56 protein-coding genes are annotated in these 50442 nt (G+C 64.7%); 26 read left to right on the plus strand and 30 right to left on the minus strand.

All coding sequences use genetic code 11. From position 1 onward, the window contains the following. On the minus strand, positions 1–2605 hold a 2605-nt coding region (locus P5705_RS18495; protein ID WP_277462366.1), incomplete at its 3' end, for a DUF6531 domain-containing protein. A gap of 236 nt (positions 2606–2841) precedes the next feature. Further along, positions 2842–3288: a type II secretion system protein N gene (locus P5705_RS18500; protein WP_277462369.1), complete on the minus strand. Its 447-nt coding sequence runs from the start codon at positions 3286–3288 to the stop codon at positions 2842–2844. A 116-nt stretch (positions 3289–3404) separates the two neighbouring features. Between P5705_RS18500 and P5705_RS18505 the strand changes: the two genes are divergently transcribed. Together P5705_RS18505 and P5705_RS18510 are read left to right on the plus strand one after the other, a co-directional pair. Then, positions 3405–3839: a GspH/FimT family pseudopilin gene (locus tag P5705_RS18505; RefSeq protein ID WP_277462371.1), complete on the plus strand. Its 435-nt coding sequence runs from the start codon at positions 3405–3407 to the stop codon at positions 3837–3839. Continuing rightward, entirely contained in the window at positions 3836–4432 is a 597-nt protein-coding gene (locus tag P5705_RS18510) for a type II secretion system protein GspJ (RefSeq protein WP_277462373.1), read from the plus strand. Before P5705_RS18505 ends, P5705_RS18510 begins: the two co-directional genes overlap by 4 nt. Here the strand turns inward: P5705_RS18510 and P5705_RS18515 are convergent. Genes P5705_RS18515 through P5705_RS18525 form a run of 3 tightly spaced genes read right to left on the minus strand, consistent with a single transcriptional unit; the run spans position 4425 to position 6549 of the window. Continuing rightward, on the minus strand, positions 4425–5327 hold the full coding sequence (locus P5705_RS18515) for a FecR family protein (RefSeq protein ID WP_277462374.1): 903 nt from the start codon (positions 5325–5327) through the stop codon (positions 4425–4427). The genes P5705_RS18510 and P5705_RS18515 overlap by 8 nt on opposite strands. A 29-nt stretch (positions 5328–5356) precedes the next feature. Further along, complete coding sequence (locus P5705_RS18520) at positions 5357–5899, minus strand: RNA polymerase sigma factor (RefSeq protein ID WP_277462376.1); 543 nt, start codon at positions 5897–5899, stop codon at positions 5357–5359. Further along, positions 5896–6549, minus strand: a complete 654-nt coding sequence (locus P5705_RS18525) for an STN domain-containing protein (protein ID WP_277462377.1) — start codon at positions 6547–6549, stop codon at positions 5896–5898. The genes P5705_RS18520 and P5705_RS18525 overlap by 4 nt, the downstream gene beginning before the upstream one ends. A gap of 159 nt (positions 6550–6708) precedes the next feature. On the opposite strand from P5705_RS18525, the gene P5705_RS18530 reads away from it, so the two are divergent. Together P5705_RS18530 and P5705_RS18535 are read left to right on the plus strand one after the other, a co-directional pair. Further along, complete coding sequence (locus P5705_RS18530) at positions 6709–7020, plus strand: hypothetical protein (RefSeq protein ID WP_277462379.1); 312 nt, start codon at positions 6709–6711, stop codon at positions 7018–7020. Between the two features lie 201 nt (positions 7021–7221). Then, positions 7222–7509, plus strand: a complete 288-nt coding sequence (locus P5705_RS18535; protein WP_213660575.1) for a hypothetical protein — start codon at positions 7222–7224, stop codon at positions 7507–7509. Positions 7510–7561: 52 nt separating this feature from the next. Here the strand turns inward: P5705_RS18535 and P5705_RS18540 are convergent, their stop codons facing one another. The 12 genes from P5705_RS18540 to P5705_RS18595 all read right to left on the minus strand — a co-directional run bounded on the left by P5705_RS18540 (position 7562) and on the right by P5705_RS18595 (position 15712). Then, a complete protein-coding gene (locus P5705_RS18540) occupies positions 7562–7822 on the minus strand; it encodes a DUF1652 domain-containing protein (RefSeq protein WP_277462381.1) in 261 nt (86 codons plus the stop codon). A 230-nt stretch (positions 7823–8052) separates the two neighbouring features. Beyond that, positions 8053–8958 (minus strand): LysR family transcriptional regulator, encoded by a 906-nt coding sequence (locus tag P5705_RS18545; protein ID WP_277462382.1) that lies wholly within the window; start codon positions 8956–8958, stop codon positions 8053–8055. A 199-nt stretch (positions 8959–9157) separates the two neighbouring features. Further along, positions 9158–9316: a hypothetical protein gene (locus P5705_RS18550; protein WP_277462384.1), complete on the minus strand. Its 159-nt coding sequence runs from the start codon at positions 9314–9316 to the stop codon at positions 9158–9160. A 400-nt stretch (positions 9317–9716) separates the two neighbouring features. Further along, a complete protein-coding gene (locus P5705_RS18555; protein WP_277462385.1) occupies positions 9717–9965 on the minus strand; it encodes a hypothetical protein in 249 nt (82 codons plus the stop codon). 163 nt (positions 9966–10128) lie between these two features. Next, positions 10129–10791, minus strand: coding sequence for an urease accessory protein UreG (gene ureG / locus P5705_RS18560; RefSeq protein ID WP_277462386.1), 663 nt, complete (start codon positions 10789–10791; stop codon positions 10129–10131). Between the two features lie 11 nt (positions 10792–10802). Beyond that, on the minus strand, positions 10803–11477 hold the full coding sequence (locus P5705_RS18565; RefSeq protein WP_277462388.1) for an urease accessory protein UreF: 675 nt from the start codon (positions 11475–11477) through the stop codon (positions 10803–10805). Beyond that, positions 11477–12022 carry a HupE/UreJ family protein gene (locus tag P5705_RS18570; RefSeq protein WP_277462389.1) on the minus strand — a complete coding sequence of 182 codons (546 nt, stop codon included), beginning with the start codon at positions 12020–12022 and terminating at the stop codon, positions 11477–11479. Before P5705_RS18570 ends, P5705_RS18565 begins: the two co-directional genes overlap by 1 nt. 19 nt (positions 12023–12041) lie before the next feature. Further along, positions 12042–12527 carry an urease accessory protein UreE gene (gene ureE / locus P5705_RS18575; protein ID WP_277462390.1) on the minus strand — a complete coding sequence of 162 codons (486 nt, stop codon included), beginning with the start codon at positions 12525–12527 and terminating at the stop codon, positions 12042–12044. Positions 12528–12537: 10 nt separating this feature from the next. Beyond that, a complete protein-coding gene (gene ureC, locus P5705_RS18580; RefSeq protein ID WP_277462391.1) occupies positions 12538–14241 on the minus strand; it encodes an urease subunit alpha in 1704 nt (567 codons plus the stop codon). Then, on the minus strand, positions 14238–14555 hold the full coding sequence (locus P5705_RS18585) for an urease subunit beta (protein WP_248919620.1): 318 nt from the start codon (positions 14553–14555) through the stop codon (positions 14238–14240). The genes ureC and P5705_RS18585 overlap by 4 nt, the downstream gene beginning before the upstream one ends. Before the next feature lie 10 nt (positions 14556–14565). After that, positions 14566–14868 (minus strand): urease subunit gamma, encoded by a 303-nt coding sequence (locus tag P5705_RS18590; RefSeq protein ID WP_248919619.1) that lies wholly within the window; start codon positions 14866–14868, stop codon positions 14566–14568. Between the two features lie 10 nt (positions 14869–14878). Next, positions 14879–15712: an urease accessory protein UreD gene (locus P5705_RS18595; RefSeq protein ID WP_277462393.1), complete on the minus strand. Its 834-nt coding sequence runs from the start codon at positions 15710–15712 to the stop codon at positions 14879–14881. Positions 15713–15996: 284 nt separating this feature from the next. Here P5705_RS18595 and P5705_RS18600 point away from each other — a divergent pair, with 284 nt between their 5' ends. The 5 genes from P5705_RS18600 to P5705_RS18620 all read left to right on the plus strand — a co-directional run bounded on the left by P5705_RS18600 (position 15997) and on the right by P5705_RS18620 (position 20233). After that, the gene (locus P5705_RS18600) at positions 15997–16368 is read left to right on the plus strand and encodes a glyoxalase superfamily protein (protein WP_277462394.1); all 372 of its coding nucleotides are present in this window, start codon (positions 15997–15999) and stop codon (positions 16366–16368) included. Further along, complete coding sequence (locus P5705_RS18605) at positions 16365–16718, plus strand: hypothetical protein (RefSeq protein WP_277462438.1); 354 nt, start codon at positions 16365–16367, stop codon at positions 16716–16718. Before P5705_RS18600 ends, P5705_RS18605 begins: the two co-directional genes overlap by 4 nt. 231 nt (positions 16719–16949) lie before the next feature. Beyond that, on the plus strand, positions 16950–17969 hold the full coding sequence (locus P5705_RS18610) for a branched-chain amino acid aminotransferase (RefSeq protein ID WP_277462395.1): 1020 nt from the start codon (positions 16950–16952) through the stop codon (positions 17967–17969). 214 nt (positions 17970–18183) lie between these two features. Beyond that, entirely contained in the window at positions 18184–18864 is a 681-nt protein-coding gene (locus P5705_RS18615) for a response regulator transcription factor (protein WP_011533321.1), read from the plus strand. Then, entirely contained in the window at positions 18842–20233 is a 1392-nt protein-coding gene (locus P5705_RS18620; protein ID WP_277462397.1) for a sensor histidine kinase, read from the plus strand. The genes P5705_RS18615 and P5705_RS18620 overlap by 23 nt, the downstream gene beginning before the upstream one ends. 111 nt (positions 20234–20344) lie before the next feature. On the opposite strand, the gene cysS is transcribed toward P5705_RS18620, so the two are convergent. Next, on the minus strand, positions 20345–21727 hold the full coding sequence (cysS, locus tag P5705_RS18625) for a cysteine--tRNA ligase (protein WP_277462398.1): 1383 nt from the start codon (positions 21725–21727) through the stop codon (positions 20345–20347). 9 nt (positions 21728–21736) lie between these two features. Beyond that, positions 21737–23440, minus strand: coding sequence for a glutamine--tRNA ligase/YqeY domain fusion protein (locus P5705_RS18630; RefSeq protein WP_277462399.1), 1704 nt, complete (start codon positions 23438–23440; stop codon positions 21737–21739). A 212-nt stretch (positions 23441–23652) separates the two neighbouring features. Here P5705_RS18630 and P5705_RS18635 point away from each other — a divergent pair, with 212 nt between their 5' ends. Next, a complete protein-coding gene (locus P5705_RS18635; RefSeq protein ID WP_277462400.1) occupies positions 23653–24153 on the plus strand; it encodes a peptidylprolyl isomerase in 501 nt (166 codons plus the stop codon). Further along, the gene (lpxH, locus tag P5705_RS18640; RefSeq protein ID WP_277462401.1) at positions 24150–24872 is read left to right on the plus strand and encodes a UDP-2,3-diacylglucosamine diphosphatase; all 723 of its coding nucleotides are present in this window, start codon (positions 24150–24152) and stop codon (positions 24870–24872) included. The genes P5705_RS18635 and lpxH overlap by 4 nt, the downstream gene beginning before the upstream one ends. 90 nt (positions 24873–24962) lie before the next feature. Here the strand turns inward: lpxH and P5705_RS18645 are convergent, their stop codons facing one another. Then, the gene (locus P5705_RS18645; RefSeq protein WP_277462404.1) at positions 24963–27278 is read right to left on the minus strand and encodes an acylase; all 2316 of its coding nucleotides are present in this window, start codon (positions 27276–27278) and stop codon (positions 24963–24965) included. A gap of 199 nt (positions 27279–27477) precedes the next feature. On the opposite strand from P5705_RS18645, the gene P5705_RS18650 reads away from it, so the two are divergent. Beyond that, positions 27478–27840, plus strand: coding sequence for a fe2+ zn2+ uptake regulation protein (locus tag P5705_RS18650; RefSeq protein WP_277462405.1), 363 nt, complete (start codon positions 27478–27480; stop codon positions 27838–27840). Between the two features lie 35 nt (positions 27841–27875). Here P5705_RS18650 and P5705_RS18655 read toward each other — a convergent pair whose 3' ends face one another. Then, a complete protein-coding gene (locus P5705_RS18655; RefSeq protein WP_011533313.1) occupies positions 27876–28064 on the minus strand; it encodes a hypothetical protein in 189 nt (62 codons plus the stop codon). Between the two features lie 440 nt (positions 28065–28504). Here P5705_RS18655 and P5705_RS18660 point away from each other — a divergent pair, with 440 nt between their 5' ends. After that, a complete protein-coding gene (locus tag P5705_RS18660) occupies positions 28505–28885 on the plus strand; it encodes a Mor transcription activator family protein (protein ID WP_277462410.1) in 381 nt (126 codons plus the stop codon). Between the two features lie 113 nt (positions 28886–28998). Here the strand turns inward: P5705_RS18660 and P5705_RS18665 are convergent, their stop codons facing one another. The 3 genes from P5705_RS18665 to P5705_RS18675 are packed head-to-tail and all read right to left on the minus strand — an operon-like array spanning position 28999 to position 35116. Then, complete coding sequence (locus P5705_RS18665) at positions 28999–32673, minus strand: translocation/assembly module TamB domain-containing protein (protein ID WP_277462412.1); 3675 nt, start codon at positions 32671–32673, stop codon at positions 28999–29001. Next, the gene (locus P5705_RS18670; RefSeq protein WP_277462413.1) at positions 32670–34412 is read right to left on the minus strand and encodes an autotransporter assembly complex protein TamA; all 1743 of its coding nucleotides are present in this window, start codon (positions 34410–34412) and stop codon (positions 32670–32672) included. Before P5705_RS18670 ends, P5705_RS18665 begins: the two co-directional genes overlap by 4 nt. Before the next feature lie 53 nt (positions 34413–34465). After that, on the minus strand, positions 34466–35116 hold the full coding sequence (locus P5705_RS18675) for a GNAT family N-acetyltransferase (protein ID WP_213660553.1): 651 nt from the start codon (positions 35114–35116) through the stop codon (positions 34466–34468). A gap of 164 nt (positions 35117–35280) precedes the next feature. Here P5705_RS18675 and xthA point away from each other — a divergent pair, with 164 nt between their 5' ends. From xthA to P5705_RS18690, 3 genes are all read left to right on the plus strand, one after another. Further along, positions 35281–36093 (plus strand): exodeoxyribonuclease III, encoded by an 813-nt coding sequence (gene xthA, locus P5705_RS18680; RefSeq protein WP_277462415.1) that lies wholly within the window; start codon positions 35281–35283, stop codon positions 36091–36093. Positions 36094–36201: 108 nt separating this feature from the next. Further along, entirely contained in the window at positions 36202–38652 is a 2451-nt protein-coding gene (locus P5705_RS18685; RefSeq protein ID WP_277462416.1) for a hypothetical protein, read from the plus strand. 24 nt (positions 38653–38676) lie between these two features. Further along, a complete protein-coding gene (locus P5705_RS18690; protein WP_277462417.1) occupies positions 38677–38910 on the plus strand; it encodes a LysR substrate-binding domain-containing protein in 234 nt (77 codons plus the stop codon). Here P5705_RS18690 and P5705_RS18695 read toward each other — a convergent pair. Together P5705_RS18695 and P5705_RS18700 are read right to left on the minus strand one after the other, a co-directional pair. After that, a complete protein-coding gene (locus P5705_RS18695) occupies positions 38900–39652 on the minus strand; it encodes an anti-sigma factor family protein (protein ID WP_277462418.1) in 753 nt (250 codons plus the stop codon). The two genes, P5705_RS18690 and P5705_RS18695, sit on opposite strands and share 11 nt — an antisense overlap. After that, a complete protein-coding gene (locus P5705_RS18700; RefSeq protein WP_277462419.1) occupies positions 39649–40167 on the minus strand; it encodes a sigma-70 family RNA polymerase sigma factor in 519 nt (172 codons plus the stop codon). The genes P5705_RS18695 and P5705_RS18700 overlap by 4 nt, the downstream gene beginning before the upstream one ends. 332 nt (positions 40168–40499) lie before the next feature. Here P5705_RS18700 and P5705_RS18705 point away from each other — a divergent pair, with 332 nt between their 5' ends. The 5 genes from P5705_RS18705 (at position 40500) to P5705_RS18725 (ending at position 44310) form a co-directional block, all read left to right on the plus strand. Further along, positions 40500–41546, plus strand: a complete 1047-nt coding sequence (locus P5705_RS18705) for a catalase family peroxidase (protein WP_277462420.1) — start codon at positions 40500–40502, stop codon at positions 41544–41546. Beyond that, complete coding sequence (locus P5705_RS18710) at positions 41543–42076, plus strand: cytochrome b (RefSeq protein WP_277462422.1); 534 nt, start codon at positions 41543–41545, stop codon at positions 42074–42076. The genes P5705_RS18705 and P5705_RS18710 overlap by 4 nt, the downstream gene beginning before the upstream one ends. Before the next feature lie 90 nt (positions 42077–42166). After that, entirely contained in the window at positions 42167–43372 is a 1206-nt protein-coding gene (locus tag P5705_RS18715) for an MFS transporter (protein ID WP_277462423.1), read from the plus strand. Between the two features lie 79 nt (positions 43373–43451). Then, on the plus strand, positions 43452–43997 hold the full coding sequence (locus P5705_RS18720) for a cupin domain-containing protein (protein ID WP_011533300.1): 546 nt from the start codon (positions 43452–43454) through the stop codon (positions 43995–43997). Between the two features lie 7 nt (positions 43998–44004). Further along, the gene (locus P5705_RS18725) at positions 44005–44310 is read left to right on the plus strand and encodes a DUF7693 family protein (RefSeq protein WP_277462424.1); all 306 of its coding nucleotides are present in this window, start codon (positions 44005–44007) and stop codon (positions 44308–44310) included. Positions 44311–44385: 75 nt separating this feature from the next. Here the strand turns inward: P5705_RS18725 and P5705_RS18730 are convergent, their stop codons facing one another. Further along, positions 44386–44979 (minus strand): 2-hydroxychromene-2-carboxylate isomerase, encoded by a 594-nt coding sequence (locus P5705_RS18730; protein ID WP_277462425.1) that lies wholly within the window; start codon positions 44977–44979, stop codon positions 44386–44388. 26 nt (positions 44980–45005) lie between these two features. Then, on the minus strand, positions 45006–45737 hold the full coding sequence (locus P5705_RS18735; RefSeq protein WP_213660543.1) for an SDR family oxidoreductase: 732 nt from the start codon (positions 45735–45737) through the stop codon (positions 45006–45008). Positions 45738–45825: 88 nt separating this feature from the next. Here P5705_RS18735 and P5705_RS18740 point away from each other — a divergent pair, with 88 nt between their 5' ends. Together P5705_RS18740 and P5705_RS18745 are read left to right on the plus strand one after the other, a co-directional pair. Then, the gene (locus tag P5705_RS18740; RefSeq protein ID WP_277462427.1) at positions 45826–46389 is read left to right on the plus strand and encodes a TetR/AcrR family transcriptional regulator; all 564 of its coding nucleotides are present in this window, start codon (positions 45826–45828) and stop codon (positions 46387–46389) included. Further along, positions 46376–46969, plus strand: coding sequence for a DUF4157 domain-containing protein (locus tag P5705_RS18745; RefSeq protein ID WP_277462428.1), 594 nt, complete (start codon positions 46376–46378; stop codon positions 46967–46969). Before P5705_RS18740 ends, P5705_RS18745 begins: the two co-directional genes overlap by 14 nt. Before the next feature lie 2 nt (positions 46970–46971). Here P5705_RS18745 and P5705_RS18750 read toward each other — a convergent pair whose 3' ends face one another. Continuing rightward, positions 46972–47673, minus strand: a complete 702-nt coding sequence (locus tag P5705_RS18750) for an NUDIX hydrolase (protein WP_277462431.1) — start codon at positions 47671–47673, stop codon at positions 46972–46974. A 142-nt stretch (positions 47674–47815) separates the two neighbouring features. Between P5705_RS18750 and P5705_RS18755 the strand changes: the two genes are divergently transcribed. Beyond that, positions 47816–48466, plus strand: coding sequence for a nicotinamidase (locus P5705_RS18755; RefSeq protein ID WP_277462433.1), 651 nt, complete (start codon positions 47816–47818; stop codon positions 48464–48466). Continuing rightward, positions 48463–49662 carry a nicotinate phosphoribosyltransferase gene (pncB, locus tag P5705_RS18760; RefSeq protein WP_277462435.1) on the plus strand — a complete coding sequence of 400 codons (1200 nt, stop codon included), beginning with the start codon at positions 48463–48465 and terminating at the stop codon, positions 49660–49662. Before P5705_RS18755 ends, pncB begins: the two co-directional genes overlap by 4 nt. 78 nt (positions 49663–49740) lie before the next feature. Here pncB and arfB read toward each other — a convergent pair whose 3' ends face one another. Beyond that, the gene (gene arfB, locus P5705_RS18765) at positions 49741–50154 is read right to left on the minus strand and encodes an alternative ribosome rescue aminoacyl-tRNA hydrolase ArfB (protein WP_277462436.1); all 414 of its coding nucleotides are present in this window, start codon (positions 50152–50154) and stop codon (positions 49741–49743) included. Between arfB and P5705_RS18770 the strand changes: the two genes are divergently transcribed. After that, the gene (locus P5705_RS18770; protein ID WP_431196962.1) at positions 50153–50404 is read left to right on the plus strand and encodes a hypothetical protein; all 252 of its coding nucleotides are present in this window, start codon (positions 50153–50155) and stop codon (positions 50402–50404) included. The genes arfB and P5705_RS18770 overlap by 2 nt on opposite strands. The last annotated feature ends 38 nt before the right edge of the window (positions 50405–50442 follow it).

Consider the following 50442-nt stretch of genomic DNA (forward strand, 5'->3'; position numbering starts at 1 on the left):
AGCGATAACGCAGGGTGTGCTCGTTGGCATCCACCCGCTCGGCGAGCAGGCCCACAGCGTTGTAGGTCCAGGTGGTGCAACGGTCCAGTGCATCAACGTGAGCCAGTAGCCGACCTTCGGCATCGCGCTCGAAACGCTCTTCGGTGGCGTCCGGGTGGATGACTTTTGCCAGTTGGCCGGCTTTGTATTCGTAAGCCGTCTTATTACCCGCCGCATCGGTGAACAGCACCAACTGACCGAAGGCGTCGTATGCCCATTGACTGGTCTTGCCCGAGCAGTCGGTGTACGCGACCAGTTGATCCGCCGCGTTGTACGCCAGTTTCTTCTCGTTGCCGTTGGCGTCCTTGATCGCCTTGACCAGACCGGAGGGCGTGTACGCGAACTCAGTCTTGTTGCCCAATGGGTCGGTGGTCTCGATCAGGTTGCCCTTCTGGTCATAGTCCCGCAGCCACAGGCCAGCTTCGGCATCGCGGATCTTGATCGGATGGCGACGGTCGTCATAGGCGATATGGACCTGGCTGTGATCGGCGCGGATATGGCGAATGACACTGCCTTGTTCGTCATAGTCGTAGCGGTCTTCAGTGCCATCGGTATGAACGTGGCGTACCACGTTCTTGCGCTCATCCCTGAAAATCCACTCCGAGCTTTCATCCGGATAACGCACGCGGTACAGGTGGCCAAGGATGTCGTAGTAGTACCAGGTTTCCTGGCCATGGGCGTCGGTGACGTAGGTCAGGCGAATGTTCTCGTCCCATTCCAGACGGGTGTCATAACTGCCGTCATCGGCCCATTCGCGAATGGCCTTGGCGTCGAAAGCGCTGCCGTCCCACTGCAGGTTCATGCCACGACCGGTGCGGTCGGTGTAACGGGTCACCAGGTGATTCTGGTACTGGTAGTGCCAGGCCGCGCCGTGTTCATCCTGGGCAGCGAGCAAGTCGCCCTGATCATCGTAGTGGTAGGCGCACAGCTGGCGCAGCGGCTGACCGTCCTGCATTTCCCACAGCCCGGTGATATGGCCGTGGTCATCAATCAAAGTGCCTAAGTGGCGGAGCACGTCTTTTACATCGCCCTGGAAGGTGATGATGTCCGACAGCACCGGACGCCCCTCGTGGCGATGTTCGTAGTGCAACATGCAGCCCGCGTCGTTCTGCAGCAGGATCTTGCGCAGGTAATAGCGATCACCCACGCGCAGGTAGTACTCCTTGCGCACGAAGCCTCGACAGATCACCAGCTCGTCGTCGCTGCTGCGCACCAGCAACAGGTCCTCGATGGCGTTGAACAACGAATGGCCCACCTTGGGCAGCTCGAAATCATGGCTACGGCCATCGTAGTCATGGAACAGCAAGCCTTTGCCAAGCAGATCGAAACGCGTGGTGAACTCGTTGACCCACCGGGCGCCAAGGCTGCCCAGGTCGTACTTCGCCTGCCGCGAGTGGTAGATCCGCTGCCACTCGATGGGGAATGCGCCGGACAGGCTGAAATCGGCGTGGATGATGAACTCCGACCCCAGGGCAAAGCTGATACTGCGCCCTGTAGTCGACTTGGGCGTCGAGGGTAGCGCCGGCCGCTTTCTTTTATCGCAGAGACAAGGCGTCTGGGTCGCCTTGGCCTGGGCACTGGTGGCAGCCAACTCACCCTTGCCCTTCTCCCGCGCCACCTGCGTCACGGCCCCCGGCTTGCTCACCCCCGGCTGCCCGTTCCTGTTGCGTTTGCGGAACCCCTTCACAGCCCCGCCAAGCACCGTCAGCATCCAGCCGATGCTCATTTGCGCTGCCGGGTCGGCCAGCTTGACGAACTGCCGGGCCATCTCCGGCCCCAGGGCGCGCAGCTGGCTGGTGTTGGCCAATACCTTGGCTTTGATCTGGTCCGGCAACAGCTTACTGGTGGCGCTGTTGGCCAACCCCTTGCCGGCAGCCTTGTAAGCGCTGTGCACGGCACCAAAAAAGTTACTGAACGCCGCCTTGGGGTCGTTGAGCAACTTGTCAGCGGCGGCCGACATCTGCTTGCCCGCCTTGGCGCGGTCGCCTTTGGCATCCAGCTGGCCCTTGACCACTTTTTCGAGGCCCGTGGCGATCTCGTTGGTCATCTTGGTGCCCAGCGCACCGGCATCGGCCAGAATTCCGGCGATCTTTGGCTGGGCCTTGGCCACGAAATCGTCGATGGTCCCGGCGATAGTGGCGTTGAGGTGGCCGATCAGCACCTGGATCAGCGAATCACCCAGCAGCATCTTGGCGCTGTTGCGCAGCTCCTGGCGTACCAGGGACAGGGTCGGGCGCAGGCTCATGCGCGCCGCGGCCATGGTCGGTGGCGCCGGCAGCACGCCGATCAGGTTGATGCCCAGGCTGACCCAGTCGAGCAGCTGGCGGTTCTTGCTCTTGACCAGGGTCACCACGTCGCCCAGGGCGTCGACCAAGGCCATGATGTTGCCCACCACCGGCAGCGCGCCGGCCACTGTCTTGACTCGTTCGAGGGTGACGTAGCCGCCGCTGACCGACTGCAGCCAGGCATCGAAGGCGGCGGCGCCACGGCCGACGTCCTTGAGATCAATGGTGTTGAGCGGGGCGACGGCGACCTGGGGCTCGCGCTTCCTGGCGGCTTCGGTCATGCCAGCACCTCATGGCCCAGCGGGCCGTCGAAGCGCAGGCTTGAGCGGGTACGAACGACTGAGGCGAACATCCTTATCCCTCTTGCTGTTCAATCCATGCCACTCCCAGTAAACGAGATGGCGCAAACATGCCCCGTGACTCACCGCGCGAACCTGGCAGGTCATGGTTCCATGCTTGGCCTGCGACAGGTGAGTGCCAATCGACAAAACAAGTGGGGTTACACAGGGCGTCACAACTATAGTTCGCTTTTCGCGTTCAGATTGTCATTGCTCCAGGACGATGTGCGTGCCAGGACGGGTACCTCGACGCGGCTGCGCTGCCCTGCGCGTTCGATCAACAGCCCGTCGGCTTCGATGGCGACCAGGCGCACGCCGCGGGCCAGCTCCTCGCCACTGCGCATTGCACGGGCCGGGCCGCCGTCCAGGCTGACGATGGCCACGGCCCCCCGGCTACCCGCCATCACCCCACTGACCTTGATGTCCACCTGAACGGGGATATCGGCGAACCAACGGGCAGCGGGCACCTCGCCCATGGCCTGCGCGGAAGCGGGTTCGGCCGGGCCGGCCGACGGAGCCGACGGCACCAATACCCAGGCCCAGGCGAGCACGCCGGCGACCGCGGCCAGTGCACCCAACCCTTGCAGCAGCAGGTTGGAGGAAACGGTGATACGGGGTATCTGCATGGTCACGGGCTCCTTGTGCACCTGCGCCCGAGCATAGCGGCCAATTCTCACGGTTTTGTTTCACATCGCGATCATCTTCGTCGGGCATGCTGCCTTGCAGGACAAGGAGCCACCCCGTGAATGGACAACGCGGTTTCACCCTGATCGAGCTGATGGTGGTGCTGGTGATCGTCGGGATCGCCAGCGCCGCCATCAGCCTGAACATCCGCCCTGACCCCGGCAAGCGCCTGCGCGCCGACGGCGAACGCCTGGCGCACCTGCTGGAACTGGCGCAAAGCGAGGCCCAGGCTGACGGCCAGCCCCTGCGCTGGCAACACGAGCCGGGTGGCTATCGCTTCGTCAGGCCCGACGGGCAGGTACTCGCAGAGGGCCCGTTGCAGCCTCGGCGCTGGCAGGCCGAGGCGGTCAAGGTACAGGTCGAACCGCGCGGCCCACTGTGGCTGGAGGGCGAATGGGTCACGGCACCCCTGAGCCTGCGGCTGCGCAGCGGCCAGGCCACGGTGCAGTTGACGCGAACGGGCGCCGGGCAGGTCCGGGTGAGCCAGCCATGAAGCGCCGCGCCCAAGGCTTCACCCTGATCGAAGTGATGATCGCCATCCTGCTGATGGCGGTGGTCAGCCTGATCGCCTGGCGCGGGCTGGACAGCGTCAGCCGCGCCGACCGCCATGTGCGCCAGGCCAGCGAGGACAGCCAGGCGGTGCTGCGGGTGTTCCAGCAACTGGAGCGCGACCTGGCGCTGCGCGCGACCCTGGAACTGGCCGAACCGCCCCTGCCGGGGCGCGAGCCGCCCGACAAACCGCTGCTGCCTGCCTTGCGCGCCCGCCCCGACCGCCTCGAGCTGATCCGCAACGGCGCCGTGCCGGGCAGCGGTCTGCAACGTGTGCGCTGGTATGTACGCGGCGGCACTCTGTATCGCGCCGCGGCGCCAGCCAGTGACCGTTACCCGCTGCCGGCGCCAAAGGCGGCGACGGCGGTACTGGCCAACGTGACGGTTTTCAGCCTGCGCGGCTGGCAGGCCAAGGGCGGTTGGCAGTCACCGGAAAACCAGCCCCAGGACAACCCTGCCGGCCTCGAAGTGCGCCTGGCCTGGCGCGGCCCCCAGGGCGAGGAACATTACCGCCAGGTGCTGGGCCCCTTCAACTGACCAGCACCACGCCACCCGGCAACTCCAGGCAGCGGGCACCGTAGGCGGCGCGAATCAACTCGGCGGCCTGGGGCAACTGCTCGAAGCTCAAGCGTGCCTGCACCCGGCGACGCCCCAGGGACGGATTGAGCAACAGCAGGCGCCCGGGGCGGTAGCGATTGATCTCGTCGATCACCTGGGCCAATGGTGCGTCGTTGAACACCAGCATGCGCTCGCGCCAGGCCATCACCTGGCTGCTGTCGAAGGCCTGGGGCTCGCCGACATGGCGGGCGCCAAAACGCAGCTGGCGCCCAGCCGGCAACACCTCGACATGTCCCAGCGCGGTGATGCGCAGCTCACCGTTCAGGCAGGTGACGCAGACGCCGTCGTCGTCCTCACGCACGTTGAACCGCGCCTGCTCGGCACTGATCACCCCCTCGCCCGCGCTCACCTGCACGGCATGACGGGCAAGCACCTCGATCTCGCCCCCCAGCAGCGCGATACCGTGAGCCTGCCGGCTTACACGAGTGCGTACATTCATTTCCAGGTCGATGCCCGGTGCCAGCTCGACACGACGCTGTTCCCCCAACGCCGTCTCGAAAGCCACCTGTTGGGCATCAACGCTGCCCAACAGGCCGGTGTTCCAGGCAACGAACGCCGCCGTGGCCGCCACCGCGCCCCCGAGCAAGGCACGGCGACCCAGGATCGGCATCACTTGGTTGGCCTGGTGTGCGGCAGGTTTCAGCAGCCGCCACAATCGACGTGCCTGGGTGAAGGCTTCGGCATGCGCCGGGCTGCGCGCGCACCACTGCCGCAGGGCCTGGGCATCGGCCTCGGTGGCCTGGCCGGAGGTCAGCCGCACGAGCCAGTCCTGGGCCTGGCGCTGCAAGTCGGGATCGGGCGAAATCTGGGCCATGGTGCTCACATGAAAGAGTCGACTATTGATCAAGACGGTTTTCCCGCCCCCGGACCGAACCGCTGAAACGCTTTTCGGTCCAGACGCATCGCGCAATGCCCCAGGGCGGCCTTGAGCTCTTTTTCCACGGTGCGCGTGGATATGCCGAAACGTTGTGAAATCTCCAGGTGCGAAGCCTCCTCCAGACGCGCGGCGATGAAGATTCTGCGGCGCCTGGCCGGCAGCTCGTAGAGCGCCCCCAACAGGTTCTGAATTTCGCGCTGGCCACCGACGATGCGCGCCGGGTCCTGGTCCTCGGCCACCTGCAGCAGGACTTCGATCTCGGCGCCGGTCAGCAGCCGTGCGTCGGCCTCGCGGCGGTCAGCGGCGACATTCAGGGCCATGCGGTACAGATAGGCGTCCGGCTTCTGCAGGTTGTGCACCGCCTCCATGCGGTCGACCCGCAGGTAGGTTTCCTGAAGCACATCGTGGGCCAGATCATCGCAACCGAACCGACGCTTCAGACGCAGCCTGAGGGCATCGTAGGAATTCAGAAACAGCTTGAGCAACGCACTGTCCCGAGGTGTGTTCATGCCGCCGCAGCTCCTTGCGATAAAGGGCAATCCATAGGTACCGGGCGCAACAGCAGGGTGACCGGCTGCGCCAGGGATGTCGGCGGTGCGCGTTGCAGGCGCACCGCGCGCAAACGTTCGACCAGTTCGGCATCGCGCAGGAAATCGCCGGTCGAGGCCAGCAGCCGGCTCTGCACCAGCTGGCCACCTGCGTCGACCCACACCTGCACGGCCGCCCGGTAGCTGCCGGGGCGGGTCAGCGTGGAACTGCACAAGGCCTGCTCCACCGCTTGTTGCAATGCCAGGGCATAACTGTTGCCCAGCGTTGTTGTCGTGTTGCCGCGTCCCCCGCCCAGCACTTTTTCCCGGCGTACGGGTTGCAGGGTGAAACCGCCCGCCCCGCCGTAGCGGGCTTGCAAGCCGGTACCCTGCAGCAGACGCTGCAGGCCTTCCCGCGCGGTGTAACGCCCCTGTACCGGGCTTGAGCGTTGCCCGGCCAGCAACGCCTGGTCGACCAGCACCGCCAGGCCGCTCTGCCTGGCAAAACTGTCCAGGGCCAGGTTCAATGGCTGTGCCGGAATATCCAGGGCCAACAACACCTGGCTGCGCGCAGGCAGCGAAACCAGCAGCCAGGCCAGGGCCACCAGGCCGGCCACACGCAATGCACGCATGGATGAACGGGCCTCCTTGCTGGCCGCCGCTGCCGGGGAAACGTCATCCTGGGGCTTGTGCATGACGCTGTGGTGACAGCGTGCCGCAACCAAAGCTTCACCCGGGTTCGACCTGGCACGGACTAGACTTCGGCCAGGAATGGTTCAAGGAGTGTGCCCATGGGCAAAATGTCGTTGGCTACCTTCGCGCTGCTGGCCTGTGCGCTGCCGGCGCTCGCCGAGGCGCCCAAGGCCGGCCAAGGCTGTATCGACGTGCGGGTCGGCCAGTCACGGGCATTGGCCTATGACTGCCTGAGCCAGCAGTTGCAAGGCAGCGATCCGCGGGCGGCCAAAGGGCTGCGGGAACGGCTTGATCCGGTGCAGCAATTGCAACGTCAGGCGCCGAACCAGATGGGGTTGGCCACGCCGGCGGCGACTTCGACGCGGATGGGCAATGCCTTTGGCAGCTCGGCGGTGCCGCAGCGGCCCTGAGAAAAAGTGCCGCGCATGTCCTGTAGGAGCGGGTTTACCCGCGAATGCATTATTGAACCCGCCGACGTATTCGCGGGTAAACCCGCTCCTACAGGGTACGCGTCGTGCCCGATGCCTCTGCGCAGCTGAAATAATTTGAACGAGTACGTGCTGAAGGCTTCAAATGAATGATGACTGCCCTCGTTCATCTGGAGCTCCGCCATGCGCATGTCCTGCCGTGCCCCCTGCGCCTGCCTGGAACTGGACTACGTACGCGACACCCTGTTCGGCCCGGTGGCGCAACACGCCGAATGCCAGGTCCAGATCGCCGCCCTCAGCCTCCAGGGCCGCCCAGCCCTGCGCCTGCATATCGAGCCGCCGCTGCCTGGCAAGGTAGACCGTGCGCACAGTGTGTCGTTCACCTGGGAGGGGCGAAGCTATCGGGGCGTCGTTCGCGACCACGTCAAATGTGGGGATGGCGGGCTGAACCTTCTGCTCGAACTGCAATGAGGCGACCCTGTGTGCACCCGGCCAACCTGGGTCGGCCGGGTTGACCTGATGCTCAGGCGATGGCCTTGAGTGCGGATGGATGGGCGTGACGCTGCTCCTTCAACTGCGTCACCAGACCTACCAGGTCGCGGCAACTGTTGAGGCTGGCGACCGGCACGCCGGTCAGGGTCAGGCAGTCGTCCAGGTTCTGCCCCTGGCCCAGGCGGATGGTGAGGTTTTCGCCGTCCGGGCAGCTTACCTCGCAGCGGTCCGGCAGGCAGGCCTGCTCGATCATCTGCCGCATCTCAAGCATTGAAACTCCTATCAACGACATGGTACGACCCTCTCTGTGCTGGATGGCCTGTCATGTGAGTACGCTTTCGCGTGGCCGGGCGCCAATTGATATTGCCCATGCCCAAGCGGCGCTCCATGCGTCGCGCCTAATGCAGGCATGCAAGATCCTCTAGCACCTTAGTGGAAGAATCCCGCCCGGCAGCGTTCGTTCGATCATTTGCATCAACGGGGCGACGGGTGGTCGTAGATATTGCGCCGGCCGCTGCGCGTCTATAACCGTGCCAATTCTTCCCGGCAGAACTCCACGAACAGTTGTGCCGGCTTGGTCAACTGCACACGTTTGAGGTGTGCTGCCGCCAATCCCGACAAGGCCACAGGTTCGGCAATATCCAACATCACCAAGCGCTGCCCGTCGTAGGTGAATTCCGAGTGAGGCCGGGTGACCAGTAGCGAATAGCCGAAGCCCTGCCCCACCATGCCTCGCACCATCTCGATGGAGGGCGAGCTGAAGACGATGTTGGGCGTCAGCCCCAGCTCGTTGAACAGGCTGACGAAGTAGGTGCGGCTGGGTGCCACGTCGAGCAGGATCATCGGCTCCGGGCACAGATCACGCAGCGACACCTGGGCCTGCCCGGCAAAACGGTGCTTCTCCGGCAGCAGCACATATGGCTTCTGCGCCGCCATCAACGGCTCGGTCTCGATCGTGCCGTCCAGGTCGTGGTCGTAGAGGAAGGCCAAATCGAAGGTACCGGCGGTCAAGCCCTGGATCAGCTCCTGTTGCTCGCCGTCGCGCAGGCGAATGTCCACGCCTGGGTAGCGCTGGCGAAAGCCGGCAATCAGTCTGGGCAGGTACAGCGGCGCGACGGTCTCGAAGCAGCCGATGTCGATCTGGCCGGCCACGGTGTCGTTATCGGCCAGGGCGTTCTGTTCAAACTCACGGGCCATCTGCAGCAGCGACTTGGCCTTGGCGTAGAAGCGCTTGCCGCCAGGGGTCAGCGACACGCCCTGGGCGTGATGGCGAATGAACAGCTGGACACCGAAGCTCTCTTCCAGGCTCTTGATCGCCGTGGAGATCGAAGGCTGGGCGATATAGAGCTGGCGCGACGCCTCGGCGACACTGCCGGCCTCCACCGTGGTGACGAAGTACTTCAGTTGACGCAAGGTGTAGGAAGCCACGGGGTACCTCTCTGGCGCCACTGCCGACGCGCGGGGGAATTTTCCTGTCAGCTTACCTCGTCGTCGGTGAGGTGCGGGGGTGGCGCAGCCAAGGATTTAGCTGGGCGTTGAGGATATTTTCAGTGGCCTGAATGCAAAGACCACCGTCAGTGGGGCCCCACTGACGGTGGTCTACAAGGTCGGCTGGACCTGAGGGTGATCAGTCGAACTCCCATTCAGGCTGGCAATGTCCGACCGGCGTCAGATAAGTGCCCTCTGGGCAAGAGATCGACAGAACAGTCGACCAGCCATAAGCGGCATGGGCAACCTGAATCATGCCTGCGCTTGCGATGAGAGCGATCAATGCGAACTTTTTCATACATTTTACCTGGGTAAAATTTCGGGATTTAACTGCGGCAGGCAAGTAATCCTACTCACCCCTGCCACCGGCCCGACAAACTTTACGCAATGCACCCGGCACAAGCGTTAGCTAAAGCCTCAGGAATACCCCGAAAACTTATCTCAGCTTCGCAGGCAAGATCCCCGCCAATCAACTCACGCCGTAATTAACCTACATGGGGCGCTCAGACAGAGTTGGTACGGAACCCGGAAGCACGATACTGCCCATTTTCAAACACTGGCGTGTGTTGCCTGGTCAGGTGCTGATACCGATTGGCTGCGGGGATGTGGGGGGGGAGCGGCAGGAACACGAATACACCAACGCCTGGGAACGGTATTCGCAGACGCAGGTGTATGAAGGTCGTTAGACGCGGACTCGGTCAGTCGAATTCAAAGCTTGGCTGGCAGTGCCCGACCGCAGTGAGAAACGTGCCCTCAGCACATCCGATGGGGGCAATATCGCCAATATAGCCGACGGGCCGATTGCCAGCGGTCGTCATGGTATCGCCCCAAATGCACGGTGATGCGCCAGCCATCACGGTGTCAGTTGAATGCATGCATGGGTTGCCATAGGTCAGCTGGGCCAGGCTTGCAGTGGCCCATAGCGCAATCGATACGATCCTTTTCATATTTCTCTCCTTGAATGAGGGCTCCACCGCCAAGTGCTGTACATGAAGGGCGCCAGTGCGCGTTCAGCGCGATAAAACAGTAGACGCCTGCGCCACCTATTGATTGAGCACAGAGGCAAGCAACCGCGTAGGAGACCTCATCAGCCACCCGTTGCGCAGGCGCTTAGCCCCTTCGATCGCCGGATGGCACGTCCTCGCCCCCGCCACGTCTTTCGCCGAGCATGCCTCGCACGACGATGAAATCGATCACCGCCTGCAAGCCGTCGCCCCGCTTCAGGTTGCTGAACGTCCACGGCCGCTCAGGGCGCATGCGCCGGGTATCGCGCTCCATCACCTCCAATGAGGCGCCGACATACGGCGCCAGGTCGGTCTTGTTGATCACCAGGAAGTCTGACTTGGTGATACCAGGCCCCCCCTTGCGCGGGATCTTCTCGCCTTCGGCGACATCGATCACATAGATGGTCAGGTCGGCCAGCTCGGGGCTGAACGTCGCACTGAGGTTGTCGCCGCCACTCTCGACGAAGATCACTTCGAGGTTGCCGAACTTGCGTGCCAGCGCCTCGACAGCGGCGAGGTTCATCGAGGCATCCTCGCGAATCGCGGTGTGCGGGCAGCCACCCGTCTCGACGCCGACAATCCGCTCGGGCTCAAGTGCGCCAGCTTCGGTGAGAATGCGCTGGTCTTCCTTGGTGTAGATGTCGTTGGTCACCACGGCGATCTGATAATGATCGCGCATGGCCTTGCACAGGGCTTCGAGCAGCGCGGTCTTGCCGGACCCGACCGGGCCACCGACGCCGACACGCAGGGGTTGCTGGTAATTTTGCATCGTGGCAGTCCTCAGGAACGGAACAAACGGGTGTATTGGGTTTCGTGGCATGACGATGCGATAGCCAGCAAGGGCAAGCTGCCACCAAGCTGGTCGTCGTCGAGCGCCAGGGCGTGGTCAAGTACGCCAGGCAACTCCTCGCCCAGGTCACGCAGCAGTGTCTGAGCCGCTTGCTGGCCGAAAGGCACCAGTTTGACCCCGGCCATCACCGCCCCTTCCAGCCAGGCAAAGCCATGGCCCAGGGCGAGTTGGCGCAACGGGATCGACCAGTGCGCGCCAAGCCAGGCCATGCCGCCGAGCTGGCTGAGTTCGAGACTGGGGCGCCACGCCGAGTCCTGCCCCCGCTGCCAGCCGTCGAGCAGCCGCGCCAGGGCGCTGCCACGCTGGGTTTCTTCGAGGCGTAGTTCAGCCGTCTCACGGTTGGCCAGCAGAAATCGGCTCCAGTGGGCAAACGCCTCGGCATCATCGCCAAGGCAGGCACCGTACAGGCGTGCCAGCACCGGCCAGTCGAGGCAACCGAGGGTGTCGTGCAGTTGCTCGCGCTGCCAGGCGGCGAAGTCTGCGACAGACTTCACCCAGCCGGCTTCGACGGCCCATTCCAAGCCTTGCGAGTAGGTAAAGCCGCCCACCGGCAGGCCAGGGCTGGCCAGCTGCAGCAAGCGCAGCAGCGCCAGGTCAGTGTTCATCAGCCAGCCAGCACCAGCGCGGCACCGGCCAGCAGGCCGCCACCGAAGGCTTTCTGCAGACGGGCATGGCGACGCAACAGGCAGCCCACGGCGAAACCGACCACCAGCAGCAGGCCACTGACCGTGACGAAACCGGCGCTGAACAGCCAGAACGCGCTGGGCGTGGCCTCGACGCCGTGGGCCCAGCCATGGAACAGGGCAAATACCGGCATGATCAGCGACAGCAGCAGCTGACGGCTCGGCAGCAGCATGGCGGCGGCGGCCACCAGCAGCGAGGCGACGATCATCTGCTCCATGCCCAGCACATTGCCGAACAGGTGGCCGCACACCGCGCCACCGAACATGGCCACCAGAGTGGCCAGCGGCAGCATGAGGGTGCGCCGGGTCAAGGCCGCGAGCACACCCGTGCCGATCAGCATCAGCAAGTGATCGAGGCCGGTCAGCGGATGCAGCAGGCCATCCTGCAACGGGTTGGCGTCGTGACCAGGGTGGGCGAAGGCCGGCAAGGCCACCATCAGCAATACCAGGGCGAAAATCTTTTTCATTGTTGGCTCCAGGGTGAGGTCAGGAATGGGCGGGCAGGCGCACGAAGGGATGATCGTGGCCGTGGGAATGACCATGGGGCGCGCTCTGGTAGGCGCCGGCCTCGGGCTCGAACGGTGCCCGTTCTTCGACCACCTCCAGGCCCAGGCCACGCAGCATGTCGTCGAGCACATGGTCATGCTGGTAACGCAACAGGTTGGGCTCGATCTGCAGCGGCACATGGCGGTTGCCCAGGTGGTAGGCGGCGCGGGCCAGCAGGTGCGGATCGGCGCAACGTACCGTCGACACCGCCTCGGGCGCCGCCAGCACGCGGACCACCTGGCGGCCATCCGCGTCGGCGAGCAGCTCGCCACCGCGCAACAGGTGTCCACGCTCGAGCATCAACCCTGCCTCGCGGCCATCGTCCAGCTTGACCCGCAGCCGGCTCTTGATGCGGCTGTCGACATCGAGCGTGAGGGTGCCGGTGACCAGTGCGGCTTCAGGGACCCGTCGGGTGAGTACGATCATGTTCGCTCCTTCAGAACAGGAAATAGCGCTGGGCCAGGGGCAGTTCGCGGGCCGGTTCGCAGACCAGCAGCTCACCATCGGCACGCACCTGGTAGGTTTGCGCATCGACTTCGATCAGCGGCTGCAAGGTGTTGTGGAGCATGTCGGCCTTGCGCACCCGCCGGCAGCCGTGGGCCACGCCGATCAGGCTGCGCAGCTTCAGTTCCTCGGCCAGGCCACGGTCCATGGCCGCCTGGGGCAGGAAGGTCATCCGCGTGGCATGCCGGGCCGCGCCAAGGGCGCCGAACATCGGCCGGTAGTGCACCGGTTGCGGCGTCGGGATCGAGCCGTTGATATCGCCCATGGGCGCGCAGGCGATCATCCCGCCCTTGAGCACCAGCGCCGGCTTGACCGCGAAGAACGCCGGAGCCCAAAGCACCAGGTCGGCGAGCTTGCCCACTTCCACCGAGCCCACTTCGTGGGCAATGCCGTGGGTCAGCGCCGGGTTGATCGTGTACTTGGCGATGTAGCGCTTGACCCGGAAGTTGTCGCTGTAGCCGCTGTCCGGCGCCAACGGCCCGCGGCGCAGCTTCATCTGGTGAGCGACCTGCCAGGTGCGCAGCACCACCTCACCGACCCGGCCCATGGCCTGGGAGTCGGACGAGGTCATGGCGAACGCGCCCATGTCGTGGAGGATGTCCTCGGCGGCGATGGTTTCGCGGCGGATGCGTGATTCGGCGAAGGCCACGTCCTCGGCGATGCTCGGGTCCAGGTGATGGCAGACCATGAGCATGTCCAGATGCTCGTCGACGGTGTTGACCGTGTACGGCAGGGTCGGGTTGGTGGAGGACGGCAGCACGTTGGCCTGGCCGGCCGCGCGGATGATGTCCGGGGCGTGGCCACCGCCCGCGCCTTCGGTGTGGAAGGTGTGGATGGTGCGGTCGCCGATGGCGGCCAGGGTATCCTCGATACAGCCCGACTCGTTGAGGGTGTCGGTGTGGATCGCCACCTGGATATCCATCTCTTCGGCCACGCCCAGGCAGCAGTCGATGGCCGCGGGCGTCGAGCCCCAGTCCTCGTGCAGTTTCAGGCCCACGGCACCCGCGGCGATCTGCTCGCACAAGGCTTCGGGGCGCGAGGCATTGCCCTTGCCCAGCAGGCCGATGTTGATCGGCAGGCTGTCGGCGGCCTGGAGCATGCGCGCCAGGTACCAGGGGCCGGGGGTACAGGTAGTGGCGTTGGTGCCGGTGGCCGGCCCCGTGCCACCGCCGATGAAGGTGGTGACGCCGCTGGTCAGCGCCTCTTCCACCTGCTGCGGGCAGATGAAGTGGATGTGCGAGTCGATGCCGCCGGCGGTGACGATCTTGCCTTCGGCGGCAATCACCTCGGTGCCCGGCCCGACCGGAACGCTGACGCCGGGTTGCACGTCAGGGTTGCCAGCCTTGCCGATGGCGGCGATACGCCCGTGCTTGACGCCGATGTCGGCCTTGACGATGCCCCAGTGGTCGATGATCAGGGCATTGGTCAGCACCAGGTCCATGGCCTCGGCTGCCAGCATCTGACCCTGCCCCATGCCGTCGCGGATCACCTTGCCGCCGCCGAACTTGACCTCCTCGCCATAGACCGTGAAGTCCTTCTCCACCTCCACCCATAGCGCGGTGTCTGCCAGGCGCACGCGGTCACCGACGGTGGGGCCGAACATGTCGGCGTAGGCCTGCCGGGAAATGCGGCTCATGCCCTGCCCTCCAGCGCGCCCATCACCTTGCCCTGGAAGCCGTACACCTCACGCTTGCCGGCGTAGGCCACCAGTTGCACGGTCCGCGCCTGGCCCGGCTCGAAGCGCACCGCGGTGCCGGCCGGGATGTCCAGGCGATAGCCACGGGTCGGCGCGCGTTCGAACACCAGGGCGTCGTTGACCTCGAAAAAGTGGTAGTGCGAACCGACTTGCACAGGGCGGTCGCCGTGGTTGGCGACACTGACGCTGAGCGTTTCTCGGCCGACATTGAGTTCGATATCGCCTGCGGCGACCTGGACCTCTCCGGGAATCATGCGGGGCTCCTCAGACAATGGGGTCATGCACGGTCACCAGCTTGGTGCCGTCGGGGAAGGTCGCCTCGACCTGGACGTCATGGAGCATTTCCGGCACACCGTCCATGACCTGCTCGCGCACCAGCACCTCGCGCCCGAGGCTCATCAGCTCGGCAACGCTGCGGCCGTCACGGGCGCCCTCCAGCACCGCGGCGCTGATCAGTGCCACCGCTTCCGGGTAGTTCAGCCGCAGGCCACGGGCCAGGCGCCGTTCGGCCAGCAGTGCGGCGGTGAACAGCAGCAGTTTGTCTTTCTCTCTCGGGGTCAGCTCCATGGCGGCTCTCTCAAGTGGCCCAGATGCGCGGCGGGCACGGCGCCAGGCCGAGCACGGCCGGGCGCAGCAGGTGCCAGAGGCGCTGCAGGTTGTGTTGCAAGTGTTGGTTGTCGTGGTCGAGCAGGCGGATCACCAGCAGTGGGCCGAGCAAGGTCGCGCCAGCCGGGGTGTCGAGCGCCTCGAGCTGTTGGCGGACCTGCTCCAGCACAGCCTGGTCGGCCGGCGTTGCGCAGAACGTCGCGATCAGCGGGTGGCCAGCCACTTTATCCAGGTGACCGCCTTCGATGCGCAGACGCTCATGCAAGCCGGGATCACCCGCCAGTTCGATGCACAGGCGGCTGTCGAGGGTGCCCTGGGCGAAGCGCTCGCCCATCACTGGCCGGCCCAGGCACAAGGTTTCCCAGGCCAGCAAGCGGGCACCGGGTTCAAGGCGGAAGCGGCTGTCGAGGCTGGCTCGGGCGCCATTGAAGAAAATGCTGTCCTGGGGCAGCCACTCCAGGGTGCTGCCAGCGGCGAGGTGAAAGCGTTGGGCCAGGCGCGCGGTCGGGCCGATGCTGCGGTAGAACTTGCTGGCGCCGGGCATGGTCAGCAGTGCGTGGCTGCCGGTTTCGAGGTGGACATCCAGCTCCAGGCGATCACCGGCGACAATGCCCCCCGGCGGATGAAGCACATAGACATGGCAAGGGGCGCCTTCCGGGTGGAACGGGCGCTGCACCAAAAGTGGTCCGACATGGCGCCGCGCACCAAGGCGGGTCACGCCATCGCGCTGGATGAAGCGCAACTGCAGGTGGGCGCTCCAGCCCGGGTCTGCCTGCGGTGGTTCGATCTGCTGCGCCAACGACATCCTGGAACCCCTGGAATCCGTGGCCTTGCGGCCGTCCGGAGGGCCGTGCGCTGGGCGCTTGCAGGCGCGCCAGGCTGACCACTCGATCAATATTCGCAGGCTGGATATAGCAGGTAGCGGGCCAAGTCCGCAGGTGAACGAAGATGAAACTTCCGGACCATCGGTCATGCCGTCTGGCCTTGGGCCAGGGCGGCCGGCACATTGACGCGCGATTGGCGTGCCTTCCCGCGTGCGCAGGTGCGCTAAAGTGGCGCTCCCCCTTTTTCGAGACAAGGACGCGCCCCATGACATTCGCCCCCGCCATCCCGATCCTGCGCATCTTTTCGATCGACAAGGCCAGGGAGTTCTACCTCGACTTTCTGGGGTTCCAGCTCGACTGGGAACACCGCTTCGCCCCGGACTTGCCGCTGTACATGCAAGTCCATCGCGACGGCCTGATCCTGCATCTGTCCGAGCATCACGGTGACGCCACGCCGGGTTCGGCGGTGTTTGCCCGGGTAGAAGACCTCAAGGCCCTGGAGCGCGAACTGCTGGGCAAGCAGTACGGCTACGCGCGCCCCCAGGCCGAAACGGTCGACTGGGGCCTGGAGATGCAGATCGTCGACCCATTCGGCAACCGCTTGCGCTTCTGCCAGCAGATTGGCGACGACGCCTGATGGCCGGCGAAAAACGGGTACTGGCGCGCCTGGAGCGAGAAATGGTCGCCTGCCTGACCGAGGCCTGCGCAACGGCCCAGGCCGAGATCGTCGGCTTCGCCTGGCTCACGCACCAGGTCGATCTCGACGATTTCCCCGCCAGCCTGCGCATCACCTGGGTGTTCACCGACGACACCGACAAGGCCAGGGCGCTGGCGGGCGAGGACAAGGCGCGGATGCTCGCGTTGACAGCCCAGGCGCTCGCTGATGCCGGCATCCTGCTGGACCATGTCGCCTGGCATGTGCGCTTTGACAGCGAGGAGGCCTGCTGGCGGGATCATGGCGGTGACTGGAACCGGCGCTTGCGTTGAGTACCGCGCCCATTTACCTGTAGGAGCGGCTTTAGCCGCGATCACCCGCAAAGCGGGTACCAGGCACCGCGTCGCCTGCATCGCGGCTAAAGCCGCTCCTACAGAGGCCCCTGCCCCACAAGGTTTTGTGTGATCGCCCACAGTTCCCGATCCGCGCCGGATGTATTAAGGTGGCGGGGTGCGCATATAAAAGCAGCCCGCCGTGTTCGGGCGTAGAGCTATGAGGGTGTCATGAGTAACGAAAGCATTAACTGGGACAAGCTGGGTTTCGACTACATCAAGACCGACAAACGTTACCTGTCCGTATGGCGTAACGGCGAGTGGGACAAGGGCACCCTGACCGACGACAACGTGCTGCACATCAGTGAAGGCTCCACCGCCCTGCACTATGGCCAGCAATGCTTCGAAGGCCTGAAGGCCTACCGTTGCAAGGACGGCTCGATCAACCTGTTCCGCCCGGACCAGAACGCCGCGCGCATGCAGCGCAGCTGTGACCGCCTGCTGATGCCACGCGTACCGACCGAGCAATTCATCGAAGCCTGCAAACAGGTGGTCAAAGCCAACGAGAAGTTCGTCCCGCCGCACGGCAAAGGCGCGCTGTACCTGCGCCCCTTCGTGATCGGCACCGGTGACAACATTGGCGTGCGCACCGCCCCCGAGTTCATCTTCTCGGTCTTCGCCATCCCGGTCGGCTCGTACTTCAAGGGCGGCATGACCCCGCACAAATTCCTGATCTCCGACTACGACCGCGCGGCCCCGCAAGGCACCGGCGCAGCGAAAGTCGGCGGCAACTACGCAGCCAGCCTGCAACCCGGTTACGAAGCCAAGAAAGCCGGCTTTGCCGACTGCATCTACCTCGACCCGCTGACCCACAGGAAAATCGAGGAGGTCGGCTCGGCCAACTTCTTCGGCATCACCGCCAACAACGAGTTCGTCACGCCGAAATCGATCTCGGTACTGCCGGGCATCACCCGCCTGTCGCTGATGGAACTGGCCGAATCGCGCCTGGGCCTGAAGGTCATCGAGGGCGATGTGGAAATCGACAAGCTTGACCGTTTCGTTGAAGCCGGCGCTTGCGGCACAGCTGCCGTGATCACCCCGATCGGCGGTATCCAGTACAACGGCAAGCTGCACGTGTTCCACAGCGAAACCGAAGTCGGCCCGGTCACGCAAAAGCTCTACAACGAGCTGACCGGCATCCAGAGCGGTGATGTCGAAGCGCCGGCAGGCTGGATCGTCAAGGTCGCCTGAGGCGTTCGCCTGCTGTGAAAACGGGGCATGCCAGCGATGGCATGCCCCGTTTTCGTTACGGGTACGGCGAAACGCTGTTCGCCAGCAAGGCTGGCTCCTACAGGGGAAACCACCTACCGATGCGGGTTCCTTTGACGCAGATGAATTTTTCTTAAATCGCCGTTTGTCTATTCTTTGGCACAATCAAGCCTCCATTCGCCGCCCAGGAACCAGCATGCCACGCGTACTGACCATCGAAGACGACGCCGTCACCGGCCAGGAAATCGTCGCCGAACTCACCAGCCACGGCCTGGAGGTCGACTGGGCCGACAATGGTCGCGAAGGCCTGTCCAAGGCCATCGCCGGTGGCTATGACCTGATCACCGTGGACCGCATGCTGCCCGAGGTCGATGGCCTGACCATCGTCACCACCCTGCGCAGCCTGAAGATCGCCACCCCGATCCTGATGATCAGCGCCCTCTCCGATGTCGACGAGCGCGTGCGTGGCCTGCGTGCCGGTGGCGACGACTACCTGACCAAACCATTCGCTTCGGATGAGATGGCCGCAAGGGTCGAGGTGTTGCTGCGCCGCAACAGCACGCCCATGACCCAGACCCGCCTGCAGGTCGCCGACCTGGAGCTGGACCTGATCAGCCACGAGGCGCGCCGCGGCGAGCAGTCACTGAACCTGCTGCCCACCGAATACAAGCTGCTGGAATACCTGATGCGCCATTCCGGCCAGGTGATCACCAGGATGATGATCTTCGAAGAGGTCTGGGGTTATCACTTCGACCCCGGCACCAACCTGATCGACGTGCACATCGGGCGCCTGCGCAAGAAGATCGACTCGCCCGGCCAGACTCCCCTGATCCGTACCGTGCGGGGCTCCGGCTATGCTATTGCCGAACCCGTCTAAGGGCTGGAGCTCCTCCACCAGCCGCCTGCTGGCGCTGTACAGTTTCCTCTTCGTGGCCTGGAGCAGCATCCTCATGGGGGTGCTGTACTTCGAGGTGTCCAGCTACCTGAACAAGCTCACCCGCCACTCCATGCTGCAACGCCAGCACCTGTTCGCCCACATGAGCGGCAAGCAGCTGGACGACGCCCTGATCGCCAGCCAGGCCTTCGAAGAGCGCAGCTTCGACGCCTACGGCCTGTTCGACCCGCAGCTCAACCCGATTGGCGGGCGCATCCGCGCCATTCCCTCGGACCTGGGCCTGGATGGCAAGATCCACGAACTCAAGCGTTGCCTGGACGCGGACGACCCGCGCCTGCCGCCAGACAGCTGCGACGCGGTGGCGATCAAGGTCCAGGACGGCCGCTGGCTGGTGCTGGTGCGGGACAACGGCTCGCTGTTCGTGGTCACCCGGATCATCCTCCACGCACTGCTCTGGGGTATCTCGCTGACCTTGATCCCCGGTTTCGCCGGCTGGTACTTGTTGCGTCGCCGACCACTCAAGCGCATCCGCGCCATCCAGGCCCAAGCCGAGCTGATCGTCGCCGGCGACCTCACCCACCGCCTGCCGCTGTCAGCCAGGCGTGATGAGCTGGACATGCTCGCCGCCATCGTCAACGCCATGCTCGATCGCATCGAAAGGCTGATGCACGAGGTCAAGGGCGTGTGCGACAACATCGCTCACGACCTGCGCACGCCATTGACCCGGCTGCGTGCCCAGCTCTATCGCATTCGCCAGCAGAACGGCATCGATTCGGCGCAGGGCGAGGCACTGGACCAGGCAATTGGCGAGACCGATACCCTGATGGCGCGCTTCCGCGGCCTGCTGCGCATCAGTGAACTGGAAGATCGCCAGCGACGTGCCGGTTTCGTGCAGCTTGACCCCCATGCGTTGCTGGTAGAGCTGCATGATTTCTATCTGCCACTGGCCGAGGATGGCGGCATCCGCCTGCGCCTGGCACAGCCCGGGCAATTGCCTGCGTTGCATGGCGACCGCGAATTACTGTTCGAGGCGCTGGCCAACCTGGTGGGCAATGCGATCAAGTTCACCCCGGAGGGTGGGCAGGTGTGGATCGAGGCGATGCAGGACGACGATGGCGTGCATATCGCCGTCGAAGACAGTGGGCCAGGGATCCCGGCGGAGGAGCGTGAGGCGGTGCTGAAGCGTTTCTATCGCAGTGATGAAGGCCATCGCCACCCAGGCTTCGGGCTGGGCTTGTCGATCGTCGCGGCGATCGTCGACCTGCATGGCTTTGGGCTGGAGGTGGGGGCCAGTGAACTGGGAGGGGCGAAGCTGGTGCTGCATTGCCCGTTGGCGGGCCTGGCCAAGTAATCATTGGGGCCGCGTTGCGGCCCATTCGCCGGCAAGGCCGGCTCCTACAGGGGGATTGTAGGAGCCGGCCTTGCCGGCGAACGGGCTGCAAGGCAGCCCCAATTGCGCTGTTCAGTCAGCCAGACGCCAGGTGGTGCCGCCCTTGCCGTCTTCCAGCACCACACCCATGGCGGTGATCTGGTCGCGGATACGGTCGGACTCAGCCCAGTTCTTGTCGGCACGCGCTTGCAGGCGCGCCTGGATCAAAGCCTCCACTTCAGCGGCATCGACCTTGCCTTCGGCACCGGCGCGCAGGAAGTCGTCGGCATCCAGTTGCAGCACACCCAGCACATCACCCAGCTCACGCAGGCGACCCGCCAGGCCGGCAGCGGCCTCAAGATCGCTTTCGCGCAGGCGGTTGATCTCGCGCACCAGGTCGAACAGCACGGCGCAGGCTTCCGGTGTGCCGAAGTCGTCGTTCATCGCCACGGTGAAGCGCTCGACGAACGCCTCGCCACCCTTCGCGGCAACCCGGGGCAAACCACGCAGTGCGTGGTAGAAGCGCTCCAGCGCCCCCTTCGAATCACGCAGGCTGTCTTCGGAGTAGTTGATCGCGCTGCGGTAGTGGCTGGCCACCAGCAGATAGCGCACCACCTCCGGGTGGTACTTGTCGAGCACGTCGCGGATGGTGAAGAAGTTGTTCAACGACTTGGACATCTTCTCGCCATTGATACGGATCATGCCGCAGTGCATCCAGGCGTTGGCGTACTGCTTGCCGGTGGCCGCCTCGCTCTGGGCGATCTCGTTCTCGTGGTGCGGGAACTCCAGGTCGCTGCCGCCACCGTGGATGTCGAAGCTCTCGCCCAGGCAGCAGGTGGACATGACCGAGCACTCGATGTGCCAGCCCGGACGGCCCGGGCCCCACGGCGAATCCCAGAACGGCTCGCCCGGCTTGGCGCCCTTCCACAGCACGAAGTCCAACGGGTCCTGTTTCGACTCGCCCACCTCGATCCGCGCGCCGATACGCAGGTCTTCGATCTTCTTGCGCGACAGCTTGCCGTAGCCGACGAACTTGCCAACCCGGTAGTACACGTCGCCGTTGCCTGGCGCGTAGGCATAGCCCTTGTCGATCAGGGTCTGGATCATCGCGTGCATGCCGGGGATATGGTCGGTGGCACGGGGTTCCAGGTCAGGCTTGAGGATGTTCAGGCGCCGCTCGTCCTCGTGCATCGCGTCGATCATGCGGGCGGTCAGCGCGTCGAACGACTCGCCGTTCTCGTTGGCCCGGTTGATGATCTTGTCGTCGATGTCGGTGATGTTGCGCACATAAGTGAGCGCATAGCCGCTCTTGCGCAACCAGCGGGTGATCAGGTCGAACGCCACCATGCTGCGGCCGTGGCCCAGGTGGCAGTAGTCGTACACCGTCATGCCGCACACATACATGCGCACGTTGTTGCCATCGAGCGGCTTGAAGGCTTCCTTCGTCTTGCTCAGCGTGTTGTAGATGGTAAGCACGGCGGTTCCTCAGCTGCCCCAGGAGTCACGCAGGGTGACAGTGCGGTTGAACACCGGGCGGCCCGGCTGGCTGTCCTTCAGGTCGGCGCAGAAGTAGCCCTCGCGCTCGAACTGGAAGCGGTCTTCCGGCTGGGCCTGGGCCAGCGATGGCTCGGCGCGGCAACCGCTGAGCACCTGCAGCGACTCGGGGTTGATGTTGTCGAGGAAGCTGCCGCCCTCTTCGGTCTTCTCCGGGTTGGCGGAGCGGAACAGGCGGTCGTACAGGCGCACTTCGCACTCGACGCTGTCTTCGGCCGGCACCCAGTGGATCACGCCCTTCACTTTACGGCCTTCGGGGTTCTTGCCGAGGGTGTCCGGATCGTACGAGCAGCGCAGCTCGACGATGTTGCCGTCGGCGTCCTTGATAGCCTCGTCGGCGCGGATCACGTAGCTGCCGCGCAGGCGCACTTCACCGGCCGGCTCCAGGCGCTTGTAGCCCTTGGGCGGCTCTTCCATGAAGTCGTCGCGATCAATGTACAGCTCGCGGGCGAACGGCAGCACGCGCACGCCCATGTCTTCCTTCGGGTGGCGCGGCAGTTCGAGCTGCTCGACCTGGCCTTGCGGATAGTTGGTGATGACCACTTTCAGCGGGCGCAGCACGCACATGGCGCGTGGCGCGGTGCGGTCCAGGTCGTCGCGGATGCTGAACTCGAGCATCGCCATGTCGACCACGCCGTCGGATCGGTTGGTGCCGATCATTTCGCAGAAATTGCGGATCGAGGCCGGCGTGTAGCCACGGCGGCGGTAGCCCGACAGCGTCGACATGCGCGGGTCGTCCCAGGCTTCGACGTGGCCCTCGTCCACCAGTTGCTTGAGCTTGCGCTTGCTGGTGATGGTGTAGTTCAGGTTCAGGCGGCTGAACTCGTACTGGCGCGGGTGCGCCGGCACCGGCAGCTTGTCGAGGAACCAGTCGTACAGCGGGCGGTGGCTTTCGAACTCCAGGGTGCAGATCGAGTGGGTGATGCCTTCGATGGCGTCCGACTGACCATGGGTGAAGTCGTAGTTCGGGTAGATGCACCACTTGTCACCGGTCTGGTGGTGGTGGGCGTGGCGGATACGGTACAGGATCGGGTCGCGCAGGTTCATGTTCGGCGAGGCCATGTCGATCTTGGCACGCAGCACGCGCTCGCCGTCCTTGAACTCGCCGGCCTTCATGCGGGCGAACAGGTCGAGGTTGTCTTCGACGCTGCGCTCGCGGAACGGGCTGTTCTTGCCGGCCTCGGTCAGGCTGCCACGGTATTCCTTGGCCTGCTCGGGGCTGAGGTCGCAGACATAGGCATTGCCCGACTTGATCAGGTCCACGGCCCAGTCGTGCAGCTGGTCGAAGTAGTCCGAGGCATAACGTACCGGGCCTGCCCACTCGAAGCCCAGCCACTTGACGTCACGCTGGATGGAGTCGATGTACTCCTGGTCTTCCTTGGCCGGGTTGGTGTCGTCGAAACGCAGGTGGCAGACGCCGCCGAATTCCTGGGCCAGGCCGAAGTTCACGCAAATCGACTTGGCGTGGCCGATGTGCAGGTAACCGTTCGGTTCCGGCGGGAAACGGGTGACGATGCTGCTGTGCTTGCCCGCGTCCAGGTCGGCCTGGACGATCGGCCGCAGGAAGTTCGCAGGGACGGCGGGGGCGCCTTTTGCGGCGGCGTTGGGCGCGTTGTCGGCAGTGGGCTTGCTCATAGTGTCCTTGAATACAGGTAGCCGGCCCGGGTAGGCCGATTGAATCAAAGGGCCTATCATAGCCGAAGCAGTCAAGCTGCCGACAGCCAGGCACCGACAAACTGGCGCGAATTATCGCGATCCGTGCAAAAATGGCGACCGCGCGCCTTGTGCTCGGTAACCGGCACAACCTGGCGCACCCTATTCCCGATGCCTTGAGAGCGAACTTAAGCATGTCCAAAGTCAAACTGAGCACCAACCACGGCGACATCGTCCTGCAACTGGACGCAGAAAAAGCCCCGCTGACCACCGAGAACTTCGTCCAGTACGTCAAGGAAGGCCACTACGACGGCACCGTCTTCCACCGCGTGATCAAGGGCTTCATGATCCAGGGCGGCGGTTTCGAGCCTGGCATGACCCAGAAGAAGACCCGCGCCAGCATCCAGAACGAGGCCGACAACGGCCTGAAGAACGCCAAGTACACCATCGCCATGGCGCGCACCATGGAACCGCACTCGGCCTCCGCGCAGTTCTTCATCAACGCCAGCAACAACGACTTCCTCAACCACAGCGGCAAGAACGTGCAGGGCTGGGGCTACGCGGTATTCGGCGAAGTGATCGAAGGCCGTGAAGTCGTCGATGCCATCGAAGGCGTGTCCACCGGCTCCAAGGCCGGCCACCAGGACGTACCGAAAGACGACGTGATCATCGAGAAAGCCGAGATCATTGAGTGATACTGCTGATCTCCGATCTGCACCTGCAAGAAGAACGCCCGGACATCACCCGGGCGTTTCTTGATCTGCTCGACGGTCGCGCGCGGCACGCCAAGGCGCTGTACATCCTCGGCGACTTTTTCGAGGCCTGGATCGGCGACGATGCCATGACGCCCTTCCAGCAGTCGATCTGCCAGGCCTTGCGCCAGCTGAGCGACAGCGGCACGACGATCTACCTGATGCACGGCAACCGCGATTTTCTCATCGGCCAGGCGTTCTGCCAGGCCGCTGGTTGCACGTTGCTGGGCGACCCGAGCGTGATCGAACTGGGCGGCGAAGCCGTGTTGCTGATGCATGGCGATACGCTGTGCACCCGCGATGTCGGCTACATGAAGCTGCGCCGCTACCTGCGCCACCCGTTGAGCCTGTGGATCCTGCGGCACCTGCCGTTGGCCACGCGGCAAAAGCTTGCACGCAAGCTGCGCAGCGAGAGCAAGTCGCAGACCCGCATGAAGAACACCGAAATCGTCGATGTCACCCCGGACGAAGTACCGAAGGTGATGGCGGCGCACGGCGTTCGCACCTTAGTGCACGGCCATACCCACCGCCCGGCGATCCACAAGCTGGTGATCGATGGTCAACCGGCGCGACGTATTGTGCTGGGGGACTGGGACAGGCGCGGTTGGGCACTGCAGGTGGATGAACAGGGCTTCCAGCTGGCGCCGTTCGAGTTTTCCTGAGTTCGACCGGTGCCATTTGTTCGCCAGCAAGGCTGGCTCCTACAGGTACCGTTGTAGGAGCCAGCCTTGCTGGCGATGCCCGGGCCAAGGCTACTGAGCGCTGCTCGCCACCGCTGCCTTGTCACGCTCGCTGATCACATACTGCCGGAACTGCGGATCCGCCTTGATCTGCGCCTCGGTGAACGGAATCGGTGCCAGTTGCTTGGCCGCGAATGCGCGCGTCTGATCACCAGCATGCTGCGAAGCCGCTTCACTCGAAAGCGAAAACGCCAGCAGCCCCTGGGCCTGCGGCCCCTGCTCGGTGAAACTGACCACCTGCAGATAGCTCGAACCACTCACCACCAGGCGCTTGCCCTGCCCCACCGGCACGCTGACCATCGCGTTGTACACACCCAAGGCCTGCGGGCCACCCGGCACTGGCGTGCCATCCGCCGCCTGCTGGATCTGCCCCCAGCGCTGATCGGTACTGATACCCGACTTGCCGACCTGCTCCAGCGAGGCCAGGGCCGCTTCGCGCAGCCGCTTGCCGACCGCCGCCTGTTCCACCGCCAAGCCGCGTGGGGTGTGCTGCGGGTCCGCTGGGTCGAACGGCACACGCCAGATTTCCGAGTGCTGCGACAGTGCGTTGAGCATGTTGCTGAAGTGGACCAGGCCGACACCGCTGTCCAGGTCCGCCTTGCCGCTCCAGGCCTGAAGGCTGGCACACAGCGGCTGCAGGTCGGCCTGGACGCCCTTGCACCATTGCAACAAGTCCGGCAGCAACAGGCTGGCCAGGTAGACTTCGTCATCGAACACCATGCGCTGCAGGTCAGCGACACCCAGCTTGCCAGCGCCCTGCAAACGCTGCAGGGCAAAGCGGCTGCGCATGCCCAACGGTTGGTCGTCGCGGCTGACCAAGGGCGAGAAGCCGGTCAATGGCTGCGCCGGGTTGGCCATCCAGGCAGAATCATTGGAGTTCTGCACAAAATCGCCACGTTCCAGGCTCGGCAACAGGCGTGCCGGGAAGATACCGGGCTGGGCGGCCTGCGCATCGATCTTCCATTGGCAGGCAGTTCGCGAGCCATCCAGTACCACCAACGGGCCGGAAGCCTGGGGATTGCTGCACTGCGACAGCAACGCCTGGTCAACGTAAGGTACCACCGACTGGTTCAGGTACATCACCCGCCCCGTACTGTCCACCGCCAGGGTGTTGACCCAGGGAATACCCTGCAACTGTCCGATGCTGCCCTTCAAGGTGTCCAGGCTGTCGGCGCGGTTGATGCGGTACCACTGCTCAAGCACCCGAGTGTTGTCCAGGTTGGCGTCACGCAGGCTGTAGGCGGCCTGGCGATCCCAGTCCAGCCGACCGGGCCATTGCACCACCGGGCCGAATTTCGACAGGTAGACCGGCCGCTCGACCTGGTTCAGCGCGCCATCTTCGCCCTTGACCGTGACGCTCAGCATCTGCCGCTCGAGCGGCAGCGACTGGCCGTCCAGCAGGTAGCGCGTCGCATCCTTCGGGTCGAGCTGCAGGCGATAGAGCGTGAAATGCTTGGACGTGTCGACCGTGTGGGTCCAGGCCAGGTGCCGGTTGAAACCGATATTGACCACCGGCAGCCCAGGCAATGCCGCCCCCATCACGTCCAGTTGACCGGGAATGGTCAATTGCATCTGGTAGAAGCGCAGCCCGCCCACCCATGGGAAATGTGGATTGGCCAGCAGCAGGCCGCGGCCGTTGGTCGAACGCTCGGCACCGACGGCAACCGCGTTGCTGCCACGCTCAGCAGCAAACGCCGCCTGCCGCGCCAAGGCCACACTGTAATCGACCGAGGGACGTTGCGCCGCCAGCTTCGGCGGCGTGGCAGCCACAACCGCTTCGGCGAACTGCACTACCCCACCCTCGGCAAGCAAGCGACGGGTCAGCTTGACCAGATCGAGGCTGGTGATCGGTCGTACCCAATCGCCTTTTCCGCATTCGGCGGGCAAGCCCTGCGCTCGCCGCTCGCCCAAGGCACGGTTGTAGCCAAGGGCATAGCCTTCAAGCAGGTCGCGCACCGCACCGGGCTGCGCCTGAAGCCAGCCATTCACCGCCTGCGGGTTGTTCAGCCAGGTAAAGAACAGATCGCTGGCGAGGTTTTCACGCTGCTCCACGGTCTTTGCCTGCGCGCCGAAGTAACGCGAACGCTCACCATTGACCGTCAACACTTCATTGGCCAGCAGGCAGAGATTGTCCTGGGCATAGGCATAGCCGATGCCGTAACCCAGGCCACGTTCATCCTTGGCGAGGATATGCGGCACGCCGAAGCTGGTTCGACGAATCTGCGCGGAGGCTTCACCGGCAGCCTCCCGCGCCTGGCCGGCCAGGCTGGTGCCGACCAGCAGGGTGGCCAGCCCAAGGTGGAACAGGGGACGCGAAAGAGAGATCACAAGCACTCCTCGTGCAATCGGGGTTATCCCGATCAGACGAAAAGCCGGATGAAAATTTTACGCCTCGTGACGGGTTGCAACGTCTTGAACAAGGTGCGTCAGATTTTTTTCCACGGGGATTGCAGTTTTCCCGTTCTCGTTCGTCTTAAGTAGTGAGGCACTCATGATTTCGGGACAGTCCACGAAAAGGAGCATTCACATGTACAACCCGCAACCTTCCTTGCACACGCCGCCCGGCCCGGCCCCGGCACCCGGCGGGCAGGACGAGCGCGTCGGCAACGAGCAGATCCGCGAGCTGCTGCGCACCTACGGCCTGCGCACCAGCCTGATCCGCCTCAAGGTGATCGACGCCCTGCACAGCGCGGCCCGTGATGGCCGCAGCATTGGCGTGCGGGGCGTGCACGCGCAGCTCGAGCAACTGGATATTCCCCTGTCGTTCCTGAGCGTGCGCGAAGTGCTCAAGCGTTTGTGTGCCGAAGGCGTCATCAGCCTGGGTAGCGACAAGTGCTACAGCCTGGAAGCCCAGGCCCGGGCCGTGCTCGAGCTGCCGGCCACACGCTGAGCGCCTGGCCGGCCAGGACCGCCGGCCCGTTCGCTTCAGGGCTTGACCTTGCGCCGCAGGATCCCGTTGATCACCACCACCACGACCGCAATGGCGATGGCGATGTACTGGAACGTCTGCTCGCTGATAGTGCCCTGCTTCTGCAGGTAACTTAAGCCGAGCATGATACCCAGGACCACCAGGATGATCAGGATCGAATATTTCAGGCGCTGCACATGTGTCATCGGAGTTTCCTTGCGACATCGGGGACATGAGGCTCCCACGGAGCCAGCGCCATGATACCGCGCCCATTTTTCCTACGCTGACATTCCTGCCGCAAGCCACTTTCCTTACACGCTATCGAGCACAGCACCTGTGTGTCCGCTAGGCAAGTCGTGCATTGGTAAAATTACCCCTATACATCAGCACCCAGAATGCCATCACGGAAGGTCTTCTCTAGGCGTTTTGGGGCCTGTAGCGTAAGGGTGAAGGAATTTCCTACATCAAATTGGGCGGCTGCCCGCGAACGACAATGCGTGCAGGCTACAACCCCTGTTCCGCTTCGCGCCTAGCGGCGCTTTCTGGAGCTAACTGAAAATCGAGCCAGGCCACCCAGTGGCAACCTCGACACTTGCCATCGACGGTCAAGCGTCATGACAACCAGTTCAGTAGAAGGAATGCCTGCATGGAAATGCCAGACCTCAACAACATAGACGTAAGCCAGCTGCCCCACTCCCTGCAATCGCTGATCGAATGCATCGGCATCGAAAATGCCTACCACCTGACCTGCGCCTTCGGTGGCCGCCCCAAGTACATTCCCAAACATCGCGAGCGCACCAAGCTGGCCGACGTCCTGCCAGCCGAAGCACTTGATGCGTTGATCGAACGCTTCGCAGGCATCGCCCTGGAGATCCCCAAGGCCGACCACTTCCAGCGCCAGTTGCGCAACCAGCAGATCCAGAGGGAAAGCGCGGACGGCCTGTCGCGCAGCCTGCTGGCTGACAAATACGGATTGAGCTTGCGCCAGATCGGCAACATTCGTCGCCAGGAGCACCATGCTCGCTGAGCACCCAGCGGTACAGGAAGATCCAAGGATAGGATCAAGGCATGGATCGAAACAGAACACGGCCAGAAACATCCTCACCGGCCGCCAAGGGCGGTGAGGATGCTGGAGTGCTGTCAGAAGTCGCGCTTGTAGAAGATATCCAGCGAGCTGGCCAGGCCGCTGGCGGCTTCCAGGTAGACCTTCTTGCTCAGCTTGTAGCGCAAGGCGATGGTATTGGCTGGCTCGAACACCCCCACGCCGTAACGCAGGCTCAGGCGCTCGGTCAGGTTGCCGCTGGCGACCACGCTGGTGGTGTTGCCCGCGCCCTGGGTGTCCAGCTGGAAGTCATCGATGCCCAGGTTCGACGCCAGGCCTGCCGTCAGCCCTTCGGCCCCCACCAGCCCCAGCCCCAGTGCCGCCTCGGCCATCCTGTTGCTGTCCTCGCCCGTGCTGTTCAGCGGCCTGCCCAGCACCAGGTATGACAAGGCCTGCTCCTGGCTCATCGCAGGCTCGGAGAACACCTTCGTGGCGGGCTGCTCGGCGCTGCCGCTGAGGCGGATGCCGGCGACCACATCGTCCACCTTGCGAATGGCCTCGATGTCCAGGTACGGCTGGTCGATCGGGCCGGCGAACAACAGACGTGCCCGGCGAATGGTGAGGTTCTGGCCATAGGCGCGATAACGACCATCGGCCAGGCTCAGCTCACCACGGGTGTCGAGGTTGTCACCGATATGCACATGGCCGAGCACGTTGGCGGTCAGGCCGAATCCGCTGAACGCCAGTTTGTCACTGCCCACCTCGACATCGATGTCCATGGCCATCGCCATGGCCGGTTTGCCCTCCTCGGTCTGGTGCCCGACGATCACGGTGTCGTCCGAGACTTTGACCGTCGAAGGTGGCAATTCGCGTACGGTGATCTTGCCCTTGGGCACCCGCACCTTGCCGGTGATTGCGAGTTTGTCGTCAACCAGGCGAACAGTCAGGTCCGGAGCGACTTCCAGCGCCGCGTAAGGCTCGACACTGACCGGCAGCTGTTGCCCTTGCAGGCGCAGGTCCATGGCCAGCACCTGCCCCCAGGTCATCTGGCCAGCCAGTTGCCCACGCCCGGCATCGCCACTGCGCCAGTCACCGCTGAGCTGGACCTGCTCGCCCGCGATCAACGCGCGCAGTGAAAGATCTTGCAGGCTGGTGGGCAGCTCGGCACCACTGACTTCGCCGCCGGTCAAGGCCAGGGTGCCGTTGACCTGTGGCGCCAGCAGACTGCCCGAGAGTCGCCCACTGCCGTTGAGCTGGCCGGCCAGGCGTTCGACCATCGGCAGGAACGGCCGGGCGATGGCCAGATCGAGGCCGGCCAGGCGGAACTCACCGGACAAGGGTTTGTTGCGCCCCAGGGGGTCCAGCCGGGTGTCGAGGCTCAGCTCACCCAGGCGCTCGCCCCGGAAGTCCAGGCGGGTATCGACCCGGCGCGGCGCAAGGTTGCTGTCCAGGCGCAGCACTTGATACGGGAAGTCGATCCAAAGCCCTTTGTCACGCACGCGCAAGGTGCCCGCGCTGGCGTCGACACGGACGCTGCCCTTGGGCCCGCTGGCAGGCATGTCGAGGTTGATGTCGGCGTTGAGCAGCCCCTGCCAGGCGAAGTCCTTGGGCAGCCACTGCGCCAGGCTGTCCAGTGGGAACTGCTTGAGGTGGTAGCGCAGGCGCGGCTCCGGGGCCAGGCGCTGGTCCTCGCCGCACAGGCTGGCCTGGCCCGAGCGCCAGCAGTGCGCAGCAAAGTCCAGCTGGCCGCTGGCCAGGCGCTGCAGGCGGGCGGGTGCCTGCAATTGCCAGTCCTGGCCGCCGGCCCGGATCCGGCCACTGGCCAGGCGCCCGCGCCAGTCGCCTTTGCTCAAGGCGCCATCCAGGGCCAGGTCGAGCTTGAGCTGCGGGCCGTCCAAGGCCAGTGTCGCGGCCTGCTGGCGAGCATCGCCCTTGCCTTGCACATCGAGGGTGCCCAAAGCGCTGTCGCCCAGGCGGATACTACCGGCCTTGAGCGTGACCAGACCACGCTGGGCGCTGTCCAACCGTGCATCCAGGTCGAGCCGCTGCACGCGGTTGTCGGCCTGCGCCAACTGCTGCCCCTGCAACACCAGGGTGCCTTGCGGCGCCGCCAGGGTGCCACTGACGTCCAGGCGCCCCTTGGCCTGCCCCTGCAACCGCGGCCAGAGCTGGCCAAGGCGCGGCAGGTCGAGGTCGATCCGCCCTGCCAGGCGCTGCTGCAGGCTGCCGCTGCCGTTGATGCGGTTGTCACCCAGCTGCACGGTCAGGCTGCCCAGTGTCCAGTTGTCACCTGCACCGTCGGCATCGACCTTGAGCAGCGCCGGTTGGCCACGCAGGCGGCCCTTGAGGTCGAGTTGCGCCTTGAGCTTGAGCTGTTCGTTCTTCAATTCGCCCTGGCTGCGCAGCGGCCCCGCCAGGGTGCCGGGCAGTTCCGCCAGCCAGTAGGCCGGATCGAGCGCCGACAGTTGCAGGTCGACATCCCAGGCCAGGGTGTCGGCAAAGCGCAATGCGACGCTGCCGCCCGCCTTGCCCTGCCCCGCACTCAGGGCCAACTGCGACAGGCGAACCTGGGTGAGATCGCCCTCGAACGGGCTGGCCAGCTTGAATGCGCCGGCCGGACCATCGAGATCACCACTGAAGGCGCCCTTGTAGTTGCCGTCGCGATACTGCACCTGGGCATTGAACCGCTTTAGCGTGACCTGAGGCGGCTGCTCCAGGGGGTAGAGACGCAACCAGGGGAAGTCCTGCCAGTCGAGGGTGGCATCGGCGCTCAGGCCCTTCTGCCAGTCGGCGTTGGCTTGCAGCTTCAATCGCTGGGTGTCGCTGGCGTTGAGGTCCAGGGCATCCAGACGGGCCCCCTTGGCATCGACCTTGCCGGCCAGCACCAGGCCGATTGGCCCCTGCTCGGCGGGCAGGCTGGCCGCCCCGGACAACTGGTAGCCCTTGAGCAGGTCACCTTGGGCATCCAGCCGGAGCTGATTCAGTTGCAGGGTGTCAGGCAAGCTGCCGGCCGCCTTGAAGGCGTCGGCGCGAATGCTGACGCGGGCGGGCAGATGCTCGGCCAGGGCTTGCAGCTCCCCGGTGAGGTGGGCGTCGAGGTAGCCGCGGCTGGTAGCATCCAGGGCCAGGGTCTGGTGCAACTCACCCTTGGCATTCAGCTGCAACTGCCAGGCCTTGCCGTCGACGGCGGGCAACTGCACAGTGCCTTGCAACTGCACAGGCCAGTCCCCTTGCGGTTGCAGCAGGCCTTTGAGGTCCAGGTGCAGGTCGTCGCGGCGCAATTGCAGGCTGTCTACCTGAAGGCCGGCGCTGGTCCAGCGCGCGGCCAGCCGCAGATCACCCAGCAGGTCGTCGCCATCCAGGCGCAACTGGCCCACGTTGATCTCACCCACTTCGATGGCCAACGGCAGGTGCAAGGCCGGCAGCCTCAGCGGGCCGCTGTCGGCCTGGGGCTCGCCGGGGGCAAAGGCCATGTCGATGCGCTCGGCCTGCAACCGCTCGACACAGAGGGTGGCCCGCAGCAGGCACGCGGGCGACCAGCTCAGTTGCGGCGCCAGCAGTTCCACATGGTTATCGCCGTCGCTCCAACGCAGTTGCCTGGCCTGCCAGGCGCCACCCAGGTGACCTTCAAAATCGTCGACCTGCACCCCAGGGACCAGCCCCAGCACCCAGCGGCTGCCGGCTTGGGTGCCAAGCACCAGGCCCAGCACCAGGGCAATCAGCAGCAACAGTGCCAACAGGCCCAGGAAAATGGATTTGAACACGCGTGTCACAGTTCAGGCCCCATGGAGAAGTGCAAACGGAACCCGCCATCGTCGTCCAGCGCATGGGCCAGGTCCAGGCGCAACGGCCCGACCGGCGAGACCCAGCGCACGCCGACACCGACGCCCGTCTTGAGGCTGGGCAGTTCCAGCGAGTTGAACGAGTTGCCCTGGTCGATGAAGGTCGCCAGGCGCCATTTCTCGGCAATCGAGTACTGGTACTCGGCGCTGCCCGCCACCAGGTAGCGGCCACCGATCTTGTCACCCTTGTTGTTGGTCGGCGACAGCGACTGGTAGTCGTAGCCGCGCACGCTTTGGTCACCACCGGCGAAGAAGCGCAGCGATGGCGGGATGTTCTGCTGATAGCCATTGGTAGCGCTGCCACCGAACTGCACCCGCCCCAGGAACCGGTGGTTCTGGCCAAGGGTGGTCAGGCCTTTGAGCAGCACGTTGCCGTGTACCAGGTTGGTGTCCGAGCCCAGGCCCTCCTTGGCCGCCTGCAGGTCGAACTGCAGACGATAGCCGTTGTGCGGGTCGATACGGTTGTCACTGCGCAGGTAGGAGAAACTGACGCCGGGCATCAACAGGTTGCTAAGCCCCGAATCATCGCCCAGGCGATACTCTTCACGCTGGTACTTCAGCGAAATCACCCGCTGCCAGCCGCTGGCCAGCTTGCTGTGCCATTCGGGGCCGACGGTGAGCAGCTTGCTCAGGGTGTCGGTGCCGGCAAGCTCTTCGTTCTGGTAGCCGCCGGCGAAACGCAGCTTGTCGGTCAGGGGCGGGTCCAGGGGAATGTCGTACCACAAGCCGACGTTCTGCCGGGGGGCGGACAGTTCGGTTTCCCAGCCATAGCTGTGGCCTTGCGGGTTGACCCAGTGCCGGGTCCAGTTGGCCTTGCCACGCGGGCCGACGTCCGTCGAGAAGCCCAGGCCGAGCCCCATGGTACGTGGCTTGCGGATATCGAGCTGGACAGCTACCGGGATGTCCTCGCCGACTGCGGCAGTCGGCGCCGCGTCGACACGAACCCCTTCGAAGTAGCCGCTCGATTGCAGGTCGTTGTTGAGTTCGGCGATCAGTTCGGAGTCATAGGGCGTGCCAGGCTTGAACGACACCATGCGCTGCAGCAGGTCGTTGTCCAGCGGCGCATCGCCGCCGAAGGTCACCGCCCCCAGGCGATAGCGCGGGCCGCTCTGGTAGATGAGCTCGATATCGGCCACGCCGGCTTGTGGATCGACCGCCAGGCGCTGACGCTCGAAGCGGCCGGCAAAAAAACCATAGCGCGACGCCTGGTTCTGGATCAGCCGCTTGGCGTCCTCGTAGTGACCATGATTGAGCTGCTCACCCGGGCGCAGCGCCTTGCTGTCGGGAATGCGGAACGCCTTGAGTTCGCTGGCCGGCCCTTCGATGCGCACCGTCACGTTGCGCAGGCGCACCGGCTCACCCGGGTCCACGCGCAGGATCAGTTGTGGTGGTTTGTCTTTGTCTGGCGGCGGCTTGACCTCGGCGTCGATCTGCGCCTGGTAGTAGCCCAGCGCCTGGGCTGCCTTGCGGGCCTGCTCCTCGGCACCGCGGCTGAAGCGCAACAGCGCTTCTTCATCGCGGTCCCCGAGGTTGCCGATATAACCTTCGATATTGGCCTTGAGCGCCTTGTTGGCGGGCTTCACCCGCACCAGCAATTCGCTCTGTGCCCATGCCATGGAGCTGGCGGCCAACAACAGCAGGCCCCAGCCAAGTCTTCCTGAATACGTCATGCGGCGCATGCTACCAGAGCGGGACAGTCAACGGAGCCGTCAGTAAATGCCTGTCACAGGTTTGATACCTTGGATGACACAGGATTCGGGTGAAAGAATACCCGCTCTCGGATTGGCCCTACAGCAATCTCCCCGATCTCTTCATAACCCTGGCGCTGATAGAACGCCAGGTAGTGGGCGTTGCCGGTATCCAGCACCACACCATCGGTGGCCGGGTCCTCGGCGCACCAGTCATGCACCGCCTGCAGGAGCTGTTCGCCATAGTGCTGGCCCTGGAATTGCGGATGCACCCCCAGCAACGGCAACACGTGCACCTGCTCGCCAGGCAGGCAACCGGCGAGTGCGGCCTGGTAGTCCAGATAGCGCCGGGTGCAACGCAAGCCGGTACCCAGGATCATGCGCAAGCGCCAGGCCCAGCTGTCGGCCACCCCCAGGCGCCGGTGCGGCGGCACGATCAAGGCCAGCCCCACCAGGCGATCCTCCACCAGCAGGCCGATCGCCGGCAGCTCCAGGTAGAAGTGCTGGCGCACCCACTCGCGCACCATCACCCGCAGGCGGCGTTCGTAGCCCGGCCGCTGGCCCTCGAACAGCCAGGCGAAGGTCGGTTCGTGGCGGTAGGCGTGGTAGAGCAGCGAACGGGCCTCGCGGGCGAAACCTGCATCGAGCAGGGTGACCTGGGCCGGGGCGGCAGTGGCATCGGGCATTGCGGGCAGTCCTCCTGGAATGGGCGTACAGTGCCTTGGAGGTGCTCCACTGCGTAACGTTCACCTCACCACAGCACGTTAGCAGCGCCAATCGACGGGCGCCACGCTGGCCGTGGCGGGCGATGTCGGCTAGCATCCGAAGCTTTTACCAGGATCGTCTTTCCATGAAGATCGTCTCGTTCAACATCAACGGCCTGCGCGCCCGCCCGCACCAGCTGGCAGCGCTGATCGACAAGCACCAGCCGGACGTGATCGGCCTGCAGGAAACCAAGGTCAGCGACGATCAGTTCCCGCTCAAGGATGTCGAGGCGCTCGGCTACCACGTGCACTATCACGGCCAGAAAGGCCACTATGGCGTCGCCCTGCTCTCGCGGGAAAAACCGCTGTCGCTGTCCAAGGGTTTCACCAGCGATGAGGAGGATGCCCAGCGCCGCTTCATCTGGGGCACCTTCGCCGACCGCGACGGCACGCCGATCACCGTGATGAACGGCTATTTCCCCCAAGGTGAAAGCCGCGACCACCCCACCAAGTTCCCGGCCAAGCAACGCTTCTACAGCGACCTGCAGGCCCTGCTCGAGGGCCAGTTCCAGAATGGCCAGCCGGTGCTGGTGATGGGCGACATGAACATCTCGCCCCAGGACTGCGACATCGGCATCGGTCCGGACAACGCCAAGCGCTGGCTGAAGACCGGCAAGTGCAGCTTCCTGCCCGAGGAGCGCGAGTGGATGGAGCGCCTGAAGGGCTGGGGCCTGGTCGACAGCTTCCGCCACCTGCACCCGGAGGTGGCCGACCGCTTCAGCTGGTTCGACTACCGCAGCCGCGGTTTCGAGGATGAGCCCAAACGTGGGCTGCGCATCGACCTGATCATGGCGTCGCAGGGGCTGCTGCCGCGGCTGAAGGCGGCTGGCGTTGACTATGAGCTGCGGGGCATGGAGAAGCCGTCGGATCATGCGCCGATCTGGCTTGAGCTTGCCTGATAATAGACACCAAAACCTTCCCCCCACTGAACCGACCAGCCCCTGACATCCGGGGGCCTGGCGCTTGTCATCGAGATAGTTGTGTTTACGAACGGAATCAATGGGAGATTGCTCGAGGACTTCGAGCCACTGAAAACGGCCGAAAAGCATCTACTGGCCTGCTGCAAGACTGGCCTGCCGTCACGCATCGGTCCGGACAGGCCTCACGTCCCCTACCCCGTACGCACCATCCGTGCGTCGTTTCTCAGGTTCCTGATTCTCGGCGGCGATAAAAGTTTGGCGCTCGATGAGCGCGGCATCAACCTACAAGGTGCCTACATCGAAGGTCATCTCGACCTACGCAACACAGTCACTTCAATCCCCTTCGAGTTACAGCACTGCACCTTCGAGAACCCACTTCGCCTGACCGAAGCCACTGTTACGGGTACGATTCGCCTGCTCGGGTGCCGGCTGCCAGAGATCATCGCCAACCGCTGCATCATCCAGAGTGATTTGCACCTGACCAACACATGGCTCGGGAGAGGGTTGACAGCCTGGAACGCCAGTATCGAGGGCAATTTACTTTTTGAAAAAGTCCACAGTGGAGGGTCTGTGGCACTGCCTGGCACACAGATCAATGGCGTCTTTTATTGCCTGGAAAGTTCCCTGCACGCCGGGGCTGAGCCGGCCCTCATCCTCAACAATGTCACCATCGGGTCTAATGTCTACCTGAGCGGATCCAAGATCGAGAGCATCCGCTGTCAGCATGCCATGATCGGCGGTGGTTTTCGCTTCGGCGCCACCACCCTTCTTAGCCACACAGGTTTGGCGCTCGACATGGTCGGCACACAGGTAAAGCATGACCTGCAGATGAGTGATGCCAAGGTGCAAGGCCAACTCAAGCTCGCCAATAGCCAAATCGGCGCAAAGCTTACCCTCCACGGCGAATTCGATGGGTGTGGCCCGGCGGCGATAGCCGCCCAGGGCGCGACCCTTCAAGGTGGAGTCTCTTTGCCTCACGGTTTCAGCGCCAATGGAGCGGTGCACTTCAACATGGCGCAGATCAACGACCAAGCCGTACTGCGAGGTCGCTTCGAAGATGCCAAACAGGCCATCATCTTCGACGGTGCAACCATCAAGGGCAACCTCGACCTATCTCACGCGCAGGTCTTCGGTGAAGTCAGCCTGATCACCACCCAGATCCACCAGCAACTGGTTTGTGAAGGCACACGTCTCCATGGGGTCGATGGCAAGGCACTGAGCGCCGATGCTGCGACAATTGGCAGGGATGCCCATTTCTCGCCGGACTTCGTTGCCAAGGGCACTGTTCGACTGCTCTGCGCCACTTTCGAAGGCGATTTGATTTTCAATGGCGCGCGGTTCGAGGGCGACATTGCCGAACGCTCACTCAACGCCAGCCAGTCGAAAGTTCTAGGCAAGGTGGTGCTCAATATCCAAGCCAGTGGCAGTGTCGCGTTCAATGATGCCTGCATCGAAGGCGAACTGCGTTGTGCAGGAAGCAGGTTCGCCACCGTAGCGAAAGAAACACTCAGTTTGAACAGAACGCGCATCAAGGGCAGCCTTTCACTGGCAAAGCTTGAGAGCCCCTTGAGCAAAGCCTCGTTCGAACATGCTCACGCGGGCCGTCTGGATGACGACGTACTGACCTGGGGCGAACAAATTGTTCTCAACGGCTTCAAGTACGACGCCCTGGTTGCCAATCCTCCCCTGAGCCTGGCTCACAGACTCCATTGGCTCCGCTCTCAGGTTGCACAGCTTGCTCAACCCAATCAGCCCGAGCCGTTGGACAAAGGACGGCGACTGAAGGAGTGGTTTGGCAAGTACTGGCAGCGCAATAAAAAGGCCAGCGCTCGCCGTGCCGAAGATTTTCGCCCACAACCTTGGTGGCAACTAAAAAAAGTGCTGGAGGACTCGGCGCACTTCGCTGAAGCCCGCCAAGTGGGTATCGAACTGGAAAAGGAAAGACGCCGATTGGGGCTTATCGACCAGCCGCTCTTTCCTGACCGTCGAAACAAAGGCATGCTCAGCCGCCTGGTGAGCCGAGGCCTGCATTGGGCTTACGGGCACTTCACGGGTTATGGTTACCGACCAATTAAGCTGCTTTACTACTTTTTCGGCACTTGGGTCGTGTGCGCGTCGATCTACTGGGTGGCCGCGATTGGAGGCATCTTCGCCCCAACCGATCCACGCATTTACCAGAACCCCACCTACCAAGCCTGCCGTCCCGATGGTTGGCAGGCCTGGCTGCAGGCCAACCCGCAAAAGCAGGTGGTGGGTATGGGTAACTGGTACCTGTGCGCCGAATTGCCTGCCGAGTACACAGGGCTCAGCCCCCTCGCCTATTCGCTGGATGTGCTGATGCCCTTCGTCGACCTCAAGCAAGAGTCCGACTGGGCGCCTTTGCTACCCACCCCCAAGGCCGATGCATGGGAAGAGTTTCGGGTGTTCGAGTGGAAGCATGTCGTGCGCCTGGTGATCTGGTTGCAAACCCTGATCGGCTGGGGCATTGGCCTGTTGGCTGCGGCAATCATCTCGGGCCTGGCGCGCAAGACCGAATGAGCGCCTACCGACCAAGCCCTCCCAATGACGTGCCAGATCGTGCAGGAGGCCGCGCAATTGCAGACGGTCGCCAGCCTGGTTGCCTGCGGCTCTGGCGTGGCCCTACTGCCGGAATCGGCAGCCCTGGCCAATGCCCAGCCGGGCGTGTGCTTCCGGCCACTACGGGATGTCGCCGCGCCCTTGCCGCTGTACCTGGCCTGGCGCGCCGGCGACGGCTCGCTGGCCCGCCAGCGCCTGCTCGAACTGCTTACAGGCTGACGCCCAGCGCCTGGCGCACCTGCTCGCCTCGGGCGTCATCGACGGCACTGACCAAAGCAAAGTTGTAGTCACCGTGGGACCAATAGCGCGCCTGGAGCTGCCCCTCGGTGCGCTGGCCCGTGGGCATGCGCTCGAAGTGCTCGCCAGGCGAACGCAAGAACAGGCTGATGCGCTGCCCGCCACGGTCCTGGAACACCAGCAACGCCGCCGCCCCCGCTTCGTTGCTGAGCAGACGCGCCCCGACCGGCTTGAAGCCATACCCAGCCAGGTCCGGCAGTTGCCCGACACGGTTGAAATGGCGACCCAGCCAGGCTTGCAGGCGCGCCGGATCGCTGGCCTGGATATCCAGCGCGGTGGCATCGACGAACATCCGGTGGGCCTGGACCGCATCGGCCATCGGCAGGTTACCCGCCATCAGCGTCACCTCCCGCGCCTGCCAACCGCCCAGCCCGCCCAGGCCCACGGCGATCAGCAGGACCGCCGCCGAGGCCAACTGCCGCCGCCGACGCTGACGCAGGCGTTGGCGCAACGGGCCCAGGTCGAGGGCCGGATCGCTGGGGCGCTCGCCAAAACCGGCCAATGCCGCACGCAGGCGCCGGGCATCCTCGCGCCAGGCTTCCAGGCGTGCCGCCTCCTGGGGATTGGCCGCCAGCCAGGCCTGCACCTCGGCCCGTCGCTGCGGGTCCAGGCGCTCGTCGACGTAGGCGTGCAGCTCGTGCTCGGTGGGGATCAGGTGCGTCATTTGAGTCTCCGCAAGGCCCGGGGCGCAGGCTCGCCCTCGGTCAGTTCACGCAGGGCTGCCCGCGCCCGCGACAGGCGCGACATCACCGTGCCGATGGGGATGCCGAGCGCTTCGGCGGCCTCCTTGTAGCTCAGGCCTTCGACGCTGACCAGCAGCAACAATGCACGTTGCTCGGCCGACAGCCTGGCGAAGGCCTGCAGGTCGGCCTGGGCCAGCACGATGCTTTCGGTGTCCGCCCCCAGCGGCTCGTCCGCCTGGCCACGGCCGAACCAGGCCAGCCAGCGGGCATGCAGGCGTTCGCGCCGCTTACCGTCGAGAAACAACCGATAGAGGATGGTGAACAGCCAGGGGCGCAGGCTGTCCACTCCCCGCTGTTGGCCCCCGCGGCTCAGGGCGCGCTCGACCGTGGCCTGGACCAGGTCATCGGCGCTGCCGGGCTCGCGGGTCAGCCACAGGGCGAAGCGCCGCAGGCGTTGCAGCAGCTCGCGCCACTGTTGGTCGTCCAGTTCGTGCATGGTCAGGTTCCGGGCCCCGCTGGGCAGTCAGTGTAAGAGGCAGACGGCGCAACACGAAATCTATTCCCTGTGTCCTTTAAAAGTCTGTGCTTGGTATTGCAGTGCTCTTGAGAGCGAGCGCCGTTAACACGGCGCATCGCGGATGAATCCGCTCCTACAAGCGGGGAGCCGTAGGAGCGGATTCATCCGCGATGCGCCGCGTGAGCGGTGCTCGATCCCGCCGGCGCAGCAACATTACCGTCGAACACCTCGAATGGGCGGATTCCCAAACAGGAATAAATCTTCAGCTCCCTCGTCATACCGTTCCATTCCCCCGCAACGGACCCTCCAACATGCAGACTCCCGTCAACGGCCCCACAAAGGCCCTGCGCCTGGCCGCCATCGGCGCCACCCTGGCGGCGCTTGGTGCGGGCTTCGCCTATGCGGCCGGCTGGATCGGCGCGCCAAGGCTTACCCCCCAGCGCATCATCGACACCTTCGAGGCCCAGGCCGGCCACCATCCTGGCTATCGGAAGAACCACGCCAAGGGCCTGTGCGTCAGCGGCTATTTCCAAGGCAGCGGCCAGGCCGCGCAACTGTCCACCGCGAGGGTCTTCAGCCAGCAGAGGGTGCCTGTGATCGGGCGCTTCGCCATTGGCGGCGCCAACCCGTTCGCGCCCGACACCGCCGTGCCGGTGCGCAGCCTGGCGATCCAGCTGAGCAGCGACGATGGGCAGGTCTGGCGCACCGGCATGAACAACCCGCCGGTGCTGGCGGTGAGCACACCGCAAGGCTTCTATGAACAAGTACTGGCCGCCACACCGGACCCGGCCACCGGCAAGCCCGACCCCGCCAGGCTGCAGGCATTCTTCGCCGCCCACCCGGAAAGCGCGGCGTTCCGCCAGTGGGCGGCCGGCTACCGGGCGAGCGACAGTTTCGCCAGCACCGCCTACAACAGCATCAACGCGTTTCGCCTGATCGACGCCAAGGGCCAGCCCCATCCAGTACGCTGGTCGCTGCAACCCGAGACGCCCTTCGCCGCCCTGCCCGCCCAGGTCGACGACCAGCAGTTCCTCCAGCACGACCTGCAACAACGCCTGGCTCAGGGCCCATTGCGCTGGACGCTGCGCCTGACCCTGGCCGAGCCTGGCGACCCAGTGGACGACCCGGCCCGTCAATGGCCCGCCGAACGCCGCGGCATCGATGCCGGCACCTTGGTGCTGGAGCAGGTCGATGGCCCGGAACAAGGCGCCTGCCGTGACCTCAACTTCGACCCGCTGATCCTGCCCCGAGGGATCGAACCTTCAGACGACCCGATCCTCGCCGCTCGCTCGGCCGCCTACTCGGTATCGTTCAACCGCCGCAGCCAAGAAACGCTGAGCGAAGGAGCCCGCCCATGACCCCCGTTGCCTTTCATCCCCTGGCCCGGCTGTTGCACTGGCTGATGGCCGCACTGATCCTGGCCATGCTGTTCATTGGCGTGGCGATGGTCGGCGACCTGTCGCCCCGGCATCCCTTGCTGGTGGAACTGCACAAGGCCACCGGCCTGGCCCTGCTGGCATTGGTGGTGGTACGTATCGCCTTGCGCCTGGCCCTGCCCCATCCGCCGCTGCCCCGCGATCTGCCTGGTATGCAGCGCCTGGCCGCCGGGGCTTCGCACCTGCTGCTGTACACCCTGATGCTGGCCATGCCGCTGCTGGGCTGGGCGATGCTATCGGCAGGTGGCTACCCTCGCCCCCTGCAGCTACCCGCCATCGCGCCCCACGACCTGCAGTTGTATGCCGTGCTGCGCCAGGCCCATGGCTGGGCCGGTTACCTGCTGTTCGCCACCATACTAGTGCACCTGGGGGCGGCGCTGATGCATGCGCTGGTGCGCCGCGACGGCGTGTTGCGTAGCATGTGGCCAGGCCCGTTGCGCCGGAGCGAATGAGCACCGGTACGTCCTCGGGGTCGACACATGTAAATAATTATTACTACTATCGGCATCTTTTTTTTGCCGAACTGCCCCCTGGACTGCCCGATGAACGTCGCAAAGGATCCTGCTTCACTCACCCCAGCCAGCACCCTCGACCTGCGCCCGCTGATGCTGGTCAACATGGCCTGCACCATGTCGATGATGGCCTTCGTCGCCCTGATCGGCCCCATCGCCCGCCTGCTGGGCATGGCCACCTGGCAGGCCGGCGCGGCGGTGACCGTGGCCGGCGTGGTCTGGGTGATCCTGGCGCGGCCCTGGGGGCGCCTGGCCGACCGCTATGGCCGGCGCCGGGTACTGCTGCTGGGCAGCGGCGGCTTCACCCTGGCCTACTGGGTGCTGTGCCTGTTCATCGACGGCGCGCTGCGCTGGCTGCCGGGCGCGACCCTGGCGTTCTTCGGCCTGATGCTGGCCCGCGGCCTGATCGGCGCCTTCTATGCCGCGCTGCCGGTCGGTGGCAACGCGCTGATCGCCGACCATGTCGAGCCCCAGCACCGGGCGCGGGCAATGGCCTCGCTGGGCGCGGCCAACGCGGTCGGCCTGGTGGTGGGCCCGGCATTGGCCGCGCTGCTCTCGCGCTACAGCCTGAGCCTGCCGTTCTATGCAATGTCGCTGCTGCCGGCCACGGCGTTCGTGGTGCTGCTGTTCAAGCTCAAGCCCCAGCCACTGGCCCAGGCCCATGCGCCCAATCCCGTGCGGCTGTCCGACCCTCGCCTGCGCCGCCCGTTGCTGGTGGCCTTCAGCGCCATGCTCAGCATCACCGTGTCGCAGATCGCCGTCGGTTTCTTCGCCCTCGACCGCCTGCAACTGGAGGCCGGGGATGCCGCCCAGGCCGCCGGCATTGCCTTGACCTGCGTGGGTGTGGCCCTGATGTTGGCCCAGGTGTTCCTGCGGCGGCTCGAATGGCCGCCGGCGAAGATGATCCGCATCGGCGCCAGCATTTCCGGGCTGGGCTTTGCCGCCGCGGCGCTGGCCACCCAGGCACCGTGGCTGTGGAGCGCGTTCTTCGTCGCCGCGTTCGGCATGGGCTTCGTCTTCCCGGCGTTCTCCGCGCTGGCGGCCAACGCCATGCAGGCCGGCGAGCAAGGCGCCACCGCCGGCTCCATTGGCGCCGCCCAAGGCATGGGCGCGGTGATCGGGCCCCTGGCCGGCACCCTGGTCTATGCCCTCGATGCGCGGTTGCCGTTCCTGGCCGTCGGCCTGCTGTTGCTGGTGGTCGGCCTGTGGCCCGCGCCAGCCGACCAGCGCCACTGACACGCACAGCGCGCAAGCCGGCAGAGTGTGTTTTAATGCGTCGCCCATTATTTTTGACACCTCTGCAAACAAGGCGGCTATGGACACGGGGACACGACTCAAGCTGGTGCGTGAACGCAACAACCTCTCCCAACGGGAGCTGGCCCGCCGCAGCGGCCTGACCAACTCGACGATCTCGCAGATCGAGCAGAACCGTGTCAGCCCTTCGGTCAGTTCCCTGAAAAAGCTGCTCGAGGGCATCCCCATGTCCCTGGCGGAGTTCTTCAGCTTCGACGAACCGGTGCGCGAGGAGCGCTTCGTGTTCCGTGGCGGCGAGCAGCCTGACCTGGGCCGCAACGGCCTGCGCATGCTGCTGGTCGGCGCCAGTGTCGAAGGCCGGCAGATGCGCATGCTGCGCGAGCTGTACGCGCCAGGCGCCGACTCCGGCGAGCCGATCGTGCATTCGGAAGGCGAGGAATGCGGCCTGGTCACCCGGGGCACCATGGAGCTGTGGGTCGATGGCCAGGTCAGCGTGCTCAACGCCGGCGACGGCTACTACATCCCCACCACGCTGCCGCACAGCTTCAAGAACATCGGCCCGGACGAAGCGGAAATCATCAGCGCCAACACCCCGGCGAACTTCTGACAGCGCAATGCCCTGCGTCAGCAGCCGGGAAGCCTGGCAATGCCTGCGTGATGCTGCCCTTGGCAGCATGGCGCTGGAAGTTGTTGCCCGCCTGCCCGATGGGCAGGTCGAGGTGCGCATCGACGGTTGGTCATTGACCCTGTTGCTGGACGGCGAAGGCCTGGCCTGCTGCACCGGGTGCCAGAGCCCCGACGGCCGCCAGGCCGACCTCGAGCACTGGCACCGCTACGGCACCAACCCGGTCGACCACCTGAGCATCTGGGAGCGCGGCCGCATCGAGCAATTGCTGGAGCCCGTACCCATTCCTCTGTAGGAGCGGCTTCAGCCGCGATCACCCGCAAAGCGGGTGCCAGCTAACGCGTCGCCTGCATCGCGGCTAAAGCCGCTCCTACACGGTCAACGCCTCCTCGACGAAATCCAGCCGGTCCTGGCCAAAGAACATCTGCTCACCGACAAAGCAGGTCGGCGCCCCGAATACGCCCCGGCCCACCGCCTTCTCTGTCGCTTGCTTGAGCGCCTCCTTGACCTCAGGCTGCCCAGCCAGTGCCACGAAAGCCTCTGCATCGAACCCAGCCTGCGCCAAAGTCTCAGCCAGCACGACCGGATCCGACAGGTTGCGCCTGTGCACCCACAACCCCTCGAACAACGCTTTCAGCAACGCCTCGAACCGCGCCGGCGCCTGCAATTGCGTGCCGATCACACCCCGCATCAGGGTCAGCGTATTCACCGGGAACCCCGGCGGCAGGCCGAACGGCACGCCGTAACGGTCGGCGAAACGCTCAAGGTCGGTGAACAGGTACTTGCCCTTGGCCGGCACCATCACCGGCGAGGCGTTGCCGGTGGCCTGGAACACCCCACCCAGCAGCATCGGCCGGTACACCAGCTGCGCATCCTGGCGGGCACAGAGGGCGGGTAGCTGGGTCCAGCCCAGGTAGGTGGCCGGGCTGCCCAGGTCAAAATAGAACTCGACGGTCTTGCTCATGCGGCGATCCTTGTGTGAGTGAGGGGTTACCAGCGTTCCATCCAGGGGCGCAGGTCCAGCTCGAAGGTCCAGGCGTCCCGCGGCTGAGTGTGCAGGAACCAGTAGCTGTCGGCGATATGCGCCGGGGCGAGGATGCCATCCTGGTCCTTGAGGGCGTAGCGTTCGGGGAAGGTGTCACGGATGAAGGCGGTGTCGATGGCGCCATCGACCACCACATGGGCGACATGGACGTTCCGCGGCCCCAGCTCCCGGGCCATGCTCTGGGCCAGGGCGCGCAAGGCGTGCTTGGCCCCGGCGAAGGCGGCGAAACCGGCGGCGCCACGGGTACCGGCGGTGGCACCGGTGAAGAGGATGGTGCCGCGCTCGCGGGTCACCATGCGCCGGGCTACCGCCTGGGCGGTGAGAAAGCCCGCGAAACAAGCCATCTCCCAGATCTTGAAGTACTTGCGCGGTGTCTCTTCAAGGATGCTGCAAGGCACATTGGCGCCGATATTGAAGACAAACGCCTCGATCGGGCCGATATCGCGCTCGATGGTCTCGACCAGCTCGGCCACCTCCTCCTCCTTGCGCGCATCGGAACCAAAACCATGGGCCTGGCCGCCCGCCGCGCGGATCTCGTCCACCAGCGGCTGCAGCTTCTCGGCCTGGCGCCGGGTGACGCAGGCGATGTAGCCCTCGCGGGCGAAGCGCTTGGCGATCTCGCCCCCGGTGGCATCGCCTGCCCCGATCACCAGCACGACTTTTTGTTGTTCTGCCATGGACCGCTCCATTGATGAATGATCGTTTAGTAAACGAACGCTATGCTACGATCAGCCGTACGTCAAGCCAGCGCCAAGAGGTTTCCGCATGCGCTACTCCCTCGAACACAAGCAACAGACCCGCGAGAAACTGCTGGCCAGCAGTGGCGCGCTGGCCAAGCGCGGCGGTTTCGCCAGCACCGGCGTGGCCGGGCTGATGAAGGCCATCGGCCTGACCGGCGGCGCGTTCTACAACCACTTCCCGTCCAAGGACGACCTGTTCACCGAAGTGGTCCGCCGCGAGCTGTCCAACAGCCCGCTGGGTCGCCAGGCCACTCGCGGGACCGATCACGGGCGCCTGAAGCGCTGCCTCGATCAGTACCTGAGCCTCGCCCACCTGCACAACGCCGAAGGCGGCTGCCCGCTGCCGCCCCTGGGCGTGGAGATCGCCCGTGCCGAACGGCCGGTACGTGAAGAGGCCGAACACTGGCTGGTGGCGCTGCACGATGCCTGGAGCAGCACACTGCAAGACCCGCAACTGGCCTGGGCCCTGATCAGCCAGTGCGTCGGCGCGCTGGTGGTCGGGCGCATGCTGGCCAGCGAGGACGTCCAGGAGCAGGTACTGCGATCCAGCCGCACATTGGTCGACAAGGTGCTCGATGAAGATTGCTAGTGCCCTGCTCGGTGTGTTGCTGGCCCTGCCGGCGTTCGCCCAGAACAGCTGCCCCGTCGGGCAATACCCGGTGTGCCTGGTGGTGTGCTTCTGCGCACCGATCGACCCCGGCCAGGGTGGCCAGGTGTTGCAGGATGTCGAGCGCGTGGCTGCCGCCAGCCTGGCCTTCGCCCTGCGCCAGGCACGGGATGAAGCCACGGCCAATGGCACCCAGCCCATCCCCTTGCACATTCGCGCCCAGCTCGAATCCTGGTACGACTTCGCCGTGCTCGACGCCGCCCGCTACCGGGTCGGCGACGACCAGCAGATCAGCGCGGCCAATGCACTGCTGCAGAACCCCGATGTGAACGCGGTGACCCTGATCGACACGGTCATCTTCCGCCGCCCCGGCGACGCCGAGGACAACGTGGCGCTGTGGGCCCATGAGCTCAAGCATGTGCAGCAGTACCAGGAACTGGGGGTCGAGACCTTCGCCCAGCGCTACGCCCATAATGCAGAGGAGCTGGAGGGGCCGGCCTACAAGATCGAGGCCGAGGTGGCGAAGGCCCTGCGCGCACGCGCCACGGGTGGGCCCCGCTGACCTCAGCCCGCCGCCAGCAGGCTGCGGTCGAACACGAAGGCGCCCGTACCCTGCGGTGTATGCCGGTACAGCTGCTGCGGGCGCCCCAGCCTGGGCTGGTGCTTCTCGCCGGTATCCTCCACCCAGCCTGCGGCCTTCATGCGCTCCAGGCGCTTGCGCAGCGAGGTGTTGTTGATCGACTGGCCCAGGCACGCCTGCACCGCTGCCAGGGCATCAACCACGGTGAAGCACGCCGCGACCAGGTACAGCGGCAGGCTGGTGTACACCGACTTGCTCGCCAGGCGCTCACAGGCCCGCTCGACCAGCAGCCGGTGATCGAACGGCAGCAACACTTTGCGCGCCAACAGGCTGTCCAGGTCGAAGAACGCCAGCGCCCCCTCCTCCACCTCCACGGTCGGATCGAGCAACGCGAGGTAATAGGTGCTCAGCGACCAGCCCCGCGGGTCACGGAAGGCATTGCCCTCGGTCCCCACCTGCTCCAGGTGCCGTGGCACCACCCGCGCTTTTTCGGCCAAGGCCCGCTCGGCGGCGGCGTCGAGGCTGTTGTCCGGCGTGCGCCCGTTGACGATCACCCCCGGCAAGGCCCACTGCCCGGCATGGGGCTCGCGCTCACGCTGATGGAGCAGCACCTGCAAGCGCTGGGTGTGCGGTGACAGGCGCAGCGCGACGATATCGACGCTGGCCAGGACTTCTGCTGTGCTCACGCTAAGGCTCCCCTCCAAGATCGCCATATATTCCACCAGAGAAAATAAATCAATCAAGTGCCAATCAGTCTGTATTTGCTACTTGACACACTTAATACACCAGGTGAATTATATCGACATTCCAGCTGAGGAGACGCCTCCGATGAAAATCGCCAGTTTCGATGTCGACGCGCAGAACGGCTTCACCGCCAACGCCCCGCAGGAACTGCCGGTGCCAGGCGGTGAGCAGATCGCCCCCGCGCTCAACCTGATGGCCCGCCGCGCCACCTTGCGCCTGGGCAGCAAGGACGCCCACCCGGCCAACGCCGCCTGGGTCGTGGCCGAGCCCGGCCAGATGCTGCAACCCCTGGCGCTGGCCAACGCCGACCTGACCTGGGTAAGCCACTGCGTCCCCGGCACCCCAGGCTTCGAGCTGCTGCCCGGCCTGCCCGCCCCTATCGACTACGACTATTTCGTCTGGAAAGGCGTCGAGCCCGACCTGCACCCCTACGGCGCCTGCTACCACGACCTGGCCGAGCGTCGCTCCACCGGCGTGATCGAATACCTCAAGGTGCAACAGGTGCAGGCGATCATCGTCGGCGGCCTGGCCCTGGACTACTGCGTGCGCACCACCGCCCTGCAACTGCGCCGGGCTGGCTTCGAGGTGCTGCTGTACCTCCCGGCCTGCCGCGCCCTGAGCAGCGAAGGCGCCAACGACGCCTGCGCAGCGATGAGCGCCGCCGGCATCCACCTCTGCGCCGACGAAGCCGCGCTCGACACCCGACTCACCCTGCTGCAGGAAGCCCGCCCATGACCGACAGCGTATTTGGCCCACGGATCGTCCAGAACCTGCTGGACACCGACTTCTACAAGATCACCATGATGCAGGCGGTGCTGCACAACTACCCCAACGCCGAGGTGGAGTGGGAGTTCCGCTGCCGCAACGACGAGGACCTGGCGCCCTACCTCGCCGAGATCCGCTACCAGGTCGAGCAACTGGCCGATGTCTCGGTGACCCTCGACCAACTGGCGTACCTGGAAAAGATCCCGTTCATCAAGCCCGACTTCATCCGTTTTCTCAGCCTGTTCCGTTTCAACCTGCGCTATGTCCAGGTCGGCCTCGACGACGCCGGGCAACTGGCGATCCGCATACGCGGGCCGTGGTTGCACGTGATCCTGTTCGAGATCCCGCTGCTGGCAATCATCTCCGAGGTGCGCAACCGCTACCGCTATCGCGACGTGGTGATCGAGCAAGTGGGCGAACGCCTGTACCAGAAGCTCGACTGGCTCAAGGCCGAAGCCAGCGCGGATGAACTGGCTGGGCTGCAACTGGCCGACTTCGGCACCCGTCGGCGCTTCTCCTACCGGGTGCAGGAAGAGGTGGTGCACATCCTCAAGCGCGACTTCCCGGGGCGTTTCGTCGGCACCAGCAACGTGCACCTGGCCCGTGAGTACCAGCTCAAGCCCATCGGCACCATGGCCCACGAGTGGTTCATGGCCCACCAGCAGCTAGGCCCGCGGCTGGTCGACAGCCAGGCTGCCGCCCTGGAGTGCTGGGTGCGCGAGTATCGGGGGCAGTTGGGCATCGCCCTGACCGACTGCATTGGCATGGATGCGTTCATGCGCGATTTCGACCTGTACTTTGGCAAGCTGTTTGACGGTTTGCGCCATGATTCGGGTGAGCCGCTGGCTTGGGCTGAGAAGGCCATCGCCCACTATGAGCGGCTGGGGATCGACCCGAAGGGCAAGACGCTGATCTTCTCCGATGGGCTGGACTTCCAGAAGATGCTTGAGCTGTACCGTGCGTTGAATGGCCGGATCCATGTCAGTTTCGGTATTGGTACCAATCTCACCTGCGACATTCCCGGGGTGAAGCCGATGAACATGGTGATCAAGATGACCGCCTGCAACGGCGCGCCTGTGGCGAAGATTTCCGATAGTCCGGGGAAGACTCAGTGCCGGGATGAGAATTTTGTGGCGTATCTGCGGCATGTGTTTCAGGTTGGCTGATTCGAGACCAGATGGTGCATCCACCCCGCAGCGATGGGCGGGCTCTCGATAATCAGCTGCTTAATGCACCGGGTTTTCTTAGAAATCCACCTTACCCCGCCCCGCCTTGACAGTGCTCCGCCTGGCTTTTCCTTCGAGGCGGCGGGTCTTCGAGCCAAGGGTCGGCTTGGTGGGGCGGCGTTTCTTCTCGGTCTTGCCGGCCGCGATGATCAACTCGGCGAGACGCGCCAGTGCGTCAGTGCGGTTCTGCTCCTGGGTGCGGTACTGCTGGGCCTTGATGATCAACACGCCGTCGCCGGTGATGCGGCTGTCACGCAGCGCCAGCAGCCGCGCCTTGTAGAACTCGGGCAGCGACGAGGCCGGGATGTCGAAGCGCAGGTGCACGGCGCTGGACACCTTGTTGACATTCTGACCACCCGCGCCTTGGGCGCGGATGTAGGTGAGTTCTATTTCGGTATCCGGCAGATGCACGTTGTTGGAGATGGTCAGCATGGTATGGCCTTTGTGGTTGCCCATTATCATACCCTCCGCCGCTCTCCCATATGTGGAGCGGCGTATCGAGCTTTGGCCGGGGCTGGAGGGCAGTTGCGTGCGAGCGGTGATTAATATGACCACCTGCAATGGCGCGCCGGTGGCGAAGATTTCCGATAGCCCGGGCAAGATCCAGTGCCGGGACGAGCATTTCGTGGGGTACCTGCGGCATGTATTCGAGATCGACCTGCACAAGCCTAGGTCGGTGTAGGAGCAACTGTCTTGCTCAATTTCTAGAATCTAGCGTGA

Source organism: Pseudomonas entomophila, from assembly GCF_029478665.1.
Lineage (GTDB): Bacteria > Pseudomonadota > Gammaproteobacteria > Pseudomonadales > Pseudomonadaceae > Aquipseudomonas > Aquipseudomonas entomophila_F.

Bases quoted from the DNA above. Each gene is read 5' to 3' on its own strand.
- P5705_RS18500 (WP_277462369.1), bottom strand. From the start codon at position 3,288: ATGCAGATACCCCGTATCACCGTTTCCTCCAACCTGCTGCTGCAAGGG.
- P5705_RS18510 (WP_277462373.1), top strand. From the start codon at position 3,836: ATGAAGCGCCGCGCCCAAGGCTTCACCCTGATCGAAGTGATGATCGCC.
- P5705_RS18515 (WP_277462374.1), bottom strand. From the start codon at position 5,327: ATGGCCCAGATTTCGCCCGATCCCGACTTGCAGCGCCAGGCCCAGGAC.
- P5705_RS18520 (WP_277462376.1), bottom strand. From the start codon at position 5,899: ATGAACACACCTCGGGACAGTGCGTTGCTCAAGCTGTTTCTGAATTCC.
- P5705_RS18525 (WP_277462377.1), bottom strand. From the start codon at position 6,549: ATGCGTGCATTGCGTGTGGCCGGCCTGGTGGCCCTGGCCTGGCTGCTG.
- P5705_RS18530 (WP_277462379.1), top strand. From the start codon at position 6,709: ATGGGCAAAATGTCGTTGGCTACCTTCGCGCTGCTGGCCTGTGCGCTG.
- P5705_RS18535 (WP_213660575.1), top strand. From the start codon at position 7,222: ATGCGCATGTCCTGCCGTGCCCCCTGCGCCTGCCTGGAACTGGACTAC.
- P5705_RS18540 (WP_277462381.1), bottom strand. From the start codon at position 7,822: ATGTCGTTGATAGGAGTTTCAATGCTTGAGATGCGGCAGATGATCGAG.
- P5705_RS18550 (WP_277462384.1), bottom strand. From the start codon at position 9,316: ATGAAAAAGTTCGCATTGATCGCTCTCATCGCAAGCGCAGGCATGATT.
- P5705_RS18555 (WP_277462385.1), bottom strand. From the start codon at position 9,965: ATGAAAAGGATCGTATCGATTGCGCTATGGGCCACTGCAAGCCTGGCC.
- ureG (WP_277462386.1), bottom strand. From the start codon at position 10,791: ATGCAAAATTACCAGCAACCCCTGCGTGTCGGCGTCGGTGGCCCGGTC.
- P5705_RS18565 (WP_277462388.1), bottom strand. From the start codon at position 11,477: ATGAACACTGACCTGGCGCTGCTGCGCTTGCTGCAGCTGGCCAGCCCT.
- P5705_RS18570 (WP_277462389.1), bottom strand. From the start codon at position 12,022: ATGAAAAAGATTTTCGCCCTGGTATTGCTGATGGTGGCCTTGCCGGCC.
- ureE (WP_277462390.1), bottom strand. From the start codon at position 12,527: ATGATCGTACTCACCCGACGGGTCCCTGAAGCCGCACTGGTCACCGGC.
- ureC (WP_277462391.1), bottom strand. From the start codon at position 14,241: ATGAGCCGCATTTCCCGGCAGGCCTACGCCGACATGTTCGGCCCCACC.
- P5705_RS18585 (WP_248919620.1), bottom strand. From the start codon at position 14,555: ATGATTCCCGGAGAGGTCCAGGTCGCCGCAGGCGATATCGAACTCAAT.
- P5705_RS18590 (WP_248919619.1), bottom strand. From the start codon at position 14,868: ATGGAGCTGACCCCGAGAGAGAAAGACAAACTGCTGCTGTTCACCGCC.
- P5705_RS18595 (WP_277462393.1), bottom strand. From the start codon at position 15,712: ATGTCGTTGGCGCAGCAGATCGAACCACCGCAGGCAGACCCGGGCTGG.
- P5705_RS18600 (WP_277462394.1), top strand. From the start codon at position 15,997: ATGACATTCGCCCCCGCCATCCCGATCCTGCGCATCTTTTCGATCGAC.
- P5705_RS18610 (WP_277462395.1), top strand. From the start codon at position 16,950: ATGAGTAACGAAAGCATTAACTGGGACAAGCTGGGTTTCGACTACATC.
- P5705_RS18615 (WP_011533321.1), top strand. From the start codon at position 18,184: ATGCCACGCGTACTGACCATCGAAGACGACGCCGTCACCGGCCAGGAA.
- P5705_RS18620 (WP_277462397.1), top strand. From the start codon at position 18,842: ATGCTATTGCCGAACCCGTCTAAGGGCTGGAGCTCCTCCACCAGCCGC.
- P5705_RS18630 (WP_277462399.1), bottom strand. From the start codon at position 23,440: ATGAGCAAGCCCACTGCCGACAACGCGCCCAACGCCGCCGCAAAAGGC.
- P5705_RS18635 (WP_277462400.1), top strand. From the start codon at position 23,653: ATGTCCAAAGTCAAACTGAGCACCAACCACGGCGACATCGTCCTGCAA.
- P5705_RS18650 (WP_277462405.1), top strand. From the start codon at position 27,478: ATGTACAACCCGCAACCTTCCTTGCACACGCCGCCCGGCCCGGCCCCG.
- P5705_RS18655 (WP_011533313.1), bottom strand. From the start codon at position 28,064: ATGACACATGTGCAGCGCCTGAAATATTCGATCCTGATCATCCTGGTG.
- P5705_RS18660 (WP_277462410.1), top strand. From the start codon at position 28,505: ATGGAAATGCCAGACCTCAACAACATAGACGTAAGCCAGCTGCCCCAC.
- P5705_RS18670 (WP_277462413.1), bottom strand. From the start codon at position 34,412: ATGACGTATTCAGGAAGACTTGGCTGGGGCCTGCTGTTGTTGGCCGCC.
- P5705_RS18675 (WP_213660553.1), bottom strand. From the start codon at position 35,116: ATGCCCGATGCCACTGCCGCCCCGGCCCAGGTCACCCTGCTCGATGCA.
- xthA (WP_277462415.1), top strand. From the start codon at position 35,281: ATGAAGATCGTCTCGTTCAACATCAACGGCCTGCGCGCCCGCCCGCAC.
- P5705_RS18690 (WP_277462417.1), top strand. From the start codon at position 38,677: ATGACGTGCCAGATCGTGCAGGAGGCCGCGCAATTGCAGACGGTCGCC.
- P5705_RS18695 (WP_277462418.1), bottom strand. From the start codon at position 39,652: ATGACGCACCTGATCCCCACCGAGCACGAGCTGCACGCCTACGTCGAC.
- P5705_RS18700 (WP_277462419.1), bottom strand. From the start codon at position 40,167: ATGCACGAACTGGACGACCAACAGTGGCGCGAGCTGCTGCAACGCCTG.
- P5705_RS18705 (WP_277462420.1), top strand. From the start codon at position 40,500: ATGCAGACTCCCGTCAACGGCCCCACAAAGGCCCTGCGCCTGGCCGCC.
- P5705_RS18710 (WP_277462422.1), top strand. From the start codon at position 41,543: ATGACCCCCGTTGCCTTTCATCCCCTGGCCCGGCTGTTGCACTGGCTG.
- P5705_RS18715 (WP_277462423.1), top strand. From the start codon at position 42,167: ATGAACGTCGCAAAGGATCCTGCTTCACTCACCCCAGCCAGCACCCTC.
- P5705_RS18720 (WP_011533300.1), top strand. From the start codon at position 43,452: ATGGACACGGGGACACGACTCAAGCTGGTGCGTGAACGCAACAACCTC.
- P5705_RS18725 (WP_277462424.1), top strand. From the start codon at position 44,005: ATGCCCTGCGTCAGCAGCCGGGAAGCCTGGCAATGCCTGCGTGATGCT.
- P5705_RS18730 (WP_277462425.1), bottom strand. From the start codon at position 44,979: ATGAGCAAGACCGTCGAGTTCTATTTTGACCTGGGCAGCCCGGCCACC.
- P5705_RS18735 (WP_213660543.1), bottom strand. From the start codon at position 45,737: ATGGCAGAACAACAAAAAGTCGTGCTGGTGATCGGGGCAGGCGATGCC.
- P5705_RS18740 (WP_277462427.1), top strand. From the start codon at position 45,826: ATGCGCTACTCCCTCGAACACAAGCAACAGACCCGCGAGAAACTGCTG.
- P5705_RS18745 (WP_277462428.1), top strand. From the start codon at position 46,376: ATGAAGATTGCTAGTGCCCTGCTCGGTGTGTTGCTGGCCCTGCCGGCG.
- P5705_RS18755 (WP_277462433.1), top strand. From the start codon at position 47,816: ATGAAAATCGCCAGTTTCGATGTCGACGCGCAGAACGGCTTCACCGCC.
- pncB (WP_277462435.1), top strand. From the start codon at position 48,463: ATGACCGACAGCGTATTTGGCCCACGGATCGTCCAGAACCTGCTGGAC.
- P5705_RS18770 (WP_431196962.1), top strand. From the start codon at position 50,153: ATGGTATGGCCTTTGTGGTTGCCCATTATCATACCCTCCGCCGCTCTC.
- arfB (WP_277462436.1), bottom strand. From the start codon at position 50,154: ATGCTGACCATCTCCAACAACGTGCATCTGCCGGATACCGAAATAGAA.